The sequence below is a fragment of the Nocardia sp. NPDC004860 genome (genome assembly GCF_040609015.1).
GTDB lineage: Bacteria > Actinomycetota > Actinomycetes > Mycobacteriales > Mycobacteriaceae > Nocardia.
In genome coordinates this window covers 1-56,053 of sequence record NZ_JBEXJI010000040.1, presented here as the reverse complement: position 1 = coordinate 56,053, position 56,053 = coordinate 1, and the positions used below count along the sequence as shown (strand labels likewise).

The 56,053-nt window shown below is 69.4% G+C and carries 50 protein-coding genes, 2 tRNA genes and 2 pseudogenes (1 of these 54 cut by a window edge); 25 read left to right on the top strand and 29 right to left on the bottom strand.

Annotated elements, in window-relative coordinates:
• The 4 genes in view from thrC to argS are tightly spaced (each overlapping or abutting the next) and all read right to left on the bottom strand, a layout consistent with a single transcriptional unit that may run on beyond the window.
• A protein-coding gene (gene thrC / locus ABZV44_RS41505) for a threonine synthase (RefSeq protein ID WP_354849517.1) crosses the window boundary here: on the bottom strand, window positions 1-807 show its 5' portion. 282 nt of this gene lie to the left of the window's left edge; the window shows 807 of its 1,089 coding nt (coding positions 1-807); the start codon lies at window positions 805-807; its stop codon lies beyond the left edge, outside the window.
• Window positions 804-2,132 carry a homoserine dehydrogenase gene (locus ABZV44_RS41500; RefSeq protein ID WP_354849515.1) on the bottom strand — a complete coding sequence of 443 codons (1,329 nt, stop codon included), beginning with the start codon at window positions 2,130-2,132 and terminating at the stop codon, window positions 804-806. Before ABZV44_RS41500 ends, thrC begins: the two co-directional genes overlap by 4 nt.
• On the bottom strand, window positions 2,129-3,550 hold the full coding sequence (gene lysA, locus ABZV44_RS41495) for a diaminopimelate decarboxylase (protein WP_354849512.1): 1,422 nt from the start codon (window positions 3,548-3,550) through the stop codon (window positions 2,129-2,131). The genes ABZV44_RS41500 and lysA overlap by 4 nt, the downstream gene beginning before the upstream one ends.
• Window positions 3,551-5,209 (bottom strand): arginine--tRNA ligase, encoded by a 1,659-nt coding sequence (gene argS / locus ABZV44_RS41490; protein WP_354849509.1) that lies wholly within the window; start codon window positions 5,207-5,209, stop codon window positions 3,551-3,553.
• 122 nt (window positions 5,210-5,331) lie between these two features.
• On the opposite strand from argS, the gene ABZV44_RS41485 reads away from it, so the two are divergent.
• The 4 genes from ABZV44_RS41485 to ABZV44_RS41470 all read left to right on the top strand — a co-directional run bounded on the left by ABZV44_RS41485 (window position 5,332) and on the right by ABZV44_RS41470 (window position 7,899).
• Window positions 5,332-6,291, top strand: a complete 960-nt coding sequence (locus ABZV44_RS41485) for a DUF3105 domain-containing protein (protein ID WP_354849506.1) — start codon at window positions 5,332-5,334, stop codon at window positions 6,289-6,291.
• A gap of 11 nt (window positions 6,292-6,302) precedes the next feature.
• Window positions 6,303-7,016 carry a DUF305 domain-containing protein gene (locus ABZV44_RS41480; RefSeq protein ID WP_354849503.1) on the top strand — a complete coding sequence of 238 codons (714 nt, stop codon included), beginning with the start codon at window positions 6,303-6,305 and terminating at the stop codon, window positions 7,014-7,016.
• Window positions 7,017-7,140: 124 nt separating this feature from the next.
• Window positions 7,141-7,216 (top strand) — tRNA-Arg (locus ABZV44_RS41475).
• A 365-nt stretch (window positions 7,217-7,581) separates the two neighbouring features.
• Window positions 7,582-7,899: a hypothetical protein gene (locus ABZV44_RS41470; RefSeq protein WP_354849500.1), complete on the top strand. Its 318-nt coding sequence runs from the start codon at window positions 7,582-7,584 to the stop codon at window positions 7,897-7,899.
• Window positions 7,900-7,901: 2 nt separating this feature from the next.
• Here ABZV44_RS41470 and ABZV44_RS41465 read toward each other — a convergent pair whose 3' ends face one another.
• From ABZV44_RS41465 to ABZV44_RS41440, 6 genes are all read right to left on the bottom strand, one after another.
• Window positions 7,902-8,501 (bottom strand): TIGR03086 family metal-binding protein, encoded by a 600-nt coding sequence (locus ABZV44_RS41465; protein ID WP_354849497.1) that lies wholly within the window; start codon window positions 8,499-8,501, stop codon window positions 7,902-7,904.
• Between the two features lie 9 nt (window positions 8,502-8,510).
• The gene (locus ABZV44_RS41460; RefSeq protein ID WP_354849495.1) at window positions 8,511-9,914 is read right to left on the bottom strand and encodes a hypothetical protein; all 1,404 of its coding nucleotides are present in this window, start codon (window positions 9,912-9,914) and stop codon (window positions 8,511-8,513) included.
• 157 nt (window positions 9,915-10,071) lie between these two features.
• Window positions 10,072-10,446: a hypothetical protein gene (locus ABZV44_RS41455; RefSeq protein WP_354849492.1), complete on the bottom strand. Its 375-nt coding sequence runs from the start codon at window positions 10,444-10,446 to the stop codon at window positions 10,072-10,074.
• Window positions 10,447-10,569: 123 nt separating this feature from the next.
• Window positions 10,570-11,688 carry an ABC transporter ATP-binding protein gene (locus tag ABZV44_RS41450; protein ID WP_354849489.1) on the bottom strand — a complete coding sequence of 373 codons (1,119 nt, stop codon included), beginning with the start codon at window positions 11,686-11,688 and terminating at the stop codon, window positions 10,570-10,572.
• Window positions 11,685-13,223, bottom strand: a complete 1,539-nt coding sequence (locus ABZV44_RS41445; RefSeq protein WP_354849577.1) for an iron ABC transporter permease — start codon at window positions 13,221-13,223, stop codon at window positions 11,685-11,687. Before ABZV44_RS41445 ends, ABZV44_RS41450 begins: the two co-directional genes overlap by 4 nt.
• 74 nt (window positions 13,224-13,297) lie before the next feature.
• Window positions 13,298-14,320, bottom strand: a complete 1,023-nt coding sequence (locus tag ABZV44_RS41440; protein WP_354849487.1) for an iron ABC transporter substrate-binding protein — start codon at window positions 14,318-14,320, stop codon at window positions 13,298-13,300.
• Between the two features lie 178 nt (window positions 14,321-14,498).
• On the opposite strand from ABZV44_RS41440, the gene ABZV44_RS41435 reads away from it, so the two are divergent.
• Together ABZV44_RS41435 and ABZV44_RS41430 are read left to right on the top strand one after the other, a co-directional pair.
• Window positions 14,499-14,942: a hypothetical protein gene (locus ABZV44_RS41435; RefSeq protein ID WP_354849484.1), complete on the top strand. Its 444-nt coding sequence runs from the start codon at window positions 14,499-14,501 to the stop codon at window positions 14,940-14,942.
• A gap of 7 nt (window positions 14,943-14,949) precedes the next feature.
• Window positions 14,950-16,353, top strand: coding sequence for a metallophosphoesterase (locus ABZV44_RS41430; RefSeq protein WP_354849481.1), 1,404 nt, complete (start codon window positions 14,950-14,952; stop codon window positions 16,351-16,353).
• 41 nt (window positions 16,354-16,394) lie between these two features.
• Here the strand turns inward: ABZV44_RS41430 and ABZV44_RS41425 are convergent.
• A tRNA-Cys gene (locus ABZV44_RS41425) sits at window positions 16,395-16,469 on the bottom strand.
• 128 nt (window positions 16,470-16,597) lie between these two features.
• Between ABZV44_RS41425 and ABZV44_RS41420 the strand changes: the two genes are divergently transcribed.
• Complete coding sequence (locus tag ABZV44_RS41420; protein ID WP_354849479.1) at window positions 16,598-17,140, top strand: MarR family transcriptional regulator; 543 nt, start codon at window positions 16,598-16,600, stop codon at window positions 17,138-17,140.
• Between the two features lie 76 nt (window positions 17,141-17,216).
• A complete protein-coding gene (locus ABZV44_RS41415; protein ID WP_354849476.1) occupies window positions 17,217-18,272 on the top strand; it encodes a hypothetical protein in 1,056 nt (351 codons plus the stop codon).
• Window positions 18,273-18,504: 232 nt separating this feature from the next.
• On the opposite strand, the gene ABZV44_RS41410 is transcribed toward ABZV44_RS41415, so the two are convergent.
• The 5 genes from ABZV44_RS41410 to ABZV44_RS41390 form a co-directional block, all read right to left on the bottom strand.
• Window positions 18,505-19,281, bottom strand: coding sequence for an enoyl-CoA hydratase (locus ABZV44_RS41410; protein ID WP_354849473.1), 777 nt, complete (start codon window positions 19,279-19,281; stop codon window positions 18,505-18,507).
• The gene (mmsB, locus tag ABZV44_RS41405; RefSeq protein WP_354849471.1) at window positions 19,278-20,180 is read right to left on the bottom strand and encodes a 3-hydroxyisobutyrate dehydrogenase; all 903 of its coding nucleotides are present in this window, start codon (window positions 20,178-20,180) and stop codon (window positions 19,278-19,280) included. Before mmsB ends, ABZV44_RS41410 begins: the two co-directional genes overlap by 4 nt.
• 18 nt (window positions 20,181-20,198) lie before the next feature.
• The gene (locus tag ABZV44_RS41400) at window positions 20,199-21,314 is read right to left on the bottom strand and encodes an enoyl-CoA hydratase/isomerase family protein (RefSeq protein ID WP_354849468.1); all 1,116 of its coding nucleotides are present in this window, start codon (window positions 21,312-21,314) and stop codon (window positions 20,199-20,201) included.
• A 71-nt stretch (window positions 21,315-21,385) separates the two neighbouring features.
• Entirely contained in the window at window positions 21,386-22,525 is a 1,140-nt protein-coding gene (locus tag ABZV44_RS41395; protein WP_354849465.1) for an acyl-CoA dehydrogenase family protein, read from the bottom strand.
• 4 nt (window positions 22,526-22,529) lie between these two features.
• Window positions 22,530-24,029 (bottom strand): CoA-acylating methylmalonate-semialdehyde dehydrogenase, encoded by a 1,500-nt coding sequence (locus ABZV44_RS41390; RefSeq protein WP_354849462.1) that lies wholly within the window; start codon window positions 24,027-24,029, stop codon window positions 22,530-22,532.
• Between the two features lie 127 nt (window positions 24,030-24,156).
• Between ABZV44_RS41390 and icmF the strand changes: the two genes are divergently transcribed.
• The 3 genes from icmF (at window position 24,157) to ABZV44_RS41375 (ending at window position 29,778) form a co-directional block, all read left to right on the top strand.
• Window positions 24,157-27,429 carry a fused isobutyryl-CoA mutase/GTPase IcmF gene (gene icmF / locus ABZV44_RS41385; RefSeq protein WP_354849459.1) on the top strand — a complete coding sequence of 1,091 codons (3,273 nt, stop codon included), beginning with the start codon at window positions 24,157-24,159 and terminating at the stop codon, window positions 27,427-27,429.
• 215 nt (window positions 27,430-27,644) lie between these two features.
• Window positions 27,645-28,721, top strand: coding sequence for an amidohydrolase family protein (locus ABZV44_RS41380; RefSeq protein WP_354849457.1), 1,077 nt, complete (start codon window positions 27,645-27,647; stop codon window positions 28,719-28,721).
• 70 nt (window positions 28,722-28,791) lie between these two features.
• Window positions 28,792-29,778: a methyltransferase gene (locus ABZV44_RS41375; protein ID WP_354849454.1), complete on the top strand. Its 987-nt coding sequence runs from the start codon at window positions 28,792-28,794 to the stop codon at window positions 29,776-29,778.
• A 3-nt stretch (window positions 29,779-29,781) separates the two neighbouring features.
• Here ABZV44_RS41375 and ABZV44_RS41370 read toward each other — a convergent pair whose 3' ends face one another.
• A complete protein-coding gene (locus ABZV44_RS41370; protein ID WP_354849451.1) occupies window positions 29,782-30,459 on the bottom strand; it encodes a TetR/AcrR family transcriptional regulator in 678 nt (225 codons plus the stop codon).
• 104 nt (window positions 30,460-30,563) lie between these two features.
• Between ABZV44_RS41370 and ABZV44_RS41365 the strand changes: the two genes are divergently transcribed.
• From ABZV44_RS41365 to ABZV44_RS41350, 4 genes and pseudogenes are all read left to right on the top strand, one after another.
• Window positions 30,564-31,400, top strand: coding sequence for an SDR family NAD(P)-dependent oxidoreductase (locus ABZV44_RS41365; RefSeq protein WP_354849449.1), 837 nt, complete (start codon window positions 30,564-30,566; stop codon window positions 31,398-31,400).
• A 23-nt stretch (window positions 31,401-31,423) separates the two neighbouring features.
• Entirely contained in the window at window positions 31,424-32,347 is a 924-nt protein-coding gene (locus ABZV44_RS41360; protein ID WP_354849446.1) for a ferritin-like domain-containing protein, read from the top strand.
• 563 nt (window positions 32,348-32,910) lie between these two features.
• Window positions 32,911-33,126 (top strand): annotated as a pseudogene (locus ABZV44_RS41355) (4-hydroxyacetophenone monooxygenase); the annotation flags it as partial.
• A gap of 5 nt (window positions 33,127-33,131) precedes the next feature.
• Window positions 33,132-34,667: an NAD(P)/FAD-dependent oxidoreductase gene (locus tag ABZV44_RS41350; protein ID WP_354849444.1), complete on the top strand. Its 1,536-nt coding sequence runs from the start codon at window positions 33,132-33,134 to the stop codon at window positions 34,665-34,667.
• A gap of 131 nt (window positions 34,668-34,798) precedes the next feature.
• On the opposite strand, the gene ABZV44_RS41345 is transcribed toward ABZV44_RS41350, so the two are convergent.
• Both ABZV44_RS41345 and ABZV44_RS41340 read right to left on the bottom strand, forming a co-directional pair.
• On the bottom strand, window positions 34,799-35,569 hold the full coding sequence (locus tag ABZV44_RS41345; RefSeq protein WP_354849441.1) for an SWIM zinc finger family protein: 771 nt from the start codon (window positions 35,567-35,569) through the stop codon (window positions 34,799-34,801).
• Window positions 35,566-38,391: a DEAD/DEAH box helicase gene (locus tag ABZV44_RS41340; protein WP_354849438.1), complete on the bottom strand. Its 2,826-nt coding sequence runs from the start codon at window positions 38,389-38,391 to the stop codon at window positions 35,566-35,568. The genes ABZV44_RS41345 and ABZV44_RS41340 overlap by 4 nt, the downstream gene beginning before the upstream one ends.
• A gap of 229 nt (window positions 38,392-38,620) precedes the next feature.
• Between ABZV44_RS41340 and ABZV44_RS41335 the strand changes: the two genes are divergently transcribed.
• Entirely contained in the window at window positions 38,621-38,983 is a 363-nt protein-coding gene (locus ABZV44_RS41335; protein WP_354849435.1) for a hypothetical protein, read from the top strand.
• Window positions 38,984-39,098: 115 nt separating this feature from the next.
• A complete protein-coding gene (locus ABZV44_RS41330; protein ID WP_354849574.1) occupies window positions 39,099-39,761 on the top strand; it encodes an HNH endonuclease family protein in 663 nt (220 codons plus the stop codon).
• Here ABZV44_RS41330 and ABZV44_RS41325 read toward each other — a convergent pair.
• Window positions 39,702-40,292, bottom strand: coding sequence for a TetR/AcrR family transcriptional regulator (locus tag ABZV44_RS41325; protein WP_354849432.1), 591 nt, complete (start codon window positions 40,290-40,292; stop codon window positions 39,702-39,704). The two genes, ABZV44_RS41330 and ABZV44_RS41325, sit on opposite strands and share 60 nt — an antisense overlap.
• Window positions 40,293-40,406: 114 nt before the next feature.
• On the opposite strand from ABZV44_RS41325, the gene ABZV44_RS41320 reads away from it, so the two are divergent.
• The gene (locus ABZV44_RS41320) at window positions 40,407-41,108 is read left to right on the top strand and encodes a methyltransferase domain-containing protein (protein WP_354849429.1); all 702 of its coding nucleotides are present in this window, start codon (window positions 40,407-40,409) and stop codon (window positions 41,106-41,108) included.
• Here ABZV44_RS41320 and ABZV44_RS41315 read toward each other — a convergent pair whose 3' ends face one another.
• The 3 genes from ABZV44_RS41315 to ABZV44_RS41305 all read right to left on the bottom strand — a co-directional run bounded on the left by ABZV44_RS41315 (window position 41,109) and on the right by ABZV44_RS41305 (window position 43,847).
• Window positions 41,109-41,930, bottom strand: a complete 822-nt coding sequence (locus tag ABZV44_RS41315; protein WP_354849571.1) for a sulfurtransferase — start codon at window positions 41,928-41,930, stop codon at window positions 41,109-41,111. It abuts the gene before it with no gap.
• 103 nt (window positions 41,931-42,033) lie between these two features.
• Window positions 42,034-43,239 carry a benzoate/H(+) symporter BenE family transporter gene (locus ABZV44_RS41310; protein ID WP_354849426.1) on the bottom strand — a complete coding sequence of 402 codons (1,206 nt, stop codon included), beginning with the start codon at window positions 43,237-43,239 and terminating at the stop codon, window positions 42,034-42,036.
• Window positions 43,240-43,316: 77 nt separating this feature from the next.
• Entirely contained in the window at window positions 43,317-43,847 is a 531-nt protein-coding gene (locus tag ABZV44_RS41305) for an Lrp/AsnC family transcriptional regulator (RefSeq protein ID WP_354849423.1), read from the bottom strand.
• Window positions 43,848-44,026: 179 nt separating this feature from the next.
• Between ABZV44_RS41305 and pdhA the strand changes: the two genes are divergently transcribed.
• Genes pdhA through ABZV44_RS41290 form a run of 3 tightly spaced genes read left to right on the top strand, consistent with a single transcriptional unit; the run spans window position 44,027 to window position 47,556 of the window.
• Entirely contained in the window at window positions 44,027-45,106 is a 1,080-nt protein-coding gene (pdhA, locus tag ABZV44_RS41300) for a pyruvate dehydrogenase (acetyl-transferring) E1 component subunit alpha (RefSeq protein WP_354849420.1), read from the top strand.
• Entirely contained in the window at window positions 45,103-46,086 is a 984-nt protein-coding gene (locus tag ABZV44_RS41295) for an alpha-ketoacid dehydrogenase subunit beta (protein WP_354849417.1), read from the top strand. Before pdhA ends, ABZV44_RS41295 begins: the two co-directional genes overlap by 4 nt.
• A 45-nt stretch (window positions 46,087-46,131) precedes the next feature.
• Window positions 46,132-47,556, top strand: coding sequence for a dihydrolipoamide acetyltransferase family protein (locus tag ABZV44_RS41290; protein ID WP_354849568.1), 1,425 nt, complete (start codon window positions 46,132-46,134; stop codon window positions 47,554-47,556).
• Here the strand turns inward: ABZV44_RS41290 and ABZV44_RS41285 are convergent.
• Both ABZV44_RS41285 and ABZV44_RS41280 read right to left on the bottom strand, forming a co-directional pair.
• On the bottom strand, window positions 47,553-47,990 hold the full coding sequence (locus ABZV44_RS41285; protein WP_354849414.1) for a thioesterase family protein: 438 nt from the start codon (window positions 47,988-47,990) through the stop codon (window positions 47,553-47,555). The genes ABZV44_RS41290 and ABZV44_RS41285 overlap by 4 nt on opposite strands.
• A gap of 178 nt (window positions 47,991-48,168) precedes the next feature.
• Entirely contained in the window at window positions 48,169-49,125 is a 957-nt protein-coding gene (locus ABZV44_RS41280; RefSeq protein ID WP_354849411.1) for an AraC family transcriptional regulator, read from the bottom strand.
• 74 nt (window positions 49,126-49,199) lie between these two features.
• Between ABZV44_RS41280 and ABZV44_RS41275 the strand changes: the two genes are divergently transcribed.
• Both ABZV44_RS41275 and ABZV44_RS41270 read left to right on the top strand, forming a co-directional pair.
• A complete protein-coding gene (locus tag ABZV44_RS41275; RefSeq protein WP_354849408.1) occupies window positions 49,200-50,057 on the top strand; it encodes an NAD(P)H-binding protein in 858 nt (285 codons plus the stop codon).
• A 142-nt stretch (window positions 50,058-50,199) separates the two neighbouring features.
• Window positions 50,200-51,576 carry an MFS transporter gene (locus tag ABZV44_RS41270; RefSeq protein ID WP_354849405.1) on the top strand — a complete coding sequence of 459 codons (1,377 nt, stop codon included), beginning with the start codon at window positions 50,200-50,202 and terminating at the stop codon, window positions 51,574-51,576.
• A gap of 8 nt (window positions 51,577-51,584) precedes the next feature.
• Here the strand turns inward: ABZV44_RS41270 and ABZV44_RS41265 are convergent, their stop codons facing one another.
• On the bottom strand, window positions 51,585-52,121 hold the full coding sequence (locus ABZV44_RS41265; RefSeq protein WP_354849403.1) for a MarR family transcriptional regulator: 537 nt from the start codon (window positions 52,119-52,121) through the stop codon (window positions 51,585-51,587).
• A 59-nt stretch (window positions 52,122-52,180) separates the two neighbouring features.
• Here ABZV44_RS41265 and ABZV44_RS41260 point away from each other — a divergent pair, with 59 nt between their 5' ends.
• Window positions 52,181-53,623: an MFS transporter gene (locus ABZV44_RS41260; RefSeq protein WP_354849400.1), complete on the top strand. Its 1,443-nt coding sequence runs from the start codon at window positions 52,181-52,183 to the stop codon at window positions 53,621-53,623.
• Between the two features lie 67 nt (window positions 53,624-53,690).
• On the opposite strand, the gene ABZV44_RS41255 is transcribed toward ABZV44_RS41260, so the two are convergent.
• Genes ABZV44_RS41255 through ABZV44_RS41245 form a run of 3 tightly spaced genes read right to left on the bottom strand, consistent with a single transcriptional unit; the run spans window position 53,691 to window position 55,597 of the window.
• Entirely contained in the window at window positions 53,691-54,329 is a 639-nt protein-coding gene (locus tag ABZV44_RS41255; protein ID WP_354849398.1) for a Type 1 glutamine amidotransferase-like domain-containing protein, read from the bottom strand.
• A 3-nt stretch (window positions 54,330-54,332) separates the two neighbouring features.
• Window positions 54,333-55,151 carry a maleylpyruvate isomerase family mycothiol-dependent enzyme gene (locus tag ABZV44_RS41250; protein ID WP_354849395.1) on the bottom strand — a complete coding sequence of 273 codons (819 nt, stop codon included), beginning with the start codon at window positions 55,149-55,151 and terminating at the stop codon, window positions 54,333-54,335.
• Window positions 55,148-55,597: an HIT family protein gene (locus ABZV44_RS41245; protein ID WP_354849392.1), complete on the bottom strand. Its 450-nt coding sequence runs from the start codon at window positions 55,595-55,597 to the stop codon at window positions 55,148-55,150. The genes ABZV44_RS41250 and ABZV44_RS41245 overlap by 4 nt, the downstream gene beginning before the upstream one ends.
• 323 nt (window positions 55,598-55,920) lie before the next feature.
• On the opposite strand from ABZV44_RS41245, the pseudogene ABZV44_RS41240 reads away from it, so the two are divergent.
• A pseudogene (locus ABZV44_RS41240) lies at window positions 55,921-56,053 on the top strand (NAD(P)(+) transhydrogenase (Re/Si-specific) subunit alpha); the annotation flags it as partial.

Below are 56,053 nucleotides of genomic sequence, written 5' to 3'. Positions count from 1 at the left end.
TTCCGTCTTGGCGTTCATGGCGCCGTTCCACGACGCGGGCGCGCCGATCCGGATGGCGGTGGCCACGGTCTCCGGGTTCGCGACCGGAGCGCCGTTGACCAGCGGCGCGGCGCCGGCGGCCTGCACACCCAGCATGCGCGGGCGCGAGCTGGTGATGCCGTCGGCGTGGTACTCGCTGTAGCCCTTCCAGTACGCGGTGATATTGCCCGCATTGCCGACCGGCAGCACGTGCACATCGGGCGCCTTGCCCAGCGCGTCCACGATTTCGAAGGCCGCGGTCTTCTGGCCCTCGATGCGGGCCGGGTTGACCGAGTTCACCAGGCCGACCTCGGGGAAGTCCGCGGTGACCTTGCGAGCCAGCTCGAGACAGTCGTCGAAGTTGCCGTCCACCTGAATGATCTTCGCGCCCAGCATGACCGCCTGGGCCAGCTTGCCCATGGCGATCTTGCCCGACGGGATCAGCACCGCGCAGTGCAGACCGGCGCGGGTGGCGTACGCCGCGGCCGAGGCCGAGGTGTTGCCGGTGGAGGCGCACAGCACGGCGGTCTTGCCGTTGTACTTCGCATCCGTCATGGCCATGGTCATGCCGCGGTCCTTGAAGGAACCGGTCGGGTTCGCGCCCTCGACCTTGAGGTACACCTCACAGCCGGTCAGCTCGGAGAGGTGATGCGCGGGCACCAGCGGGGTGCCGCCCTCGAAGAGAGTGACGGCTTCCCAGTCAGCGGGAATCGCGAGCCGATCGCGGTAGGCGTCGATCAGACCCGGCCACGGCGTATGCACGGCTGTCGCGCGTGCGGTTGCACTCATTCCTCGGTGCCTTCCAATCTCAGAACACTGGTCACGGACGTGACGGAGTCCAGTTCGGCCAATGCGGCAACGGTATCCGCAAGCGCGGATTCCTGCGCATGGTGGGTCACCACGACCAGGCGAGCGCCGACGTCGTGGCCTTCCTGCCGGACCGTCGAGATGCTCACACTGTGCTTGGCGAATTCCCCGGCGACCGCTTCCAGCACACCGGTGCGGTCGGCCACCTGCAGGTTCACGTGGTAGCGGGTCGGGGTGTCGCCGATCGAAGCGATCGGCAGCTCAGCATAGACCGATTCGCCCGGAGCGCGGCCACCGTAGAACTTGTTGCGCGCCGCCATCACCAGATCGCCCATGACGGCCGAGGCGGTCGGCGCGCCGCCGGCGCCCTGACCGTAGAACATCAGCCGGCCGGCGTTCTCGGCCTCCACGACCACGGCGTTGAACGCGCCGTTGACTGCGGCCAGCGGGTGCTTGCGCGGGATGAGGGCGGGGTAGACGCGCACGGAGATCTTCTCCTTGCCGCCGTCGTCGGTGACGCGCTCGGCCATGGCCAGCAGCTTCACGGTGCAGCCCACGGCCGCCGCGGTCTCCAGATCCTCGGAGGTGATCTTGGAGATGCCCTCGCGGTACACATCACCGGAGGTGACGCGGGTGTGGAAGGCCACGGAGGCGAGGATGGCGGCCTTGGCGGCGGCGTCGTAGCCCTCGACATCGGCGGTCGGGTCGGCCTCCGCGTAGCCCAGGCGGGTGGCCTCGGCCAGCACGTCGCCGTAGTCCGCGCCGGTCTCGGCCATGGCCGAGAGGATGAAGTTGGTGGTGCCGTTGACGATGCCGACCACGCGGTTGACCCGGTCGCCGGACAGCGACTGGATGAGCGGGCGGATCACCGGGATGGCCCCGGCGACGGCGGCCTCGAAGTACAGGTCGGCACGGTTGGATTCGGCCGCGGCGGCCAGCTCGCCGGTGTAATCGGCGAGCAGTGCCTTGTTCGCGGTGATCACCGACTTGCCCTTGGTGAGCGCGGACTTGATCAGGTCGCGGGCCGGGTCGATGCCGCCCATGACCTCGACCACGATGTCCACGTCGTCGCGGGTGACCAGGGCCTCGGCATCGGTGGTGATCAGCTCGGCGGGCAGGCCGCGGTCCTTGCTCAGGTCGCGCACCGCGACACCGCGCAGCACGACCGGAGCGCCGACCCGGTTGCTCAGGTCGTCGGCGTGGTCACGAATGATGCGGACCACCTCGGTGCCGACCGTGCCCATGCCGAGGACGGCCACGCCAATGGGATGATCCTGTCCCCACACGCCGTTTCTGTTCTCGGTCATGCCTTCACCTCCAAGCTGAGTAGGTCCTCCACCGTTTCGCGGCGAAGGATCAAGCGCGCCTTGCCATCTCGCACCGCGACCACCGCGGGCCGGGTGAGCATGTTGTAGCGGCTCGACATCGAGTAGCAGTACGCGCCGGTCGCGGCCACCGCCACCAGGTCGCCCGGGCCCACATCGGCCGGGAGCCAGGTATCGCGGATGACGATATCCCCACTCTCGCAATGCTTTCCGACCACTCGCGCGACCACCGGACCGGCCTCGCTGGAGCGCGAGACCAGGCGGCAGTCGTACTCGGCCTGATACAGGGCGGGACGGATGTTGTCGCTCATGCCGCCGTCGACGCTCACATAGCGTCGGCGATTACCACCGTCGAGCACAACATCTTTGATGGTGCCGACCTCGTAGACGGTGACGGTGCCGGGACCGGCGATGGCGCGGCCCGGCTCGACCGCGATGGTCGGCACCGGCAGCCCGGCCCGCTCGGCCTCCTCTGCCACGATGCGGCGCAGGTTGGCCGCGAAGCCGTCCAGGGCCGGCGGATCCTCGTGCGGCAGGTACGAAATGCCCAGGCCGCCACCGAGATCCAGCACGCGCATCTGTTCGGCGCGTTCCATGCCGAACTTGTCGGCGACCTCGCGCAGCAGGCCCAGCATGCGGCGGGTGGAGATCTCGAAGCCGTCGATCTCGAAGATCTGCGAGCCGATGTGCGAGTGCAGGCCGACCAGGCGCAGATTGTCGGACTCGAAGACCCGGGCGATGGCCTGCATGGCGTCGCCGCCGGCGATGGAGAAGCCGAACTTCTGGTCCTCGTGCGCGGTCGAGATGTACTCGTGGGTGTGGGCCTCCACGCCGACGGTGACGCGGATCAGCACGTCCACCACCTTGCCGGCGCGCTTGGCCACCGCCTCCAGGCGCTCGATCTCGATCAGCGAGTCGACGACCACGTCGCCGACGCCCGCCCCGACCGCCATCTCCAGCTCGGGCACCGATTTGTTGTTGCCGTGCAGGGCGATCCGCTCGGCCGGGAAGCCGGCGTGCAGCGCCACCGACAGCTCGCCGCCGGAGCACACGTCCAGGTGCAGGCCCTCGTCACGGATCCAGCGGGCGACCTCGCCGCACAGGAATGCCTTGGAGGCGTAGTGGACTCGCGCGCCGTCACCGAAGGCGCGGACCATGTCCCGGCAGCGGGAGCGGAAGTCGTCCTCGTCGATCACGAACAGCGGGGTGCCGTACTCGGCGGCCAGCTCGTGCACCGGCACGCCCGCCAGCCGCACCACGCCGTCGGCGTCGCGAGCGGCGTTGCGCGGCCACACATTCGCGGGCAGTTCGATCATCTGCGCCGGTGCGCTGGGGCGCTCGGCGAGCGTGGGCGCGTGCGGGATGTCCGCGTGGCGGGGTCCTGCGGGGTGAGCACTCATCTACATACGCTCCGGTGCACTGACGCCTAGGAGGCCGAGGCCGTTGGCGAGAACCTGACGGGTGGCTTTGACCAGCTCGAGGCGAGCAGCATTGAGCGGGGTGACCACGTCGTCGCCCTGCGGGATGACGCGCAGCGTCTTGTCGGACTGGAAGGGGTGGTAGGCCCCGGCGAGTTCCTCGAGGTAGCGCACGACCCGGTGCGGCTCCCGCATCTCGGCGGCGGTGGCCACCACGCGCGGGTACTCGCCCAGCGTGCGGATGAGCGCGCCCTCGCGGTCATCGGTCAGCAGCGCGAAATCCGGTGTGACCGAGGCGTAGTCGAACGCGGCCGCGTTACCGAGGATCTGGTTGGTGCGCGCGTGCGCGTACTGCACGTAGTAGACCGGGTTCTCGCTGTCCTGCCGGGTCCACAGGTCCAGGTCGATGTCGATGCTGGAGTTCACCGAGGAGCGCACCAGCGAGTACCGCGCCGCGTCCACGCCGATCTGCTCGACCAGGTCGTCGAGGGTGACGACGGTGCCCGCGCGCTTCGACATGCGAACGGCGGCACCATCTTTCACCAGGTTCACCATCTGGCCGATGAGCACCTCGACGGTGTCCGGGTTGTCGCCGAACGCGGCCGCGGCGGCCTTGAGACGGCCGATGTAGCCGTGGTGGTCCGCACCGAGCATGTAGATGCACAGATCGAAACCGCGCGAGCGCTTGTTCTGGAAGTAGGCGATGTCACCGCCGATGTAGGCGGACTTGCCGTCGCTCTTGATGACGACGCGGTCCTTGTCGTCGCCGTATTCGGTGGAGGCGATCCACCAGGCGCCGTCCTTCTCGTACAGCTTGCCGGACGCCTTCAGCGTCTCGATGGCCTGCTCGACCGCGCCGGAGGCGAACAGCGAACTCTCGTTGAAGTAGACGTCGAAGTCGGTGCCGAAATCGTGCAGCGTCTGCTTGATGTGCGCGAACATGAGCTCGACGCCCTCGCGGCGGAACAGCTCGTGGCGCTCGGCCTCCGGGAGTTCCAGCACACCCGGGTTGGCCTTCACGACGGTGTCGGCGATCTCGTTGATATACGCGCCCGCGTAACCGTCCTCGGGGGTCGGCTGTCCCAGCGCGGCGGCCACCAGCGAGTTGGCGAAGCGGTCGATCTGCGCGCCGTGGTCGTTGAAGTAGTACTCGCGGGTCACGTCCGCGCCCTGGGCCGCCAGGATCCGGCCGAGCGCGTCGCCGACCGAGGCCCAGCGGGTTCCACCCAGGTGGATCGGGCCCGTCGGGTTGGCGGAGACGAATTCGAGGTTGATCTTCGTGCCCCCGAGAGCGTCCGCGGTGCCGAACTTCGCACCCGCCTCGAGGATCTTCTCGACGATAGCGCCCTGCGCGGCCTTGGCCAGGCGAATATTCAGGAAGCCCGGTCCCGCGACCTCGGCGGCCTCGATGCCCTCGGCGGCCGACAGCGCCTCGGCCAGCAACGTCGCGAAATCGCGGGGGTTCATTCCCGCCTTCTTGCCTACCTGCATGGCCACATTCGTGGCATAGTCACCGTGCTCGGGGTTGCGGGGACGCTCCACCTTGACCTCGTCGGGCAGGATCGCAGGGTCTGATCCACGTTCGACAAGTACCTTCGCCGCGGTAGCACGAAGGAGATCTGCAAGGTCAGCTGGAGTCACGAGTCACTATCCTATGGTCTGAGCAGGTGAACGCCGCGAGCGGGCACCACCGGGCAGGTGCCCAGCAAACGATGCGGCCGCGTCGTTTGATTGTCCGACACGTCGAAAAGAGCACAACAAGCATGCCGAGCAAGACCAGTGCCAAGTCGGCCAAGGCCATCAAGGCCGCGGGCAAGTCGGCCGGATCGTCCAGGAAGGGCGGTCGCGGGGGCAGCCTGGGCGGTAAGCGTCAGATTCCGTGGCTCATGATCGGGGCCGTGGTCTGCATCGTCGCCCTCATCGGCGGCATCGCCTGGGTGCTGGTGCCCAAGATCCAGGACAAGCAGGAGCAGGACAAGTACACGCCGTCCGCCCAGAAGAAGGATCCCTCGGATCAGATTCAGGGCGTCGTGAAGAAGGACTACGCGGCGGGCATGCACGTCGCGGCCACCCAGCGTGTGAACTACGACCAGTCCCCGCCCTTCGGCGGTCCGCACGACGGCTCGTGGGCGGCCTGCACCGGCGTGGTGTACGCCAAGGCGATCCGCACCGAGAACGCGGTGCACTCGCTCGAGCACGGCGCGATCTGGATCACCTACAACCCGGACAAGGTCGATCAGGCCGGCATCGACACCCTGAAGTCGAAGGTCAAAGGCAAGCCCTACAGCCTGATGTCCCCCTACCCCGGCCTGGACACCCCGATCTCCCTGCAGTCGTGGGGTCACCAGCTGAAGCTGAACAGCGCCGACGACAAGCGCGTCGGCGAGTTCATCACCGCGCTGCGCCTGAACCAGTACGCCTACCCGGAGGTCGGCGCGGACTGCGCGAACCCGACCTTCAACACCGACAACCCGCCGGCCTTCGACCCGACCCAGCCCGGCCCCGACGCCGTGCCGATGGACGGCAAGGGCCTGCAGCAGGATGCGAGCGAGCTGGGTGGCGGCAGCGGTATTCCGGGCATGCCCGCCGGCGGTATCCCGGGTCTCCCGAACGGCGTGCCGGGCCTGCCCACCGATGGCACGAGCCTGCCCGGCGGCATCCCGTCCATCCCGGCCCCGACCGACGGCCCGACCCAGCCGGATCAGCCGGCTCCGACCCAGTAGTGCCGCCGTTCATGTCCGACATCCCAGATCGCAGCTCCGAGCCCGATCCCGCCGCCGAACCGGTGCCGCAAACACGCCGCAATCAGCAGCCCGCCCTGCTGGCGATCGGGGTGGTCGCGGTGCTGCTCATCGGTTTCATGGCCGGACTGCTGGTAGGCAATGCCATGCACCACGGCCCGGAGACGCCCGGCACGGTGGATGTCGGCTTCTCCCAGGACATGTCGGTGCATCACGCGCAGGCGGTGCAGATGTCGGGCGTCGCGCTGTCGGGGACCACGGACCCGGCGGTGAAGCGGCTCGCCTACGACATCCTCACCACGCAGGCCAATCAGGCCGGCCGTATGCAGGGCTGGCTGCAGCAGTGGGACAGACCGCTCATCTCCCCCGACGGCTACATGGGCTGGATGACGGACATGTCCACGCACGAGCATTCCGGCACCGCCATGCACTCCGGCGCGGTGCAGACCATGCCCGGCATGGCGTCCGATCAGGAGATGGCCGCCCTGGGCCAGGCCACCGGTCCGGCCCTCGATGCGCTGTACCTGCAGCTCATGCTGCGCCACCACCAGGGTGGCATGCCGATGATCGAGTACGCCGCCCAGCGCGCGGACACCGACGCGGTGCGCTCGCTGGCCGAGAGCATGGCCAAGACCCAGAAGAGCGAGGCCGATCTGATGACCCAGATGCTGGCCGAGCGCAAAGCCTCCCCGCTGCCGATGAACTGACCGAGCACCTCCGACTGACACGGACCGGGCACAGAAACGCCCGGTCCGTGTTCGTTTTTGGCGCAGCGCGAGCGATGCGATACGCTGTCCCAGCCCGACCGGGAGACCGGACGGGACCATCCCCGCCCTCGTAGCTCAGGGGATAGAGCGTCTGCCTCCGGAGCAGAAGGCCGCAGGTTCGAATCCTGCCGAGGGCACCACAGTAAGGCCCCGACCGTGGATCACGGTCGGGGCCTTACTCGTTCGCGGGGCGGCGGGCCGTTACGGCACCGAATGACTGACTTATCGTGCCATCGTGACCGATTGGGATTCCGATTCGAGGACTCGGGAGCAAAGGTAGTAGCTGTGCATCGCGGTGTCCGGTTGTGCAGGAGGCAGCCGGACACCGCGAGCGCTTTCTCGGGCCACGATCAGAGTTCAGGCCACGGCCGGGACCGCCTTGCCGGCGGATACGGCGGTGGACGAGATCGGTGCGGACGCCGACGGTTTCGGATCAGTCGGCGGTATGGCTGAGGACCGGGCAGGCCGCTGATCTCCTGGGCGCACGGCACCACCGGTGTCGCCGATGTCTGCGCGCCCTCCCAGGACACCTCCCCCCGGCGGCCTCACCGCCGAGGACGTCTTCAACCGTGACGGGGACATCTCCGCACTGATCCGGGTGCTGAACGAAAACGACCCCAGCGCACTGGCTTTCACGCAGCCGCTGCTGGTATTGCAGGGCCGCGCGGTGCCGGCGCTCGCCACCGACGCCATGGTGGTGCAGCAGCGCGCGGGCGGTCAGCCGGTGCAGTACCACAGCCATCCGGGCGCGGACCACCGCGGCGTACTCGACGCGTCGTTCAATGACGCACTGGCCTGGGTGGATACCCGGTTCGGCCGGTAGGGTCAGGCCGCGGGCATCCAGCCCGGGTCGCGGCCGAACCAGGCGGCCAGCCGGTCGTAGGCGGGCGCGTCGGCGGCGATCGGCACCTCGTGGCCGAAAGCCTTTCCTGGACCGCGGAATTCGGGCTTCAGCAGCTGCTTGGACCAGGCCAGGCCATGCTCGGCGAGCTCCGGATCCAGGGTACGGCCCTGACCGGTGGCCCGGGTGAGATCCCAGGCGTGCATGGCGAATTCGGTGATCTGCTGATCGGCGCGACCGCGCAGTGGGGCCTCCCCGCCCATGCCGGGCACCAGCCGCTCCGGATCGGCGGCGCGCCAGGTCTCGAGTAGCGGCTGCGCGCGGGTGCGGAACTCGGCGGCCCAGTCCACGCCGACCGGGTCGGGCGGTGCGCCCCAGTCGGGCATCTCGCCGCGTGCGGCGATGGTGAAGTCGCGCAGGATCTGGCCCACGATATGGTCCAGCAGCCCGCGCACGCGCCAGTCCTCGCACGGCGTCGGCAGGGCTGCCTGGTCCGGGCTGACGGCGGCGAGGACATCGCCCATCTGCGCGATGGCCCGTTCCAGGAGATCGATCGTCGGGTCCACCGGTGACTTGTCGGCCATGCGGCCAGACTAGCCCTGCGGCAAGACGTTCCGCGCCCCATCGGGCATGACGATCACCCGTGGCGGGGGAGGTTCCGGCGCGGCCACGGCCCGCCGCGGGGATCGGATCCGCCACAGCAGGTACAGCCCGGCCGCACAGCCCAGGGTGATCACCAGGGCCACCGCGCCGGGCACCGCGGAGACCGCCCCGTGCGGATCCCGATACCAGCGCGGCGAGTAGGCGACCCGGCCGAAGCTGCTGCCTCGCAGCGCCACCACCAGGCACGGCACCACCAGTACGGCGAGCGCCACCACGGCGCTGCCGGCGGTCTTCGGGACCGCCGCGCCGAAGCAGAAGCCGATGGCCAGCGCGGTGAGGATCACACCGAGCACCGGGATCACCGCGTACTGGTGCGCGATGCCCGCGGTGCCGGCCGCGAAGACCGCCAGCCCGGCGGTCGCGGCGAGCGCGATCCAGGGCGCGCGCCATCGGCGTCCCACCGCCAGCCCGGCCACCACGGCCAGGACCGGGAACGGCGCGGTCCAATCCGGCCGGGGCACCGCGATGATCGCGCTGCCCGCATTGGCCACCGCCACCGCGAGCAGCACCAGGGTGCCCTCGCGCCCGGGCAGCAGCAGCGCCGCGACCAGCGCCGCGCCGATGGTGATGGCCGCGGCCACCCCGGCCTGCGCGACGGTGCCGGCGTGCTGCACGAACCACTGCGTCGACAGCGTGGTCGCGGTGACCAGGATCAGCGCGGACAGGATCGGGCCCATCGCCAGATCGGTGTTCTCGTGTTCGCCCGCCGGTTCCGGCTGCTGGACGGCGATCCCCGCGACCAGCAGCGCACCGGCCAGCACGAGCAGCCACACCGGTGGCGTTCCGGTCGACGCCCATTCGGTGAGGGGATTGCCGCGGCCGCCCGAGGGCGGCAGCGAGGTCTGGTCGGCGATCAGGATCGCGGACAGGGCGCCGACCAGGTACGCGCCCGTCGCGATGGGTTTGCCGAATACCGCGACCGCGAGCGCCCCGAGCAGGATGCCGCTGAAGATGGAATCGATGTAGTTGGCGGTGGTCAGATTTCCCGGGATCGCCGCGTCGCGGTTCCACAGCTGGTCGATCACCAGCACCACCGCGCTGCCGCTCGACGCGATCCAGGCCGTCTTGTGCCCGAGCGCGACCACCAGCGCCGCCGAGACCACCGCGAACGCCGCGCCGGCGGCGGCCGCGCGCGGCATGTTCAGCACCAGCAGATCCAGCTGCAGTACCGGGCCTTCGGAGGTCCAGCCCAGATCGAGGGGGGCCATGAGCAGCAGTCCGGCCACCGCCGCGCCCAGCAGGGCGGCCATCGCCTCGATCGGAACCGCGTAGCGTCGCAGCGCCAGGGGCGCGGTCCTGTCCAGCGGGTCTGCCAACGCGAACCTCGCGCCCATCTCGTCACCTACTCCCTCGGTGATGCGACGCCTTCCGCGTTACAGCAATAACGAGCAGCTATCTCTCGCGACATTAACAGCTGCGGTATGTGGGAACCCTGAGAAGTGGAGTCGGTCACAGTCCTTCGGCGGGCCGGGGAGCGGGCCCGAGACACCGTCAGGCGCAGCGGAAACGGAAGATCGCCGGCGGGGTGACGCCCGGCGCCGAGGTGACCTGAACGGCCGGATCACTGTCCAGCGCACAGCCGATCGGGGTGCTGACCTGAACCCGGTAGCAGCCGAGCGCGCCGTTGTAGACGGCCGTGCCGTCGACGCCGGTGGTGAGAGTCGCCACATTCGCGCCGCCGCCGCAGGGCGCGATGTCGGCGGCCACGCCCGCCATGGGGAACTGCTCGGGGCCGTAGACCGCCTGCACCGTCACCGCGGGATCGGCGGCCGGCTCCGCGGACGCGACCGGGGCCAGGGCGGACGCGAGCGGGGCCAGGGCGCACGCGGCGGCGAGAGCGGATGTGACGAGCAGCGTGCGGCGCACCTTGTCTCCTTCGGGACGAGCTGAGGCAGTTCGCCTCTGCGGCCGACGATTCGGCCTCCGCGCCACTATAGGGACTCCCCGGTCCGATCGGTCACATTCCGACCGGCCGGACGGGCCGATCGCTCAGACCGCGGAGACCGCGCCGACCCGGCTCACGGTGGCCGCGCCGGTTGTCCGGCCGGCGGCGGCGCACTGCTCAGAGGTGAAAGCGACTGCCGCGCCGAGGACTTCGAGCTCGACACGGTCGCCCACCGTGGGCGCGTCCACGCTCACCCGGCGCACCTGGACAGGTTCGGGGCAGCCGTCGAGGTCGAGGGTGAGCAGGACGTCCGCACCCCGGAACTCGAGGGCGCGCACGGTGGCACAGCCGGCATGGCCGTCGGCGGCCGCCCGGGCCAGCAGCTGTTCGGGCCGCATCATGACCGCGCCCGCACCGGTCGGCGCGTTCACCTGCACCGGGATGCGGCCGAGCACGGTCTGGGCGGTCTCCGTGCCGATGGTGGCGTCGAGCAGCACTGTGTCGCCGAGGAATCCGGCCGTGAACAGGTCCGCGGGGGCCGCGTACACCTGCTCCGGGGTGCCGACCTGGGTGAACCGCCCCGAGCACATGACCGCGACCTGATCGGCGAAGGACAGTGCCTCCTCCTGATCGTGGGTGACCAGGATGCTGGTCATGCCCGCGGCGCGCAGGGTCTCGGCGACGGCCTGCCGGGTGGCGGCGCGGAGTCCGGTGTCCAGAGCGCTGAAGGGCTCGTCCAGCAGCATGAGATCGGGTTTGCGGGCCAGGGCGCGGGCCAGGGCGACGCGCTGCTGCTGGCCGCCGGAGAGCTGATGCGGCCGCCGATTCGCGTAGGACGGGTCCAGCGAGACCATATCGAGCAGTTCGGCGACGTGCTGCCGGTGCTTGCGCCGCGCGCCCAGTCCCCCGCCGAGACCGTAGGCGATGTTCTGCCCGACGGTCAGGTGCGGGAACAGCGCCCCGTCCTGCGCCACGTAGCCGATTCTGCGCCGGTGCGATGGCACCGAGAAGCCCTGGCGGGTAATGGTTTCCCCGCCGACGGATACCGATCCGGCGTCCGGGTTCTCGAATCCGGCGATCACCCGCAGCAGCGTGGTCTTGCCGCATCCGGAGGATCCGACCACCGCCGTGGCGCTGCCGTCGGCGACGTCGAGGCTGATGCCGTCGAGTACCGGCGCCTGTCCGAAGGTCTTGCGAACCTGGTCTACGACAAGACGACTCACAGCCCCGCCGCCTTCCTGGATTGGGTGAACAGCAGATAGGTGACCGGCACCGAGACGATGATCATGATCAGCGCGTACGGCGCGGCGGCCGCGTAGTCCAATTCGCCCGACAGCTGCCAGAACTGCATGGCGAGGGTGTTGGTGCCGTTGGGGGCCAGCAGCAGAGTGGCGGTCAGCTCGGTGGCCACGGCCACGAACGCCATGGCCGCCGCAGCGGCCGCCGCGGGTGCGGTGAGCCGCAGGGTGACGCGGAAGAAGGTGGCGGCCGGGGATTTTCCGAGCGCCTGCGAGGCCTCCTCCAGCCCCACCGGCACCTGCGCCAGCCCGGCACGCACGCTCACCAGCGCGCGCGGCAGGAACATGAGCGTGTAGGCGGCCAGGATGGTCGCGGCCGTCTGATAGAGCGCGGGCAGCCAGCGAATCGACACGGTCACCAGCGCCAGCGCGATCACGATGCCCGGCAGCGAACTGGTGATGTAGTTGGCCCCCTCGATGATCCGCGCGAACCGCGAGGTGGAGCGCACCGCGACCCAGGCCACCGGGAAGGCGCACAGGGTGGTGATCACCGCGGCGGTGGCGGCCAAACCGATGGTCTGACCGAGGGATACGCCGATATCGGTGGTGTTCCACACCGCCGAGCCGCCGATCTTCAGCCACCGGCCGATGGTCCACAGCGGCACGCCCAGCGTGGCCGCCAGCGCGGCGGTCAGCAGCGCGAACATGGGAATCTTGGTCAGGCCCAGGCGAATCCGGTTCGCGCCCCGCTGCGCGCCGCCGCCGATCCGGGCGTACCGGGCCCGGCCGCGCACGGTGGCCTCACCGGCCAGCAGCACCAGGCACAGCACCACGAGCACGCCCGAGAGCGTGCTGCCCGCCGCGCCCGCGAAACTGGACTGGTACTGCTGGAAGATGGCGGTGGTGAAGGTGTCGAACCGGATCATAGCGAAGGCGCCGTACTCGGCCAGCAGGTGCAGCGAGATCAGCAGTCCGCCACCGAGAATCGCCAGCCGCAGCTGCGGCAGCACGATACGTGCGAAGACGGCGACGGGCCCGGAGCCGAGAGCCCGGGCCGATTCCTCCACGGCGGGATCCAGCCGCCGCAGGGTGGCCGCCGCCGGGAGGTACACCAGCGGGAAGTACGAGACCGTCGAGACGAGCACCCCCGCCCAGAGCCCGTGCAGCGAGGGGATGGCGCTGACCCAGCCGTAGCTGTTGACGAAGGCCGGAACCGCGAGGGGGGCCGCGAAGATCGGGCCCCACCAGGCCGCGCCCGGCACGTCGGTGCGTTCCACGATCCAGGCCAGGCCGATGCCCAGCGCCACGCAGATCGGCACGGTCAGCACCACCAGTTCGGCGGTGTTGCGCAGCAATTCGGCCACGCGCGGGCGGAACACCAGCTGTGCGGTCTCGTGCCATCCGGTCGAGACCAGGGTGGACACGATGTACCCCAGCGGCACGAAGGTGGCCGCCACCATGAGCAGGGCGGCGATCGTGACGATCGCCCCGGGCCGGATGGCCGATGCACTCGAGACCATCCTGGTCAGTGCCCGGCCCCTGCTGGGCAGGTCCTTCGCCGCCCGGGTGGGTACAGCGGTCCGAACAGCCACGGTTAGAGCAGACCCGCCTCGGTCATGAGCTGCGTGACCTTCTTGGCGTCCAGCTTGCTCGGGTCGATCTTGGGCGCGCCGAGCGAGGCCAGCGGCGGCAGCGCCGGGTTGGCCGCGACCTCGGCGGCCACCGGGTACTCCATGGAGTCGCCGTCGCGCAGCACCTCCTGGCCCTGCTTGGAGGTGATGAAGGCCAGGAACTTCTGGGCGTTGGCCTGCTTCTTGCTCGACTTCAGCACGCCGCCACCGGAAATGGAGACGAAGGCGCCCGGGTCCTGGTTCTTGAAGTAGAACAGCTGGGTGTTGCCGCTGTTCTCCTTGGTCTTGGCCTGGTCGCGGTACCAGTAGTAGTGGTAGATCACGCCGCCCTCGAACTGGCCGGAGTTGGCGCCCTTCATGACGGTGGTGTTGTTCTGCGAGATGACCGCGTTGTCCTTCATGCCCTTCAGCCACGCCTTGGTGGCGTCCTCACCCTTCTGGGCGAGCAGGGCGGCCACGATCGCCTGGAAGTCCGCGCCGGAGGCGGCGCCGCTCCAGCGGCCCTTCCACTGCGGCTGCTGCAGATCCAGCAGCGACTTGGGCAGCTGGTCGGCCGGGAGCTTGGCGGTGTTGTAGACGAAAACGGTGGAGCGCGCGGCGATTCCGGTCCACTTGCCGGTGGAGGGGCGGAACTGGTCCGGCACCTGGGCCAGGGCGTCCTTGTCGACGTCGGAGAAGAGGCCGGCGTTCTCGACCAGCGCCATGGCCGGGGAGTTCTCGGTGAGGAAGACGTCGGCGGGCGAGTTCTTGCCCTCGGCCACGATCTGGTTGCCGAGGTCGGTGTCACCACCGTTGCGGAGGGTCACCTTGATGCCGGTGTCCTTGGTGAACGCGTCCACCCACTCCTTGGTGAGGGATTCGTGCTGCGCGTTGTAGACCAGGATCTCGTTGTCGTTCTTCGACGAGCTGGAGCAGGCAGTGGTCGCGCCGAGCACCGCGATCGCCGCCAGTGCACCGGACACCAGTTTCCATCGAGCCGCCGTCATGACCGTCCTTTCGCTTGCCCAGCCTCGTCTATGAGGTTTGCCTAACCAACGTACCGTCCCACGTCACGGGTTCAAATGCCACCCCACCAATCGACACGGAATCGCTGTAGTCTGCGTGCGTTCCGGGGACGGCCCGGACGGACAGCAACCGAAGATCGGCCGGAGTCGAAGGATCTCGATGAGCTTGCAGCGGCGTACCCCCTTGACCATCGGACTCGGCGTGGCCGCCGTGGTGCTCGTGGGAGGTGGCATCGCCACCGCGGTGACGTTGAACGGCAAGGACTCCGGACCGAGCGACGACAAGCGCGTCGAGACCGCGGTGCGCGATTTCTACGACGCGCTCTCCGCCGGCGGCGCGTCGCAGGCCGTCGGCAAGACCTGCGCCGGCGACCGCGCCCAGTACGACGCGCTGCCCGAGGCCCAGCGGAAGGCCATGGATCAGGGCAAGATCTCCATGAAGGTCGATTCGGTGCAGGGCATCACCATCACCGGCGACCGCGCCACGGCCGTCACCCTGGGCACGCTCACCCTGCCCGGCACCGCCGACAGCAAGCGTTCCACCGATGAACACCTGCGCAAGGAAGACGGCGTATGGAAGGTCTGTTCCACCGACGCGAAGTAGGGCGGTCATGAGCTGCTGCGGCCCGAACCGGCGGCAGCTACTGGGCCTGCTGGCCGCTGCGGCCCTGCCGCTCGCGGCGCCGAGTCCGGCTCGGGCACAGGCGGGTTCGCTGGTGGCGACCGATCTCGAGGTCGTCACCATCACCGAGCAGTCGGCCGTCTTCACCTGGACGACGCTGGGCCCGGACGCGGCTGGCAACCCTGTTCCGGTGGAGACCGGCAGCGAGGTCTGGCTCGGTCCCGCGGACGGGACCGGGCTGCGGCAGGTCTTCGGCGACCCGCAGCCGACCGCCTATCACTACGCCGAGGTCACCGGGCTCGAGCCGGGTCGCGCCTATCGGTTCGAGGCGCGTTCGCAGGGCATCGCGGCCGCGCCCGCGCTGAATGTCGCCACCCGCCTGCCGATTACGCCGGAGGCGCAGGGGGTCTTCACCACATTGGTGCCGCCGCCGGGCCGGCTGCTGCGAACCCTCGCCCTGTCCAATGACATTCACTTCGGCGAGGAGGTCAGCGGGCTCATCACCGCGGGCCTGCCGCCCGGCGTGCGCCAGGAGCCCGGTCTCGCACCGTATCCCGAGGTCATGCTGTCCGCGCTGCTCGACGATATGCACCGGCCCGACCGTGCTGTCGACCATCTGCTGCTCGCCGGCGACCTCACCGCCGAGGCCACCCCGGACCAGGTGCGCGGCGTCCACTCCCACCTCGCGAATTGGGGTGCGCCGGGCCGGGACTGGTTCGCCGCCCGCGGCAATCACGACCGCCCGCACCTGGGCTCGGACTACGCGGACTGCAGCCCGTACCTCGGCCACTACGACTGCTGGGGTGATTCCTTCACCGCCCGACAGCAATTGGCGGCCTACGAGGTCGGCGAGCTGCGCCTGATCGCCCTGGACACCACCCAGCTCGACGCCCCGGGCGGCACTGTGGACCGGTCCCAGCTCGACGAGCTGCGGGACCGGCTCACCGGCGACCCGGACCGTCCCACACTCGTTTTCGGTCATCACCCGGTCACCACCGAGTCCGGCTGGTCCAATCTGGCCGGACCGAGCTTCATTCTCGATGCCGCGAATGCCGCCGAGCTGCAATCGATCTACCGCTCCGCGCCCGGTGTCTTCCTGCACCATGCGGGGCACACCCATCGCAACCGGCGGACCCGGCCCGATCTGCCCATCCCGGTGGAATTCCTGGAAGTGGCGGCGGCCAAGGAATATCCGGGCGGCTACACGCTGCTGCGCCTCTACGAGGGCGGCTACATGCTGAATTTCCACAAGACCCGCACCGAGGCCGCGCGGCGCTGGAGCGCGCGGTCGCGGGGCGAATACTTCGGTCTGCTGCCCGAATACACGCTGGGCACGACCGCCGACCGCAATTTCGTAGTGTCGCGCGATCTCTCCGGCGTGATCGCGAGCTGAATGCGAGAACGCCTCCCGGGTGTTCGGGAGGCGTTCTCCGATGGAGCGACCGACGGGACTCGAACCCGTGTGACAGGCTTTGCAGGCCTGCTCCTAACCAACTCGGACACAGCCGCAGGATGTACCCCAATAGTGCGGCGAATCGGGCCTGCGGCCGAGGTTTTGAATCACCGTGATTCGTATGCGCCCCGCGGATCGGCTCGGCGCTGCGACCTACCGGTTCGCGACGTGCGATGATCGGGTCATGTCTCGACCACGTCCACTGCCACTCGACCCGATCGAGGAGGCGCACCGTCAGTGGACCGAGCACGGCTGGGGGGACGTGGCCGACGGAATGGCGGCGGTGACGTCGCTGGTGCGGGCGCAGCAGATCGTGATGGCGCGGGTGGACGAAGCCCTGCGGCCGTCCGGTTTGACCTTTTCCCGGTACGAGTTATTGATGCTGCTGAGTTTCAGCAAAACCGGCGCGCTGCCGATGGCGGTGGCCAGCGCCCGCCTGCAGGTGCACCCCACCTCCGTCACCAACACGGTGGACCGGCTGGAGGCGGCGCACTTGGTGAAGCGTGTGCCACATCCCAGTGACCGGCGGGCGACGCTCATCGAAATCACCGATGCCGGAAGAGAATTGGTGGCCAGGGCCACCACCGAGCTGAACCGGCGAGTTTTCGCCGAGGCCGGACTGCCGCCGGAACGATTGCAATTGCTGCTGCAATTGCTGTCGGAGTTCCGGCAGAGCGCAGGCGACTTCGATCCGGGTAGCTCGCCGACACGATGGGCCGGTCAGTAACCGGTCAGCGACCCGGCAGCCAATTTCGTGCGTCATAGTCTTGGATTCGGCTCGCAAAAGGTTCACCATTGAGCGCATGGTGCTGGTCCTCGGGGTGTCGGCGGGCGCTGCTGGCGCACGTGCCATGCTCACCCATTCCGACCAGCCTCACCTGCCTCCCATCGACCGCTGCAAGGTCCTGCGCCGGACCGGTGATCGCGGCATGGAGGACCCCGTCTTCGAGGCCATCCAGCAGATGCGCAAGTCGGCCGCCGAGCGCGACGAATTCATTACCGGCATCGCCGTGACCTGCCGCTCGGCCACCCACGCCGAGGCCATTCGCACCGCCGCGGGCCGCAACCGCCTCACGGTCATCGATGAGCCGGTGGCCCAGCTCCGATATCTCCGATTCACCCGGAAGCTACCGAGCGAGGGTTCGGTTCTGCTCTACGACCTGGGCGCGTCGGGGCTGACCCTCACCCAGATCGACTGCCGCAACGATGCCGTCCTCGCCACCAAGCGCAGCACGGTCCTGGGCGGTGACGGCCACGACGCCCTGCTGCGCTGGCTGCTCACCCGCGCCGGGGTCACCGTGGATCTGGCCACCACCCGCCGTCAGAAGGAGGCGCTGGCCTCCGAGCGCGTCCTGGCCGTCTGCGACCCGATCACCGGGCAGCGCACCGTGGTCACCCGCAGTGATTTCGCCGAACTGGTCGAAGCGGGCATTCATCACTCGGCGTCCTTCGTCCGCCACATGATCGACGAGACCGGTATCCAGCCAACCGGAATGGCGCTGCTGGGCGGCTGCACCCGCAACAAGAGCATCCGGGACGAGCTGAAACAGCAGCTGGGCTATCCGCTCATCTACGATCCCGAACCCGAATTCGTCTCCACCCGCGGCGCGGTCCTGCTGGCCGCCGAACGGCCATCGGCCCGCAGCATCCGCAGCGTTCGCCTGGCCCAGGCCGCCACCTCCCACGAGGCCCCCGCCACCTCCCCGGTCTCCCGCCGCAAACTCGTTGCGGCAGTGGCGGTCACCGCCACCCTGGGCGGCACCATCGTCGGCGCGCTGGCCATGAACCGCGACGGCGCCGAACACCCCGACGGCAAGCCCCCGACCGTCGAAGTGGTCGGCCCACCCAAACACGGCTGACACCAGCGCCCGCACCGATGACCTCGAGCACGAGGCCCACCCGAACACGCCTGACGCCGACCCCCGCCGCGATGACCTCGAGCACGAGGCCCGCCGAACACGCCTGACGCCGACCCCCCCGCCGCGATGACCTCGAGCACGAGGTCCGCCGAGCAGTACCTGCCCCCTCTCGTCACCGTGCCCCGCTGCCTCAGGCAGCGGGGCACGAGAGCTCCGAGAGTGGTTGCGGCGCTTACTTGTTGGTGAAGTTCGCCGGGCGCTTCTCGATGAAGGCGGTCATGCCTTCCTTCTGGTCCTCGGTCGCGAAGAGCGAGTGGAAGACGCGGCGCTCGAAGCGCAGGCCCTCGGTGAGGGTGGTTTCGAAGGCGCGGTCGACCGCTTCCTTGGCGATCATGACCGACGGCAGCGACATGGACGCGATGGTCTCGGCGATTTCCATGGCGGTGGCGACCAGGTCGGCGGCGGGCACGATGCGCGAGACCAGGCCCGCGCGTTCGGCTTCCTCGGCGTCCATATTGCGGCCGGTGAGGATGAGGTCCATGGCCTTGGCCTTGCCGACGGCGCGGGTGAGGCGCTGGGAGCCGCCCATGCCGGGGATGACGCCGAGCTTGATCTCGGGCTGCCCGAACTTGGCGGTGTCGGCGGCGAGCAGGATGTCGCACATCATGGCGAGTTCGCAGCCACCGCCGAGGGCGTAGCCGGCGACCGCGGCGATGATGGGCTTACGGAACGCGACCAGTCGGTCCCAACCGGCGAAGTGGTCGGTCAGGAACATGTCCATATAGGACTTGGACTGCATCTCCTTGATGTCCGCGCCGGCCGCGAAGGCCCGGTCGGACCCGGTCAGCACGACCGCGCCGACCTCGTTGTCGTTCTCCAGCTCGTCCAGCGCCGCCGAAATGTCGGCCAGGACCTGCGAGTTCAGCGCGTTGAGGGCCTTCGGCCGGTTCAGCGTGATGAGGGCGACACGCCCCTTGCGCTCCAGCAGAATGGTCTCGAAGTCTGTCACGCCGGTTCCTCTCCCGATCGCTTGCGGATATCGGTGACGATAGCCGAGAAGTCCTTGCCCGCTTCCTCCTGGTTGAAGCGGCTGTAGATCTCCGCCGCCAGCTGCCCGATCTGCCCGTCGACCCCATTGGCCCGCAGCGCGTTCGCCGCGAGACCCAGGTCCTTGGACATGAGCGCGGTCGCGAAGCCGGGCTGGTAGTCATTGTTGGCCGGGCTGGCCGGAACCGGTCCCGGCACCGGGCAGTAGGAGGTCAGCGCCCACGACTGCCCCGAGGCGGTGGACACCACGTCGAAGAACTTGTCGTGGGTGAGCCCCAGCTTCTCGCCCAGCACAATGGCTTCCGAGAGGCCGATCATGGAGATGCCCAGCAGCATGTTGTTGCAGATCTTGGCGGCCTGACCCACGCCCGCGCCGCCGCAGTGCACGACCTTGCCGCCCATTACCTCCAGCAGCGGCAGCGCGTCGGCGAAGTCGGCATCCGCGCCGCCCACCATGAAGGTGAGGGTGCCCGCCGCCGCGCCCGCCACGCCGCCGGAGACCGGGGCGTCCAGGGCCCGATGTCCTGCTGCCGCAGCGATTTCCGCGGCCTGCTTGGCATCGGCGACGTCGATGGTGGAGCAGTCGACGAACAGGGTGCCCGGCTTGGCGGCCGGGAGGATCTCGCCGTAGAGGTCGAGCACGATGCGGCCGTTGGGCAGCATGGTGATCACGATGTCGGAGGCCGAAACCGCTTCCGCGGCAGTGGCGACCACGGTCGCCCCGTCCTGACGCGCCTGATCCTGCGCGGCGGGCACCGGGTCGAAGGCGAGGACGTCGTATCCGGCCTCGACCAGGTTGGCGGCCATCGGTCCGCCCATGTGCCCGAGACCGAGGAACCCGACCTTGGTGTTGTTGCTCATTACTCGTCCTTCAATGCTCTATTCGCCTGAAACGGGTGCGGCCAAACCCAATTCGCGATCGCCGAGCGCGCCGAAGTAGGCGTCGACGTCGGCGTCGGTGACGTCCGCCAGGGTGGCGGGCGACCACTGCGGGTTGCGGTCCTTGTCGATGACCTGGGCGCGGATGCCCTCCACCAGGTCGTGGGTGTTCAGGGCGGCGACGGAGACCCGGTACTCCTGGTTCAGCGCCGTCTCGAGGTCGGCGGCCCGGCGCGCATCGCGCAGCGAGCGCAGCGTGACCTTCAGCGCCACAGGCGATTTCGACAGCACGTCGGCGGCGGCCTTGGCGGCCTCGGCCCGGCCGTCGAGCTGCAGCCGGTGCACGATCTCCTCGACGGTGTCCGCGCTGTAGCAGGAGTCGATCCACTCCTGCTGTGCCACGAACTCCGAGACCGGTGCGGGCTGCGCGAACTTGGCGATGGCCACGTCGACCTCGGCGGTGGTCAGCGCCTCCAGCAGCGCCGGAATGTGTTCCGACGGAACGAAATAGTCGGCGAACCCGGCCGCGATGGCGTCGCCGGCGGACATGCGCGCGGTGGTGAGCGCGACATGGGTGCCGATCTCGCCGGGTGCGTGCGCCAGCAGGTAGGTGCCGCCGACGTCCGGGATGAAGCCGATGCCGGTCTCGGGCATCCCGACCATGGACCGCTCGGTCACGATGCGGTGCGAGGCGTGCCCGGACAGGCCGACGCCGCCGCCCATGACGATGCCGTCCATGACCGCGACATACGGCTTCGGGTAGCGGCCGATGAGGGCATTGAGGATGTACTCGTCGCGCCAGAACGTGCCGCTCGGGGAATCCGCGGCCACCGCGGGCGAATCACCCTGGGCCACAGCGTGCTCGGCGTCGTTGTGGATGGCGACGATGTCGCCGCCCGCGCACAGCCCGCGCTCGCCCGCGCCGGTGAGCACCACCGCGCGCACCTCGTCGTCGTCCGCCCAGGACCGCAGCGCGTCCAGGATGGTCAGCGCCATCGGGTGATTGAGCGCATTGATGGCGCGGGGCCGGTTGAGCGTGATCAGGCCGAGGCCGTCGCGCTGCTCGATCAACACCTCGGGTTCGCGCACCGTGCTCTTCGATGCCTCAGCGCTCATGCTGTTTCCTTTCTGGCGCGAACGGGGGTCCTCCGTGGTTACGCAGGCTGCCGCCTCCGGACCCTGACCGTTCACGCCGCCCCTACCACCGAGCGGGCGACGACCACCCGCATGATTTCGTTCGTGCCCTCGAGAATCTGATGCACCCGCAGGTCGCGGACGATCTTCTCGATGCCGTATTCGGCCAGGTAACCGTAGCCACCGTGGAGTTGCAGGGCCTTGTTGGCCACCTCGAACCCGGCGTCGGTGGCGAACCGCTTGGCCATGGCGCACAGCTCCACCTTGTCGGGGGCGTCGGCGTCCAGCGCGGCCGCAGCCCGCCACAGCAGGGTGCGGGCGGCCTCCAGCGAGGTGCGCATGTCGGCCAGCTCGAACTGCAGGGCGGTGTTGTCCAGCAGTCGCGAGCCGAACGCCTTGCGCTGGGCCAGATAGGCGACGGTCCGATCGAGCGCGGCCTGCGCCCCGCCCATCGAGCAGGCGGCGATGTTCAACCGTCCGCCATTGAGCCCGTTCATGGCGATGCGGAAGCCGTTGCCCTCCTCGCCCAGCAGGTTGGCCGCCGGGATCCGGGCATTGTCGAGAATCACCTGCCGGGTGGGCTGCGCGTTCCAGCCCATCTTCTTCTCGTTGGCCCCGAAGGACAGCCCGGGCGTATCGGCCGGGACGATGAAGGCCGAGATCCCGCGCGCCCCTTCGCTTCCGGTGCGCGCCATGATGACGTACACGTCGGTGCTGCCCGCGCCGGAGATGAACTGCTTGACGCCGGTGAGCAGGTAGTCGTCGCCGTCACGGACGGCCTTGGTGCTCAGCGCCGCCGCGTCGGAGCCGACGCCCGGCTCGGTCAGCGCGTAGGAGGCCAGCAGGTCCATGGAGCTCAGCCCCGGCAGCCACCGATTGCGTTGCGCCGCATTGCCGTAGGTGTCGATCATCCACGTGGCCATATTGTGGATGGAGATGTAGGCGGCCACGGCCGGGCAGCCGGTGGCCAGCTGCTCGAAGATGCGCACGGCGTCCAGCCGCCGCAGCTCCGAGCCGCCCACGTCCTCGCGCACGTAGATGCCGCCCAGGCCGAGCGAGCCCGCCTTGCGCAGCACGTCCACCGGGAAGTGCTTGCGTTCATCCCATTCCAGGGCATTGGGCGCGAGCAGCTCGTCGGCGAAGGAGCGGGCGGTCTCGACGATCGCCTTCTCGTCCTCGTCAAGTACGAACATCAGGTCAGTCCATGGTCGGGATGACGAAGGCGTTGGACTCCTTGAGTCCCGCGGGCCAGCGCTGCGTCACCGTCTTGGTCTTGGTGTAGAAGCGGATCGAGTCCGGGCCGTGCTGGTTGAGGTCGCCGAAGCCGGAGCGCTTCCAGCCGCCGAAGGTGTGGTACGCGATCGGCACCGGGATCGGCACATTGATGCCGACCATGCCGACCTGGACGCGGGCGGCGAAATCGCGGGCGGTGTCGCCGTCGCGGGTGAAAATGGCGACGCCATTGCCGTATTCGTGCTCGTTGGGCAGGCGCAGCGCCTCTTCGTAGTCCTTGGCGCGAACCAGGGCCAGCACCGGCCCGAAGATCTCCTCCTTGTAGATCCGCATCTCCGGGGTGACGCGGTCGAACAGCGAAGCGCCCGCGAAGAATCCGTCCTCGCCGCCCTCGACGACCAGGCCGCGTCCGTCGATCACCAGTTCCGCGCCCTCGTCGACGCCGATCTGGACGTAGTTGTTCACCCGGTCCACGCCGTCGCGGCCGACCAGCGGGCCGAAGTCCGCGCCCGGGTCGTCGGAGACGCCGACATTGAGCTTGTTGATGCGCTCGATGAGCTTGGCGCGCAGGCGATCCGCGGTCTCCTCGCCCACCGGCACGGCGACCGAGATGGCCATGCAGCGCTCACCCGCGGAGCCGTAGCCCGCGCCGATGAGCTGGTCGGCCACATCGTCGAGGTCGGCGTCCGGCATCACGATGGCGTGGTTCTTGGCGCCGCCGAAGCACTGGGCGCGCTTGCCGTTGGCGGAGGCGGTCTCGTAGATGTACTGCGCGATCGGGGTGGAGCCGACGAAGCCGACGGCCTTGATGCGCTCGTCGTGCAGCAGCGTGTCGACGGCTTCCTTGTCGCCGTTGACCACATTGAAGATGCCCGCGGGCAGTCCGGCCTCGAGGAACAGCTCGGCCAGCCGCAGCGGCACCGAGGGGTCGCGCTCGGAGGGCTTGAGCACGAAGGCATTACCGCAGGCCAGCGCCGGTCCGGCCTTCCACAGCGGGATCATGGCCGGGAAGTTGAACGGGGTGATGCCCGCGACCACGCCCAGCGGCTGCCGCATGGAGTACACGTCGATGCCGGTGCCGGCGCTCTCGGTGTACTCGCCCTTGAGCAGGTGCGGGATGCCGACGGCGAATTCGATGACCTCGAGGCCACGCTGGATGTCGCCCTTGGCGTCGGCGATGGTCTTGCCGTGCTCGCTGGAGAGCAGTGCGGCCAGCGAATCCATCTCGTCCTGCACCAGGGTCAGGAACTTCATCAGGATCCGGGCGCGCTTCTGCGGGTTCATGGCGGCCCAGGCCGGCTGTGCGGCGGCGGCATTCGCGATGACCGCCTCGACCTCACTCTTGCTCGCCAGCGGCACCCGTGCCTGAACCTGGCCGGTGCTGGGGTTGAACACATCGCCGAAGTTGCCCGAAGTTCCCGGGACGTGCTTTCCGCCGATGAAGTGAGTCAGTTCGCGAACCATGCCAGTCCTGTCTCGATGCTTGCGCGCCGATTGCGCGGTCTGTGGCGATCCTATAGTTGGACATCCAAGTATTGGCTGTGGGATAATTCACAGCACCCAGAGAGCCTCCGAGAGTTGGAGCAACCGCATGCCCGATCTGCATGTCCCGGTTCATCCAGTGCGGTTCGTGACCGCAGCGGCGCTGTTCGACGGCCATGACGCGGCCATCAACATCATGCGAAGAATCCTGCAGGCCCAGGGAGCCGAGGTGATTCATCTGGGGCACAACCGGGCCGTACGCGACGTCGTGGACGCGGCCGTCACCGAGGACGTGCAGGGCGTCGCGGTCAGCTCGTATCAGGGCGGGCACATCGAGTACTTCGAGTACCTGGCGCAGGCCTTGAAAGAGGCCGGGGCCGAGCACGTGAAGATCTTCGGCGGGGGCGGCGGGGTGATCATTCCCGAGGAGATCGCGCGGCTGGCCGACTCGGGGGTGACCATCTTCTCACCGGAGGACGGGCAGCGGCTCGGGCTGCCGGGGATGATCAATCGCCTGATTTCGGACTGCGACGTGGATCTTTCACATACGCCCGCGTCGGTGGAGGCGGTGCTGAGCGGGGATCGGGCGGCGCTGGCGCGGACCATCACCTGCCTGCAGCAGGGGACGCTGCCGGAGGCGGACCGAGCGGCGCTGACGGCCGCGGCGGCCGTGCGGCACGTGCCCGTGCTGGGCATCACCGGCACCGGCGGATCCGGAAAGTCCTCTCTCACAGACGAACTCGTGCGGCGGCTGCGCACCGATCAGCAGGACAAGCTGCGGGTCGCGGTGCTGGCGGTGGACCCGACCCGGCGGCGCGGCGGGGGCGCGCTGCTGGGCGACCGGATCCGGATGAACGCCCTCGACGGCGAACGGGTCTACTTCCGGTCGCTGGCCACCCGGGGCGAGCGGGAACTGCCGCACGATATCGACACCATGGTGATCGCCTGCAAGGCAGCGGGATTCGATCTGGTGATCCTGGAGACGCCCGGCATCGGCCAGGGTGACGCCGCCATCGCCGAGCACGTGGACGTGTCGCTGTACGTGATGACGCCGGAGTTCGGCGCGGCCTCCCAGCTCGAGAAGATCGACATGCTCGATTACGCGGATGTGGTGGCCATCAACAAGTTCGAGCGGCGCGGGGCCGAGGACGCGCTGCGCGATGTGTCGCGGCAGCTGGTGCGGAATCGGGAGGAGTTCCACGCCACGCCCGAGGACATGCCGGTCTTCGGCACCAGCGCGGCGACCTTCAACGATGACGGGGTGACGGCGCTCTACCAGCACCTGAGCGGATTGCTCGCCGAGCAGGGGTTGCCTCTGCAGGAAGGCGTGCTGCCGCGGGTGGCCACCCGCACCTCCACCCGCTTCGCCCAGATCATTCCGCCCGCCCGCGTGCGCTATCTGGCCGAAATCGCAGAAGCCGTGCGGGATTACCATGCCGGCACCGCGCGCGAGATGGAAGCCGCGCGGCGTGTCCAGCGCCTGGAGCAGGTACTCGCCGAGCTGCCGGGCGACGGCGCACTCCCGGCCCCGGCGACCGCGGCCACCAGCGATGCCGTCGCGTCCGATGCCGCCGGAGAGGTGCTGCGCGGGCTGCTCGCGCAGGCTCTCGCCGGCCGGACGCCGGAAACCGCTGCGCTGCTGGCGGAATGGCCAGCGGTCGCGGAATCGTACCGCGGCGACGAACAGGTGGTGCGGGTCCGCGATCGGGAGCTGCGGACAGCGCTGCGCCGGGAGACGTTGTCCGGCAGCTCGATTCCCCGGGTGGCGCTCCCCCGCTTCACCGATCACGGTGAGCTGCTGCGATTCCTGCGCTCGGAAAACCTGCCGGGCCGCTTCCCGTTCACCGCCGGGGTGTTCCCGTTCAAACGCGACAACGAGGATCCGGCGCGCATGTTCGCGGGCGAGGGCGATGCCTTCCGAACCAACCGCCGGTTCAAGGTGCTCTCCGAACACGCCGAGGCCAAACGGCTTTCGACCGCCTTCGACTCGGTCACGCTGTACGGGCACGACCCGGCCGAGCGGCCGGACATCTACGGCAAGGTCGGCACCTCCGGGGTGTCCATCGCCACCCTCGACGATATGAAGGCGCTCTACGACGGCTTCGACCTCGACGCGCCTACGACCTCGGTGTCCATGACCATCAACGGTCCCGCGCCGACGATTCTGGCCTACTTCCTCAATGCCGCCATCGATCAGGCGGTGGCGGAGTTCGCGGCCGAGCAGGGCCGCGAGCCCACCCCCGACGAGGCGGCCGGCCTGCGCGCCCGCACCCTGGCCACGGTGCGCGGCACCGTGCAGGCCGACATCCTCAAGGAGGACCAGGGTCAGAACACCTGCATCTTCTCCACCGAGTTCAGCCTGCGCATGATGGCCGACATCCAGGAGTGGTTCGTGCGCAACGGCGTTCGCAACTTCTACTCGGTGTCCATCTCCGGCTATCACATCGCCGAGGCCGGGGCGAACCCGATCAGCCAGCTGGCCTTCACGCTGGCCAACGGCTTCACCTATGTGGAGGCGTATCTCGCGCGGGGCATGGACATCGACGACTTCGCGCCCAACCTGTCGTTCTTCTTCTCCAATGGCATGGACGCCGAGTACTCGGTGATCGGCCGGGTGGCGCGGCGCATCTGGGCCATCGCCATGCGCGACCGGTACGGGGCCAACGAGCGGTCACAGAAGCTGAAGTACCACGTGCAGACCTCCGGGCGGTCACTGCACGCACAGGAGATGAGCTTCAACGACATTCGCACCACACTGCAGGCGCTCATCGCGGTGTACGACAACTGCAACAGCCTGCACACCAATGCCTACGACGAGGCGGTCACCACGCCGACCGAGGAATCGGTGCGCCGGGCGCTGGCCATCCAGCTCATCATCAACCGGGAGTGGGGGCTCGCGATGAACGAGAACCCGCTGCAGGGCAGCTTCATCATCGACGAGCTGACCGATCTGGTGGAGGAGGCGGTGCTGCGCGAGTTCGAGCGGATCAGCGAGCGCGGCGGGGTGCTCGGGGCCATGGAGACCGGCTATCAGCGCGGGCGGATCCAGGACGAGTCCATGCTCTACGAGCGGCGCAAGCACGACGGCAGCCTGCCCATCATCGGGGTCAATACCTTCCGCAATGGGCACGAGGAAGCGCCTCGGGTGCTGGAACTGGCCCGTGGCACCGAGGCCGAAAAGCAGTCTCAGCTGCAACGAGTCCGCGAATTCACCGATCGGCACCGGGATGCGGCGCCCGCGGCGCTGGCCCGGCTCGCGGCCGCCGCGGCGAGCGACGAGAACGTTTTCGAGGTGCTGATGGAGGCCGCGCGGGTGTGCACACTCCAGCAGGTCACGGACACCTTCTTCACAGTGGGCGGTCAGTATCGGCGCAATGTCTGAGCACCGTCCCGCTGGTGACACTCGACCTCCGCCTGGCGAAGGCCGCGGCGGCCCTCGGCGCGCACACCATCGTTCCGACGACATGACCGGGGGACGACAGCGGGCCGGAACGCGGCAGGTGGTTTCAGTGTCTGATTTCCGGGTCTGATTTCCGGAGCGCGGACGCATCGGCGTGGAACAATCCGGGGCAGGCCGACCCAGGCGGAAGGGACCTCATGGACCTCGCGGGAATGACTGTCGTGGACGCCCACATTCACCAGTGGGATCCGCTCACCACGCCACGTGAGTTCAGCGGGCTGGCGAAGCTGTTCCGCTATGTGCCGGTACCGATCGATCTGGCGAAACGGCTGGCGCCGCGGCGCGACCGCGAATTCGTCGGGGATCCAACACCTGTCATCCATCCGTACCTGCCGCGTGACTATCAGGAAGACGCCGGGGACGTTCCGGTCGAGGCCATCGTGCACATCGAGGTGGAGTGGGTCGGCAAGGGCCCGCTCGGGCCCGCCGACGAAACCCGGTGGGTGAGCAGCCTGCCCTTCGGCGTGGACACCCCCGCGCTCGGGGCGATCATGGGCGCGGGCGACCCCACCGCCGCCGAGTTCGCCGAACTGCTCGACGCGCACCGGGCCGCCTCGCCGCTGTTCCGGGGCATTCGCGCCCGCGTCGAATACCACCCGGACCCGGACGTGCGCGCGACCTGCAAGACCCCCGGCCTGCTCACTTCTCCTGCCTTCCTGGACGGCTTCGGCGCGCTCGCCGACCGCGAGCTCGCGTTCGAGGCGTGGGTGTACTCGGGACAGCTGCCCGAGGTGGCCGCGCTGGCCGAGCGCTATCCCGGCACCACCATCGTGCTCAACCATCTCGCCACGCCCGCAGGTATTTTCGGGCCGGTCGGGCGGAACACCGGGCGCAATCCCGGGCAGCGGCGCGAGTTGTTCGTGCGCTGGCGCGACGACCTCACCGCTCTCGCCCAGCACGCCAATGTGGTGGCCAAGGTGAGCGGCCTGATGATGCCGATCCTCGGGCATCCGGTGCCGCGGCGGGGTCAGCCGACCCCGGTTCCGGTGCTGCTGGAACGGATTTCGCCGATGCTGGAGCACGCGCTCGACGCGTTCGGTGCCGATCGGCTCATCTGGGGCTCGAACTTCCCGGTGGACAAGCCGATTACGACCATCCCGAATGCCGCGGAGGCGGTGGCCACCGCGCTGGCCGGGCACGGGGCCGACGACAAGGCCATCGAGCAGATCTTCCGCCGCAATGCCGAACGGGTGTACGGGATCGACGTGCTCTGAGCCCACTCCCCGGGACGGATTTGCCGCGTCCGCCTTTGCCGCAGGGTCGCTGTGGCTATCGTGATGCGCCATGGAACGGATCCTGCGGATCGGAATGGGTTTCTGGGAGTCCCGGACCTTGCTCAGCGCAGTCGAACTCGGCGTGTTCACGGTGCTCGGGCATCGGCAACTGACCGCGGAACAGCTACAGCGCGAACTGGGCCTGCATCCGCGGGCCGCCCGCGACTTCTTCGACGCGCTGGTGGCCATGGAGATGCTGCGGCGCACCGACGATCGGTACGCCAATACCGCCGACACCGCCACCTACCTGGACAGCACCGGCAGCGAGTACATCGGCGGCTTCCTGGAGATGGCCGCGGCCCGGCTCTACCCGTTCTGGGGCCGGCTCACCGAGGGCCTGCGCACCGGGCAGCCGCAGAACGAGGCCCGCGACGGCGGCGACTTCTTCACCACGCTCTACCGGGATCCACAGCGGCTCTATGACTTTCAGCGCGCCATGACCGGGCTGTCGCTGCCCGGCGCGCACGCCCTCGCCGAGGTGTTCCCGTGGCATCGCTGGAAGTCGATGGCCGATATCGGCACCGCCCAGGGCGCGCTGCTGCGCACCGTCCTGGAGACCAATCCGCACCTGCACGGCATCGGCTACGACGTGCCGGCAGTCGAGCCGATCTTCACCGAATACAGTGCGCCGGTGGCGGATCGGGCCATCTTCCAGGCCGGCGACTTCTTCACCGATGAGCTGCCCGAGGCCGATGTCCTGGTCTTCGGCCACATCCTGCACAACTGGGACCTGCCCACCAAGCTCATGCTGCTGGAGAAGGCCCACCGCGCCCTCCCCGACGGCGGCGCCATCCTCGTCTACGAGTCGCTCATCGACGACGACCGCCGCACCAACCTCTCCGGTCTGCTGATGAGCCTCAACATGCTCATCGAGACCCCCGGCGGCTTCGACTACACCGCCGCCGACCTGCGAACCTGGCTGGCCGACACCGGTTTCCGCGACCCCCTGACCGAGCACCTCGCCGGGCCGGAGTCCATGGTCTGGGCGGTGAAGTAGCCGCTAACCGGGCAAAGAGAGGTACGGCGCGCCGAGCAGATCGGCAGTGCGGCTGACATGGTCGACGATGCGGGTGGCGTCGGCGTCGATGGCGCCCGTGCGCCAGGCGGTCAGGAGTTCGATGAAGCCGCCGATGCCCATGAGAACGCCCATGCGCAGGTCGGATTCGTCGACACCGGGCCGCAGGTAGGGGCGGGCGGTGGCGATCAGCAGGTCGGTGGCCTCGGTGAGCATGGCGGTGCGGCGCTCCTCGAGGATGCGGCTGCCGGCATGGTCGCCGAAAAGGATGCGCGCCGGGCCCTCCGACTGCAGGGCGACCGCGCGAGCGATGGCCAGGCGCAGAATGCCCAGCGCCGGATGCTCGAGGTTCTCGGCGACCACGGCCGAGAGTTCCGTCAGCACCTGGAATCCGACCTCGTCCCAGACCGCGCCCAGCAGTTGGTCGCGATCGGCGAAGTGCTCGTAGAAGTAGCGGTCATTGAGGCCCGCGCGGGTGCACACGCCGCGCATGGTCACTGCGGCCCAGCCGTTTTCGAGCCAGATGTCCAGCGCCGCCGCGATCAGCCGCTCGCGGCGCTCGGCGCGGCGTTCCTCCTGGGTGCGGCCGCCCCAGGTGCCGCCGCGCCGGGTCGGCGCGGGCCCCGGGGACACGTCGGCGGCTGCCGGTGCGGGCACGTCCATAGTTGACAAAATAGCGCACCGGGAGCCTAATTGGTGGCAGGTGCGGCCAATGGTGGCACACGCCACCACTTGACTGCCCGGACGGCACGGCCCCGGGAGTTCCCATGCGACTCAACCCCTTCGGCGGACCCCGCCGCACTCAGCAGGCGGACGCGGTGGTGACCGGCGCGGGCAGCGGCATCGGCCGCGCCTTCGCGATCGAGATCGGCAAGCGCGGCGGGCGGGTGGTCTGCTCCGACATCGACGCCGGGCGCGCCCGCGACACCGCCGAAATGATCGGCGACACCGGGGGAAAGGCCTTCGACACCGTCTGCGACGTGCGCAGCCTGGACCAGGTGACCGTGCTGGCGAACACCGCCGAGGAATGGTTCGGCAAGAGCCCGGATCTGGTGGTCAACAATGCCGGTATCGGGCGCGGCGGCACACTCATCGGCGACACCCCGCCCGCGGAATGGCATCAGGTGCTCGACGTCAATCTGTGGGGCGTCATCCACGGCTGCCACGTCTTCGCGCCCCGGCTGCGCACGAGCGGACACGGCTCGATCGTGAACGTGGCCTCCGCGGCCGCCTTCGGGTCCGCGCCGCGCATGGGCGCCTACAACGTGAGCAAGGCCGGGGTGCTGGCGCTGTCGGAAACGCTGGCCGCGGAACTGTCCGGCACCGGCGTCACCGTCACCGTGCTGTGTCCCACCGGGGTGCGGACCAACATTCTGGAAGGCGTGGAGATCGGCGACGAGACCATCCAGCTCTGGGGCGACCGCCTCATCCGCTGGACCGGCCGCCCGCCCGCGTCCATCGCCCGCGCCACCCTCGACGCGGTGGATCACGGTCAGCTGTACGTGGTCCCGCAGCTCGAGGCCAAGGCGATCTGGCAGTCCAAGCGACTGCTGCCCGAGACCTACACCCGCGCCGCCGGATTGCTGGAGCGGCTGGTGCGGTAGCCACAGCGGCAAGGAGTTGAACAATGGCGTTCGCGTATTCCGACATGCTCGGTGTCGTCCAGGATCGGCAGTGGGCGCTGGCCGATCTCGACTGGGACGCACCGGGAGCCGAGCTCATCACCGATGAGCAGCGACCCGCGCTCGCGGCCTTCATGGCCGATCTGGTGTGGATCGAGCACGTCGGCGCCCGCGGGTTCGCGGCGCTCACGCTGCGCGCCCCCGACGGGCCGCTCAAGGAGATCTACCGGTACTTCCACGCCGAGGAGCAGAAGCACGCCAATGCCGAACTGGCCCTGATGCGGCGCTGGGGCATGCTCGACAGGGGCGCGATGCCGCTGCCCAACAAGAACATCCGGCTCGTCATCGAATGGCTGGACCGGTACGGGGACGATCTGTCCCTGCCCGTGCTCGGCACCGTGATCCCCTCGCTGGAGTGTGCGCTGGACGGGGCACTGGTGAAGTTCCTGCTCGACGAGGTGCGGGATCCACTGTGCCACGAGGTGTTCCGGCACATCAACAGCGACGAGTCCCGGCATCTGGCGGTGGGGTTCCAAGTGCTCGAGCAGCTCGGCGCGGGACCGCTGCGACGAATCGCCATCGAGACCGTGGGTTTCGCGCTGCGGCCCACCTTCCTGCTCGGCGCGCTGCTGTACACGCCGCTGCTGTCCCGCATGTCCGCCAACATCATGGCGATGGGGCTGGACGAGGAGAAGCTCTGGAATGCCGTGCGGCGCTATGAGAAAGCCGGTGACCGCAGCCCGGACATCAAGCGCATGCCGCTCTACCACGTGGTCCGCCTGCACGGCATGGCCACCATCAACCACTGGCAGCCGATCCAGGGCATCAACGACGCCCTGAACAAGGCCATCGACCACTTCCCCGTGCGCGTCCTGCGCCACACCCCCTCCTGGTCCAAGGCCCTGACCTCCGAGCCGGTGGCGAAATGACCGCCCCGATCCGCCGGAGCGACCCGGGCAGAGCCCGCGACGCCTACACCGGGCCCACGATTCACTGCACCCACTGGCGTGACCAGCACGAGCTGGATCGCCTGCACGTCGCGGTCATCGGCAGCGGCGCCGCACTGGCCCGGATAGTGCCGCCGATCGTCGCCCAGGCGCGCAGGGTAACCGTGTTCCAGCATGATCCGATCTGGATTCTGCCCACCCCACCCGTTTCCGGAGCCGGAATTCTGCTGCGCCAGTTGCCCGCCGATGCATTGGGACTGCTGCCCAGCGACTCCGCGCCGCCGTTGCCCGGAGATCCGGCTCGCCAGGAAGAGCGCAGGGCCGGCCGCCAGGGAGACAGCACCGTGCCGGCCGGCAGGGGTGCAGAGGAACGCAGTTCAACACGAGCGCCGCGCGAAGGCGGTCCACCGCATCCCGGAGCCGGGGAGGTTGCCCGTGGAGCTCCGAGACCCGTCCTGAGCGCGCTGGGCGCCCAAGGGCTGGGTGCCTCAGGGCTGGGCGTCCTGCGCTGGTGCGCTCAGCAGGCGCTGCGGCGGGCGGCCGCGGCGAATCTGCGGGCGCAGGTGGAGGATTCGTGGGAGCGGCGGCAGCTGACGCCGGATCGGCCCGCCGCGGTGCGGGTACACAGTCGCTACTACCGGGCCCTGCGGCAGCGGAACTGCCGGCTCATCAGCTGGCCCATCGCCCGGCTCGCGCCGCTCGGGATTCGCACCGTGGACGGGGTCGAGCATCGGGTGGACTGCATCATCTACGCGGAGGGCGCATCGTGACAAAGACCGTCGTGGACCACGAGATCGTCATTGTCGGCGCGGGATTCTCGGGAATCGGGACCGCGATCGCGCTGCGCAAGGCCGGTTTCGACGATTTCGTCATGATCGACGAAGCCGACGGGGTGGGCGGCACCTGGCACTGGAACACCTATCCCGGTATCGCCGTGGACATTCCGTCGTTCAGCTACCAGTACTCGTTCGAGAAGCAGCGCTCCTGGTCGCGGGTGTACGCGCCCGGACGCGAGTTGAAGGCGTACGCCGAGCACTGCGTCGAGAAATACGGGCTGCGGCCACGGATCAGGTTCGGCACCACCATCGCCCGCGCCGACTTCGACGACGCACTGCACCTGTGGCGGGTGCGCACCACCGACGGCGACGAGCTCACCTGCCGCTTCCTGATCGGCGCGACCGGGGTGCTGACCCGGCCCAAACTGCCCGATATCCCCGGCGCGGAACGGTTCCGGGGCGAGACCATGCACACCGCGCGCTGGGATCACGGGATCGATCTGCGTGGCAAGCGGGTCGGCATCATCGGCACCGGCGCCTCGGCCATCCAGATCATTCCCGAGATCGCCCCGGAGGTGTCGGAACTCGTCGTCTTCCAGCGCACTCCGATCTGGTGCCTGCCCCGGCCGGACGCGCCCGTGCCGCCACCGGTGCGCGCGCTGATGCGGCTGCCCGGCGGGCAGTTCCTCACCCGCTGGCTCAGCCAGGCGTTCGTGGAGCTGACCTTCCCGCTCTCGGCGCATTACTACAAGGTGCTGCCCATGGTGAAGCTCGGCGAGCGCACCGGGCTGGCCCACCTGCGCGACCAGGTGCAGGACCCGGTCGTCCGGGAGCAGCTCACGCCGAAATACGCGCTGGGCTGCAAGCGCCCGTCGTTCTCCAACGACTACCTGAAGACCTTCAACCGCGAGAACGTCACGCTGGAAACCGATCCCATCACCGAGATCACCGCCACCGGACTGCGCACCACCGACCGCCACCACCAGGTCGACGTGCTCATCATGGCCACCGGCTTCAAGGTCATGGAGTCCGGCAATATGCCCACCTTCGACCTGCACGGCAGCGGCGGCCTGCGCCTCGAGGACTGGTGGGACACCCACCGCCTGCAGGCCTACGAGGGGGTCAGTGTGCCCGGCTTCCCCAACTTCTTCACCATCATCGGCCCCTACGGCTACAACGGCGCGTCCTACTTCACCCTCATCGAGATGCAGACCACCCACATTCTGCGCCTGCTCCGCAATGCCCGCCGCCGCGCCGCGACCCGCATCGAGGTCACCCCCGAGGCCAACGAGCGCTACTTCCAGGAAATGCTCGCCCGCCGCGGCACCCAGGTCTTCTGGCAGGACAGCTGCACCCTGGCCAACTCCTACTACTTCGACAAGAACGGCGACGTCCCGCTGCGCGCCATGAGCACTCCCGAAGCCGCCTGGCGCGCAGCCCATTTCGACCTGCGCGACTACCACTTCGAATCCCAGGGCGAACGCCGCAGGACGGGCCGGCCCGCCGCCCGCGCCGCCACGGCCTGACCGTCAGCGCTGCGGCGGCGGGGGTCACGGCCGACGTGCACCCGCACGCACTCCCAGCGTTCCGGAAGCGGCTGGGCCACTGTGGGATTCGAGTTGTCCGCAGCTACTGAAACAGGCCGCGAATCAGGCGATCAGGTGTCGAGGGCACGGTACAGGGCGCGGAGTTCGCGGAGACCGGCGGCGACGGACTGCTCGTCCTCGGCCGTCATGCGCAGGGCCTGGCGGAGCAGGACGGCGTCGAGATCGTCCGGGGCCGGACGGAATTCGGGCTTCGGGAGGGCGGGGAGCGCGGTGGCGTCGCCGTAGAGATCGGTGGACTCGGCGGGCGGATCGGCGCGCTGGACACTGCCGATGAGGGCGTCGAGTTCGACGCCGCGCAGGGTGAGCAGTTCGCCCGGGCGCTCGTCGAGGCGTTCGGCGATGACGTAGCAGACGGCGGCGGTGTGCTTGCAGGGCCAGCCGGAATCGGGGCAGCTGCACGAGAAGTCGAGCTCCGACACCGTGGTGGGGAGCAGCAGTGGGCCGAGGGCCTGGGGCAGGGTGCCCGCGGCGATCTCGCCCAGCATGCCGGGGGTGGCGCGGACCAGGTCCACCAGCTCGTCGAGGCGGTCGTCGCGCAACTGCCGCAGGGTCAGCACCGAGATGAACGGGCGGGGCTGGCTGCCCTGCACCTCCGCGCTCACCAGGCCGGGCTCCAGGCGGTAGTTCACCACCTGACCGGTGCGGGCGTAGGAACGGCCGCGGGCCAGGCGACCGGCGTCCGCCACGCCCTCGACCGCCTCCAGGAACGAACGGCCCCACCAGGTCCGGGCGAACGCGGTGCCGCGGCGGCTGCGCGGCTGCACCCCGCCGCGCACCGGGCGGCGTTTGCCGTACTCGCTGAAGTCGATGACATTGCTCATTCGCCGACCGCCTCCGATCCCAGGGCGAACAGTTCCCGCAATTCCTCGTCGCCGAGTTCGGTGATCCAGTTCTCGCCGGTGCCCACGGTGAGGTCGGCGAGCTGACTCTTGCCCTTCAGCATGTCGTCGACGCGCTCCTCGATGGTGTCGACGCAGACCAGCTTGCGCACCTGGACATCACGGCGCTGGCCGATGCGGAAGGCGCGGTCGGTGGCCTGGTTCTCCACCGCCGGATTCCACCAGCGGTCCAGGTGCACCACGTGATTGGCGGCGGTCAGGTTGAGGCCGGTGCCGCCCGCCTTGAGCGACAGCAGCATGAGCGGCGCGCCGTCCTCCTCCTGGAAGCGGGTGACCATGTCGTCGCGGCGCTGCTTGCTCACCCCGCCGTGCAGGAACGGCACCTCCGCCCCGAAACGCTCGGACAGGAAGGGCGCCAGCAGGTTTCCGAACTCCGCGAACTGAGTGAACAGCAGCGCCCGCTCCCCGTCGGCGATCGCCGACTCCAGAATGTCCTCCACCAGCGCCAGCTTCCCCGACCGATGATGCCCCCGGCGCAGCAGCGCCGACCCGTCGCCGAGGAAATGCGCGGGATGGTTGCACACCTGCTTGAGCCGGGTCAGCGCGGCCAGCACCGCGCCCTTGCGCTCCATGCCCTCGGCCGCCTTCAGCTTGGCCGACATATCGTCCAGCACGGCCTGATACAGCGCTGCCTGCTCCACGGTCAGGTTGGCCCGCACCGTCATCTCGATCTTCTCCGGCAGATCCGAGATCACCGCAGGATCGGTCTTGACCCGACGCAGCACGAACGGCGAGGTGATCGCGCGCAGACGGGTGACGGCGTTCTCGTCGTGCTCGCGCTCGATCGGCACCGCGAAGCGGGCATGGAACTCGGAGGCCTTGCCCAGCAGCTTGGGATTGGCGAAATCCAGGATCGAGCGCAGCTCCTCGAGCCGGTTCTCCACCGGGGTTCCGGTGAGCGCCAGGCGGTGCCGGGCCGGCACCAGCCGTGCCGCGCGCGCCTGCCGGGTGCCCGCGTTCTTGATGTGCTGCGCCTCGTCCAGTACGACCCGCTGCCAGTCCTGGCGCTTCAGGTCCTCGACATCCCGGGCCAGCAGCGCGTAGGTGGTGACCACCAGATCCGAATCAGCCACCGCCGCAGCCAATTCCGCGCCCGAGCGCCGGCCGGCGCCGTGGTGCACCAGCACCCGGAGATCCGGGGCGAAGCGTTCGGCCTCCCGCTGCCAGTTGCCCACCACCGACATCGGGCACACCAGCAGGGTAGGCCCGAGGGCCTCCGATTCGCTTGCGGCCGCGGCTGTTTCACGCTCGTGCACCAGCAGCGCCAGTACCTGTACGGTCTTGCCGAGACCCATGTCGTCGGCGAGGATCGCCCCGCATCCGAGCCGGCTCATGGCCGCCAGCCAGGTCAGGCCGCGCTGCTGATACGGCCGCAGCTGGGCCTTCAGCCCGACCGGATCCGGGACGGGCTCGACCGACCGCTCACCGTCGAAAAGCTCCGCGGCCCAGCCGGTTGCGGTGACCTCCTCCAGCGGCACCCCGATCACCGGATGCGCGGACAGCTCGGCGAACAGGCCGCCGACGGTGGTCTCGGTCTCGTCGGTGCGGCCCGAGACGTAGTCGGCGGCGGCGGCCAGCATACGGTGATCGGCCTGCACCCATTCCCCGCGCAGCCGCACCAGATCCGATTTCGCGTCGATCAGCCGCGACATCTCGGCGGGCGTCAGCACGGTGTCGCCCAGGGCCAGCTCCCAGCGGAAGGACACCAAACCCTTGAGCCCGACGGCGGTTTCGGTGGCGGCCGGGCTCTGCACCCGCAGTTTCATGGCGGGCGCGGCCACCCGCCAGGCCCGCGGCAGCATGAGCCGCACCCCGGCCGACCGCAGCGCGTTCGCCCCGTGCGCGACCAGATCCATCACCACCTCGGTGGGCAGGAACAGATCCATGCTGCGGGCATCGCCGGGCAGATCGCGCAGGCGCGGATAGGCCTGCTTGGCGGCCGCCAGCTTCTCCCCCGCAATCCGCATGAGCTGCGGATCCCCCGGCAGCAGCACCGGTTGCGGCGCCTCCCCTTCCTCGCGCAGGCAGACCTCGAGCCGCCACAGTTCGCCCGGTTCCTCGCCGTCCGGTTCCAGCAGCCGCAGCACCAGCTCCGGCTCGTCGGCGGTGAGACTGGTCCGCCAGTCGTCCAGCACCGAGGCCACCCGATGCGATCCGGTCTCCAGCGGCGTCGCCTCGGCCAGCGCGGTCAGCAGCGGATGCGACCCCGATTCCCGATCCGGCCGCTCCGGAATGTGCAGGCGCACGAGAGGATCGGCCAACTCGCCGACGAGGTTCTCCAGCACCTCGGCGGGCCGCCCGGCCACCTGCAACGCACCCGGCATGGCCACCGCGAGCTCCGCCAGCCAGGCCCGCTGCCGCTGCCCGCCCACCAGCCGCCACCGTACCCACCACTCCCCGTCGTCCCGCCGCACCTCCGGCACCACCCGCCCCGCCCGCACCCACCGCTGCACCCCGCGCGCCACATGCCCGAGAAACCGCAGATCCCCGGCCACCGCCCCCGCCGGTAGTTCCTGCGACAGCACCCGGGCAGCCGTCTCCGGTGCCAGCGCATGCGCCCGCACCCGCGTCTGCTCCGGCCCGTACTCCCCCCTCACCAGCACCTGCGCCCGATGCCGCCACTTCGCCCCGCGCACGATCGACCCGAGCGGCTCCGGCAATCCCTCCGCATCCCCGGCCGTGTCCTCGCCCGGGTCGTGCCACAGCACCAACCCGGACCCCGGCGACCACAGCCCGTGCAACATCCGCCCATCCAATCAGTCACCCCCGACAAGCCGGCCGGCCCCTCTTTATTTCTGATCGGATACGGAACATACTGGATAAATCCGCAGGTCACCGCACGCGTCGGTGTCCGCTGTGTCCGCTGCACTACATTGTCGTGCCCGGACGGCAGCCGCGCGGGGCGCACCCGACAATCCACCGCGACTCAATCCGGAGCCGTGGCACTTTCGAGACCGTAGGGAGGCCGTGACGATGACGATTCTGCTCCAAGTGCTCGAGCAGAGCTTCACCCCCACGACACAGTGGGAACGGCGGAAATTCACCTTCGTGGACACGAGCAAGATCGTGGGGATGCGCCTGGACGGGCAGTCCGGGGTGTGGCTGGATCTGTCCCGGCCCGGCGAGTCGCAGCGCCTCGCCCGCACCGCGGACCCGCGCGACTCCATCACGTTCCTGCTCACCGTTTTCGCCAAGATCGCCGAATGCGAGGAGCGGGGCGGCTCGTGGGTCATCGGCCACGATGGCGCGCGTGTGGATTCCATTGCGGCAACCCGCTTTCCGCCGCAGCTCTCCGAAACCGCCGCGGACGACATCCTCGCGCACGCCTGGCTCTAGTAAGCCCAACGGGAGTGCGAAGTCCGCGTGACGGCACGCACCGATCGGCTGGTGCGGTACACGTATTGCCGTGTGGCTCACGGGCGGAACCTTCCTGCTCCGGCTGCTCGGCGCCGTGGTCGTCCTGCTCGTGGTCCTTGGGTGCGAGTCCCTCGGGCAGGTGACCCCGGCGCCGGGTAGCCCCACCCGCGTCCAGCTCGAACGGCTGCTCGCGGGTATCCGCACGGTGCCCGCCCGGCCGCGTCCGGGCGGTTACGAACGTGGTTGCGGCAGCGGCCAGGGCTGCGTGTTCGGACCGGCGTGGACCGATGATCACGATGGGCCCGGCGGTCACGACGGGTGCGACAGCCGCAATACCGTGCTGGCCAGGCAGCTCACCCGGGTGATCTTCCGGCCCGGGAACGATTGCGTGGTGGTGGCCGGGTCGCTCGACGATCCCTATACCGGGCAGCGCATCGCCTTCGATCGGGGCGCGGCCATGTCCGTGCAGATCGATCACGTGTATCCGCTGGCGGCCGCCTGGGATCTGGGCGCGGCCGGATGGCCGCTGCCGCGGCGCGTGCGCTTCGCCAACGATGTCGACTACAACCTGCTCGCGGTGGACGGAAAGACCAACGAGGACAAGGGCGATCGCACGCCCGGCGACTGGCTGCCGCCCGCTCGCGCGAACCGCTGCTTCTACGCGGGTAAGTATCTGATGGCCGCGAACCGGTACGGGCTACCGGTCACCGCCGCCGACCGGGACGCCCTGGCGCGGGTCGCCCGCGGCTGCCCATAGCGTGGCGAAGTGCCGGTAGGCCTGATCGGCGGTGAGTTCCTGGCGCGGATCCATGACCGATTCGAGCAATCCGTATAGACCCCAGGACAGAAATGTGACGGCCACGCCCGCCGCGACGGGGTCCGGCCCGAGCCGCGGGCCCAGGTGCTCGGTCAGCAGTTCGGCGTACATCTGCCGGATCGACCGCAGCACAATGGTGTTCGCCCGCTGCCGGACCAGTGGCCGGTACACGTCCGGATGCGCCGCGACCAGCTTGAACAGGATCTCGACGGGGGCCAGCGGCGGCGGCTCTCCCGGATAGCAGGCCAGCTGCGCCGAAATCTCGCCCCGCACATGCTCGATACAGCTGACCAGCAGCAGATCGTCCTTGTCGCGGTAGTGCGCGTAGAAGGTGGAGCGGCCGACATCGGCGCGATCGATGATGTCCTGCACCGTGATCCGGGCATAGGGCCGGTCCAGCATGAGCTCGATGAGCGCCCGGTGCAGCGCCGTGCGGGTGCGGCGGACGCGGCGGTCGGCCTCCGGCCTCATGGTCCCGGCCTCCGGGGCCGTTCCCGGACGGATTCCGTCCGACTGTCCGGAATCGTACACATCCCCAGAAACTGCGTCTGGCCTGGGATTTCTCATCCTTCGATGATTGATCACATGACCCAGCACGAGCAAGTGTCCGATATCGAATCCCGGCCCGTCGGGGCCCTCATCACCTGGCCGCGCCGCTATCAGTTGCTCACCGATGTCTACTTCCTGGGCCGAGCGGGCAGCCTGGCGCGGTACTTCGCCACGACCAGCGGCATCCGCCCGGGCGATCACGCTCTCGATCTCGGTTGCGGCCCTGGGCGGCTGGCCAATGAGCTGGCCCGGCAGGCCGGACCGGACGGCCGGGCGATCGGCGTGGACCCGTCTGCGCAGATGATCGCCTACGCGACCGCCCACGCCGCCCCCAACTGCAGCTTCGACCTCGGCGCGGCCCAGTCGCTGCCCTACCCGGACGCCTCGTTCGATGTGGCGACCTCGACCTTCGCCATGCACCACATCGCCGAATCCGAGCGAAAGACCGCCCTGGCGGGCGTCTTCCGCGTCCTGCGCCCGGGCGGCCGCCTGCTGCTCGCCGACACCCATCCGACCTCGGGCCTGCGCGGGCTCGCCGTTCGGGCCATGGCCCAGCTGGCCGCGCACCGCGCCGGCGGCCAGGGGCACTCCCACGACGGCGACGGGGCCGGGGATCCGCTGTCGGCGGTCGACATCCGCCGCTACCGCGACGTGCTCACCGACATCGGTTTCACGGCAGTCGAATTCCGCACCGGCCCGTTCGCGACCGGCATCCTCACCGCCGTCAAACCCGGCTGATCAGGCCGGTTCGGCGCCGATGGCGGCCGGCCGCTTGGGGTCGTTGGACCACTGCGACCAGGAGCCGGGATAGAGCGCGGCGTCGATGCCGGCGATGGCCAGCGCCGCGACCTGATGGGCGGCCGTGACGCCGGAACCGCAGTACACCGCGACCGGCCCGGAACCGAATCCCTCGAAACGGGAACGCAATTCGGGGAGCGACTTGAATTGCCCGGCGGCCGTGAGGTTCTCGGCGGTCGGCGCACTCACCGCTCCCGGAATGTGCCCGGCGCGCGGGTCCACAGGTTCCACCTCGCCGCGGTAGCGCTCGCCCGCGCGGGCATCCAGCAGCAGGCCCGGCCAGCCGGCCGCGCCATCGGCGTCGATGGTCGGCATATTGTCCGGGGACAGGACCACGCTGCCCGGCGGCGGGGCGGTTTCGTCACCGGTGACGATCTTGCCCCCGGCCTGCTCCCACGCCGGCAGTCCGCCGTCGAGAATGCGTACATCGGCCACGCCGCCCCAGCGCAGCAGCCACCAGGCCCGCGCGGCGGCCATGCCGCCGGTGGCGTCGTAGACGACCACCATGTCCCCGTCGGACACGCCCCAGCTGCGCGCGCACTTCTGCAGGTGCGCCAGGTCCGGCATGGGGTGGCGGCCCTTGGCGGCGGAGGGCGGATCGGCGAGTTCGGTTTCCAGGTCGACGAATATCGCGCCCGGAATATGGCCGTCCAGATAATGCTGCGGTCCGTCCGGATCTCCGAGCGCCCACCGGACGTCCAGCAATCGCACATGGCCGCCGCTCTGGCCCAGCAGGTCCGCAAGCTCCGCAACCGAAATCAGCACCGAACTCAAGCCAACTCCTCTTCGCCGATTCATCGCCCGTTGAAGCCGAACCACCCCACCCTAGCCACCGCCGGCCGCGCCACGCAGCCTGCCCGGCCCGCTATTTCGACGGGGGCAGGAACCAGCGCGCCAGCAGGCCCGCGACCAGCGCCCAGAAGGCCGCGCCGATGCCGAGCAACGAGATTCCGGACGCGGCCACCAGGAAGGTGAGCGCGGCCGCGGAACGGTGGGCGGCGGGCGTCAACGCAGCGGTCAGCGCACCCGCCAGCGTGGCGATGAGGGCAAGGCCCGCAACGGTTTCCAGCACGCCCTTCGGCGCCGCAGCCACCAGCATCACCAGCGCACCCGAGGCCAGTGCGAGCACCAGGTACGTGCAGCCCGCGGTGAACGCGGCGATCCACCGGCGCCTCGGATCCGGATGCGCGGACGGCGCGGCGGAGAGCGCGGCACTGATGGCCGCCAGGTTGATGGCGTGCCCGCCCGCGGGCGCGCCGAGCATGGTGCCCAGGCCCGTGACCGTCATGGCCGCCCGCCACGGCACCTGATAGCCGAAGGTCTTCATGACCGCCGTACCCGGAATGTTCTGGGCGGCCATGGTCACGATGTAGAGCGGCACCGCGACCCCGATCACCGCCTGCCAACTCCAGTGCGGCACAGTCCATTCCACCCGCGGCACCATGGCCGACAGGTCCATGCGGCGATGGGTGACGGTGATGTCGACACCCGCGCCGACGGCCGCGACCGCGAAGGCGGCCAGCACCGACCAGCGCGGCGCGAAGCGTTGCAGCACAAGCCAGGTCGCGATGACCGGCACCACCACCGCCGGGCTCACCGGCAGCGCCTTCACCGGCGCCAGGCACATGGGCAGCAGCACTCCGGCCAGCATGGCCTGCGCGATCTCCACCGGAATCGCCGCGATGAGCGCGCCCAGCCGCTGCCAGAAACCGGTCAGCACAATGAGTCCGCCCGCCACCGCGAACGCGCCCACGGCGGCCGCCCAGCCGCCGGGCACCGCGCCCGTACTGGCCAGCAATGCCGCGCCCGGGGTGGACCAGGCCAGTGTGATCGGCATCCGGTACCGCCGGCTCAGCACGATCATGCCGACCGCCTGGGTCACGCAGACCGCCAGCAGCCCGGACGCCGCCTGCGCCGAGGTCGCCCCCATGGCGGTCAGGCCCGCCAGCACCACCGCGAACGAGCTGGTGAATCCGACGAGCGCGGTGACGATTCCGGCCCCGATCGGCTGCCCGATCCCGGCCGTGCGCGGACTCCCGACCTCCGGAGTGCTGGTGACGCTGGTGCTCATCGGGTCATCGTCGCGGTCCAGTCACCCCGAGGTCAGCGGCCAATCCCCCGAAACTGGACTGAAATTCACCAAAACAGTCAGAACCGGTCGGCATCCTGCGGGTGACCCCCGGACCCGTTCTGCAGTGCCAGCCGCTCCAGCAGCGGCGTGACGCGCGGCCCGACCAGCGAGCGCATCACCAGCGCCATATTGGTGCGCTCCACCCCCGGGATCTTCAGAATGCTGCCGGTCAGGCGGTACAGATCATCGGCGTCGGCGGCGACCACCCGGACCGTCAGATCGGTCGGCCCGGTCATGCCGCAGACCTCGGTGACCTCCGGAATCTCGGCCAGCTCGGCAACCACCGAGTCGAGCCGATGCTGATCCACGACCACCGCCACGAAGGCTGCCAGTGGATAACCCAGCACCCGGGGATCGACGCGGCGTTCGAAGCTGGCCAGCACCCCGCTCGCCTCCCATCGAGCCAGCCTGGCCTGCACGGTATTGCGCGAGAGACCCAGGCGAGCGGCCAATTCGACACCGGTCGCGCGCGGGTTGGCCACCAGCTCCAGCAACAGCCGGGCATCGGTGGCGTCCAGAGGGGCAGAAAGGGGCTCCCTGCTGCTCATGGGGATCAGTATGACACCCGGGACCGGCCATCGACCGAGCATTCTGCACAGTTGGGCGCGCCATGCTTGCACACATCGCTCAACGGAGGATGCTGTGTGGTACAGGACACGCATCGGTTGCTCACGGGACACAATCCCCGGGCGACAACGGTGTAACCCGGTGTCAGGAGGCGATATCCATGCCCGAGAAGAACACCTACCCGGTGCAGCTCGTACAGCCAGACGGTCGTCGCGTACTGGATCGCGGACACGCCCCGCTCGTCGCCGATATCGACGGCACCCGGCTCCGAGCCATGTACACCGACATGGCGGTGGCCCGGCGCATCGACACCGAGGCCACCGCCCTGCAACGGCAGGGCCAGCTCGGACTGTGGCCGCCACTGCTGGGCCAGGAGGGCGCGCAGATCGGTTCGGCCCACGCGCTCGCCCCCGACGACTACGTGTTCTGCAGCTATCGGGAGGCGGGCGTCGCCTACTGCCGCGGCGTCCCGCCCGAGGACCTCACCCGGCTGTGGCGCGGCGCCGCCCACTCCTGCTGGGACGCCGACGCGGTGAAAATGACCAATCCCTCGATCGTGGTGGGGGCGCACGGTTTACACGCCACCGGCTACGCCTACGCCGCGCACCTCGAAGGCGCCGAGATCGCCACCATCGCCTACTTCGGCGACGGTGCGACCAGTCAGGGCGATATCGCCGAGGCACTCGGATTCGCGGCCGGCTGGAGTGTCCCGGTGGTGTTCTTCTGCCAGAACAATCACTGGGCGATCAGCGCGCCGGTCCGGATACAGAGCGCCACCCCGATCGCGCGGCGCGCCCTCGGCTACGGCATTCCCGGCGTGCAGGTGGACGGCAACGACGCCCTCGCGGTGCTGGCCGTGACCCGGCAGGCGCTGCTGCGCGCACGGGCCGGCGGCGGGCCGAGCTTCATCGAGGCCATCACCTACCGGATGGGCCCGCACACCACCGCCGACGACCCCACCCGCTACCGCACCGCCGCCGAACTCGAGATCTGGCAGCAGCGCGATCCCATCGACCGCCTGCGGCGCTTGCTCGAACGAGAAGAGCTGTGGGACACCGACTTCGAGACCTCGGTCGCCGAACGCGCCGACGAGGTGGCGCACCGGCTGCGCACCGCCACCCTCACCATGCCCGATCCGGAACCCGCGGAGCTGTTCGACCACGTGTACGCCACACCGCATCGGCTGATCGAGGAGGAACGCCGCGAGTACGCCGCCTATCTGGAGGGAGTGGGGCGATGAAGACCACCTTCGCGGGAGCCATCAACCACGGGCTGCGCCGCGCACTGGAGGACGACCCGAAGGTCCTGCTGATGGGTGAGGACATCGGGCGGCTGGGCGGGGTCTTCCGGGTCACCGACACGCTGCAGAAGGATTTCGGCAACAACCGCGTCATCGATACGCCGCTCGCCGAATCCGGAATAGTGGGAACGGCTTTCGGAATGGCATTGCGCGGATTTCGGCCGGTCTGTGAAATCCAGTTCGACGGATTCGTGTATCCGGCCTTCGACCAGATCGTCTCGCAGGTCGCGAAAATCCACTCCCGCACGCGCGGAAAGGTGATCGCGCCCATCACCATTCGCATTCCGTTCGGCGGCGGCATCGGCTCGGTCGAGCATCACTCGGAATCACCGGAGGCGTATTTCGCGCACACCGCGGGATTGCGGGTGGTCTCGCCGAGCAATCCGGCGGACGCGTATCTGATGATCCGCCAGGCCATTGCCCTCGACGATCCGGTGATCTTCTTCGAACCCAAGCGCCGGTACTGGGACAAGGCCGAGGTGGATTTCGACCGGCTGGACCAGGATGGCGGACCCGCGATGGACCAGGCCCAGGTCTGCGCCAGCGGGGAGGACGCCACCATCGTGGCCTACGGCGGCACCGTCGCCACCGCGCTCACCGCCGCCGATATCGCGGCGTCGGAGGGACATTCGATCGAGGTGATCGATCTGCGCAGCCTGTCCCCGATCGATTTCGACACCATCGAAACCTCGGTGCGGAAAACCGGACGGCTCATCGTGGTCCACGAGGCGCCCGTATTCGCCGGGCTGGGAGCCGAAATCGCGGCGCGGATCACGGAACGCTGCTTCTACCATCTGGAATCACCGGTATTGCGCGTCGGTGGCTTCGACATCCCCTATCCCCCGGCTAAACTCGAGCGGCACCACCTGCCCGACCCCGATCGCATTCTCGCCGCGGTCGATCGCTCGCTCGCCGCCTAACGGTCAAGCCACGGAGGAAGCCCGGTGGAAGATCAGCAGCAGGTCATGGAATTCCGTTTGCCCGATCTCGGAGAGGGATTGACCGACGCGGAATTGGTGTCGTGGTCCGTCGCGGTCGGCGACACCGTGGACCTGAACCAGATCATCGCCGAGGTCGAGACCGCCAAGGCGCAGGTGGCGCTACCGAGCCCGTACGCGGGCCGGGTGCTGGAACTACTGGCGGAACCGGGCGACACCGTGCCGGTCGGCGCGCCGCTCATCCGGATCGGCGTGGCGGTGCGGACCGGTGCCGCCGCGGCGCCGAGCGCCGGTGCGGAGACGAGCGGTGAGACCGGCGCGCAGCCCCCCGCAGAACGGCGATCGGTGCTGGTCGGCTACGGCCCCGACAGCGAGCCGGTGTCCCGCCGCGCCGCCCGGGCCGCCGCGAAAACGACTGACGCACCGACCGTTTCGAACCGGCGCGCGATGGGCTCGGACGGCCCCGAGGGACTCGGCAGCTCGGCCCCGGCCGGACGGCCCGCCGCCACCCCCGCCGCCCGGAAACTGGCCCGTGAGATCGGGATCGATCTGGGGGCGGTGATCGGGACCGGGCCGCAGGGCGCGGTCACCGCGGAGGACCTGTACGGGATGCGGCCCGAAGCCCTTGGGACGGGCCACATTCCGATCCACACCCCGCCGCCGCCCGCCACCCTCAGCGCCCTGCCGACACCACATGCCGCGCCGGAGGTGCTGCCCATGCATCCGGCGGCCGGACGCTCCGCCCCGGCCGAACGCGAAACCCGCACGCCCATCAGTGGAATCCGCAAGCGCACCGCCGCCGCCATGGTGGCCAGCGCCCAGCACATTCCCCAGGCCAGCGCCTTCGTGACCGCGGATTTCACCGCGTCCATGGAGCTGCTCGAGCACCTGCGGGCCACACCCAGCTTCACCGGCCTGACCCTGACTCCGCTGGCGCTGGTGGCGCGGGCGACGCTGGCGGCGCTGCTCGAGTTCCCCGAGATCAATGCGGCCTGGGACGAACCCAATCAGGAGGTCGTCACCAAGCATTACGTGAATCTGGGCATCGCGGTCGCGACCGAACGCGGGCTGCTGGTGCCGAATCTCAAGGACGCGCAGGGGTTCACGCTGCGCGATCTGTGCCTGGAGATCGCCGGGGTGGCCGGCAAGGCACGGAGCGGCACCGCCACGCCCGCCGACCTGACCGGCGGCACCTTCACCATCACCAATGTCGGCGTCTTCGGCGTGGATACCGGTGTGCCGCTGGTGAATCCGGGCGAGGCGGCCATCCTGTGCCTGGGCTCCATCCGCAAGCGCCCGTGGGTCCATCGCGACGAACTGGCCGTGCGCTGGGTGACCAGCCTGGGGCTCAGCTTCGATCACCGCATGATCGACGGCGAACTGGGCTCGCGCTTCCTGGCGAGCATCGCGGCCCTGCTGGAGGATCCGCTGACCCTGCTCGGCCGGGTCTAGCCCTCCGCGGCCGCGGTGACCACCAGCGGCTCGGCCGCCGCGCGGATGACCGCGGGGATCGGCACCGGCTTGCGGGTCTGCTCGTCCACGTAGACGTGGGTGAAGGTGCCGGTGGCGGCCAGCTCCAGGCTGTCGCCGGCGTCGCGGAAGACGGCCAGCTCGTAGTTGATGCTGGAGTTGCCCAGCCGCGCGACCCGGATGCCCACCCGCAGCATGTCCGGGAAGCTGAGCGAGCCGAGGAACGTGCAGGAGGTCTGCGCCACCACGCCGATGGCGTGCAGGTCACGGATATCGGTGCCGGTGGCGCTGATCAGCCAGGCATTCACCGCGGTATCGAAGTACGAGTAGTACGTCACGTTGTTGACGTGACCGTAGTGGTCGTTGTCGGCCCAGCGCGTCGGCACCGGCCAGAGCACCGGGTAGCTCTGTTTCATTTTGCCCTCCGCTTCGCTCCGGGCGGGTTCGCGGCCCTGAAGTCTCGATTCTTCCCTCCCTCCGCTCCTCCGCTGCGCTCCCCCGCTCCGGTCAGTCCAGAATCGAGACGGCCGCGAACCTTCGAGTGAGGGCATGCCGAGAACAAACTCTATCCGCTTGGTCCTGGAGGGCTGTTCGTCAGGCGGAGCGTTCGTCAGGGGTGGCACGGTGGTCCCGGGGGCTGATGCCGTAGTGGCGTTTGAAGGCGGTGGACAGGGCGAAGGCGCTGCCGTAGCCGACCCGGCGGGCAATGGATTCCAGGGTGGCGTCGGATTCGTGCAGCAGGTCGGCGGCCAGGGCCAGCCGCCAGTCGGTGAGGAAGGCCATCGGCGGCTCGCCGACCAGCTCGGTGAACCGGCGGGCCAGGGCGGCCCGGGAGACGCCGACCTCGGCGGCCAGCGACGCCACCGTCCACGGGTGGGCCGGGTTGTGCTGCATCAGGCGCAATGCCCGGCCGACCAGCGGATCGCCGTAGGCGTGATACCAGGCGGGCGCGTCGGAACGGGAGAACCAGGCGCGCAGGGCGGCGATGAGCAGCAGATCCAATAGTCGATCCAGCATGACGCCCTGGGCGGGCAGGTCCTTGGCGGCCTCGTCGACCAGCAGATCCAGCACCCGGGCATCGACTTCGCCGCGGCCGAGCACCGCGACCGGCGGCAGCGCCCGCAGCAGGCGGCGGCTGGCCGCCGACTCGTGCTCGTAGGTGCCGGTGACCAGCACGGTCTCGGCGTCGACGCTGGTGCCCCAGCTCCGCACTCCCAGACTCAGTGCCTCGCACAGCACTTCACCCTCCATGGTGGTGGTGATATTGCCGGGTTCGATGAGCACCTGCGGCGGCGTGGCCGGGTCGTCGGCGACGACATAGTGGTCGGGTCCCCGGAAGATGGCGATATCGCCGGTGCGCAGCTGTCGCGGCGGAGTCGGCTTGCCGCCCTTGGGCTCCGGTGTCACCCAGCCGCCGCCGCGCACCACCGCCACCACGGTCAGCGGGGCCTCGTCGCGGATGCGCAGGGACCAGGGCGGGTCGACCGACGAGCGCATCACGAATGCGGCTCGCGCGCGTGGTCCTTCGAGCAGACTGGCCAACGCATCCATACCGAAGACGATGGCAAATGCCCGTGCGCTTCTCAACCATGTTCGTGCTCGCCGAATCCCTGTGTACTCGATACATGATCATCGAAAACACCTCGAACAGCGCAAACACCGTTCTCGTGCTCGGTGCGACCGGTAAGACCGGGCATCGGGTGGCCGCCCTGCTGGGCGCGCGCGGCGTGCCGGTGCGGGCCGGTTCGCGTACGGCCGCAATCCCGTTCGACTGGACCGACCGCGGCACCTGGGCGGCGGCCCTGGCGGGAGTGGATGCCGTGTACCTGGCCTACCAGCCGGATCTGGCGGTTCCGGGCGCGCCCGCGGATATCAAGGCGTTCTGCGATCAGGCGGTCGCCGCCGGCGTGCGCACGCTGGTGCTGCTGTCCGGTCGCGGCGAGCCCGAGGCGCTGGAATGCGAAGCCATCGTGCGGGATTCGGGCCTGGGGTGGACCGTGGTGCGGTGCGCCTGGTTCGCGCAGAACTTCAGCGAGGGCGCGTTCGCCGATTTCATCCTGGCCGGTGAGGTCGCGCTGCCCGCCGGGGACGTGCCGGAGCCGTTCGTGCACGCGGACGATATCGCCGAGGTGGCGGTGGCGGCGCTGCTCGACGACCGGCACGCCGGACAGGTGTACGAGCTGACCGGCCCGCGCGCGCTCACCTTCGCCGAGGCGGTGGCGGAGATCGGCGCGGCGGCCGGGCGGGAGATCGCCTACGTTCCGCTCACCCGAACCGATTTCGTGGCCGCGCTGACCTCCTACGGGGTGCCCGGCGAGGAGATCAGCCTGCTGGACTACCTGTTCGGCACGGTGCTCGACGGGCGGAATGCGCACCTGTCCGACGGGGTGCGGCGGGCGCTGGGCCGGGAGCCGCGCGACTTCGCCGAGTATGTGCGCGAGGTGGCGAGCTCGGGCGCCTGGGCGGTCTCGGCGAGCGCCTAACGTGTCGGTGCCCCCGCCTACACTCGATATCAAACAGGTTGTACTGCAGATGATTCGGATCGCAGCCCCGAGCGCCGACGAAGCCGCGAGGGGTTGCGGAAACCAGGGAGATGCCGGGACCACACCCGGTAGCGTCGTACCGATGGCCGCTACGACGCCCGCTCCCCGGATCCGGAAGGCGCGCCTGGCGCTGTTCGCGGTGTTCGGCCTCAATGGGATGCTCTCGGCCGTCTGGATCGTGCACATCCCCGCCGTCACCGGGCGCACCGGCGTGTCACCCACCACCCTGGGCATGCTGATCCTGCTCATGGCGGCCTGCGCGATCCTGGGTATGCAGGCCGCCGGACCCTTGGCGGACCGGCTCGGCAGCCGCACCCTCACCGCCACCGCCGCCACCGTGCTCTCCTTGGCCCTGCTCGGCCCCGCCCACGCCACCTCCCCGTTCACCCTCGGACTGGCCCTGGCCGCCTTCGGTGTCGCCAACGGCGCGATCGACGTCTCCATGAACGCCCAGGCCGTCCACATCGAGCGCGCCTACGCCCGCCCCATCATGTCGGCCTTCCACGCCTTCTTCTCCTGCGGCGGCTTCCTCGGCTCCGCTTTCGGCGCGGCGACCCAGCACGCCCACTGGCCGCTGCACACGACCTTCGCCCTGTCGAGTGCCTTCGGCCTCGCCAGCGTGGCCATCGCGATTCCGCACCTGCTCCCGCCCACCGTCCCCGCGACCCACTCGGTCCCGAATGTGCCGGCGGCCGAAGGCAACCGCACCGACCCCGCGGCGGTCCAGCACTTCGACCCGCGCGCGGATGGCCTGCCCATTCGCGGCGCCGTCGATGACGCCGTGACGCCCGGGACGGAATCGACCCTGCCCCGCGGACTCACCGACGCCGCCGCCATTGCCCCGGCTGGGCGGAACGGCGGGCATCCGAGGCCGGGGTCACCGGCGGGCGCACGGATCGGGCGCGAAGTACTGGCGCTCGGGTTGATCGCGTTCGCGCTGCTGATGGCGGAGGGGGTGGCCGCGGATTGGAGTGCGCTGCAGGTACAGGGGCGGCTCGGGGTGGAGGCGGGGACGGCGGCGCTGGCATTCACCGGGTTCTCGCTGGCCATGACGCTCGGCCGGTTCGGCACGGACCGGGTGAGCGGGCGGTTCGGGCGAGTGGCCATCGTGCGCTGGGGAACGCTGCTGGCGGCCATCGGTTTCGGACTGGTGGTGGCCTCCGGGTGGCTGCCGCTCACGCTGCTGGGGTGGACGCTGTGCGGCATCGGGCTGTCCGGCGGCGTGCCGCAGGTGTTCACCGCCGCCGGGAACCTGGGCTCGCGCACCGCCGCCACCGATATGTCGCGAGTGTTCGGGCTCGGGTATGTGGGCTTGCTGGCCGGGCCCGCGATCATCGGCTGGCTCGACAAGGCCATGCCGCTGACCGCCGCGATGGCGGTGCCGCTGGTGGCAATGCTGTTGTGCGCCTGGGGCGCTCGCGCCGTCGCCGCACCCGCGCGAGCGCCCGCGGGCCGGTAGTCGCGGGGTCAGGCGGTGCGGCTGGGCCGGTCTCGCGCGGTCGCGCCGAGGTCGCCGATGACTTCGGCGTGGTCGAGGAAGGCGTCCACCATGCGGTGGTTGAGGACCGAGAGCGCCTGGAGGTCCTCGGTGGTCCAGTCGGTGAGGGCCTCGGCCATCCAGCCGCGCAGGACCTGGCGCACGGCTTCGACGGCGCGCCGGCCGGAGGCGGTGGGGCGGACCCGTTGCGCGCGACGGTCGTCCGGGTCGGGAACGCGCTCGACGTAGCCCGCCTTCTCCAGGCGCTGGATCTGGCGGCTCACGTGCGGGGCCTCCACATCGAGGCGGGTGGCGAGCTCGCCCAGGCGCATGGGTTCGCCGGCGTCGGCGAGCAGCCGCAGCAGCGGGACACTGGCCCGATCCATGGTGAGCCCGCACTGCACCATGGCTTGATCGTGGCGGCGGACCCGGGTCAGCAGATAGGCGACTCGGGCCAGCGCACGCTCCAGTTCCACTATGTGAGCTGCATCAACTTGTTTGGCGTGAGTGGCTTCCGGTCGCGGCATGTGGTTATCTTACGAAACCCATTTACTTAATTTTGGTAAGTAAACCAAAGGATCGCTGCATGACTACGACCGCTGTCGGTCAGGTCGACGGGACCAAACCCGCAGACCACTCGAAGGCCCACCTCGGCCTGACATTGCTCGCGCTGTGCGCGGCCGGCCTGGTCGTGTCACTCCAGCAGACCGTCGTGATTCCGCTACTGCCGCGCTTCATCACTCAGCTGCACACCGACGTCGCCGGTGTCACCTGGCTGTTCACCGCCGCCCTGCTCTCCGGTGCGGTCGCCACCCCGTTGCTCTCCCGCTTCGGGGATATGTACGGCAAGAAGCCCATGGTCATGGTCGCGATGGGCGTGCTCATCGTGGGCTCGGTCATCTGCGCCTTCGCCACCTCGCTGCCGGTCTACATCGTCGGCCGCGCCCTGCAGGGCATCTCCTCCGCCATGATCCCGCTCGCCATCGGCATCATCCGCGACACCTTCCCGCGCGAAAGACTGGTCAGCGCAATCGGAATCGTGTCCGGCACCATGGGCGTCGGCGGCACCATCGGCCTGCTGGCCACCGGCGTCATCGCCGACCACACCACCAACCCGCACCCGGTCTTCTGGCTGACCGCGGGCCTGGGCGTGATCGCCACCGTGCTGATCCAGGTGAGCGCCAAGAACAATGGCGTCCGCCACGGCGGCAAGCCCGACTTCGTCGGCGCCGCACTGCTGGCCGCCCTGCTGGTCTGCCTGCTGCTGGGCATCAGCGAGGGCCCGCGCTGGGGCTGGGGCTCCGGCTCGGTCATCGCGCTGTTCGCCGCCGCCGCGGTGCTCGCCGCCATCTGGGTGTTCGTGGAGCTCGAGGTCGAACAGCCGCTGGTGCGCCTGCAGCTGCTGGTCGGACCGCAGTCGCTGTCGGCCAATGTGGCCTCCGCTCTGCTCGGCTTCTCCATGTTCGGCGCGTTCTCGCTGGTGTCCAACTTCATTCAGACCCCGGCGGACAAGGTCGGCTACGGTCTGTCCGGGACCGTGCTCTCGGTCGGCCTCTACGGCATCCCGAGCGCGGCGCTGATGACCTTCTTCTCCTTCAACACCGGCCGTATCTCCGCCAAGATCGGTCCGGCCTACACCCTGGCCATCGGCGCGGTCTTCGCCGGTCTGTCCATGGGCTGGCTGGCCGTCTCGCACGATCACCAGTTCGACATGATCATGGCGAATGTGCTGCAGGGCACCGGTTTCGGCATCGGCTACGCGGCACTGGGCACCCTGGCCGTGCAGCACGTGCCGATGAGCGAGAGCGGTATCGCCTCGGGCATCAATTCGCTGGTGCGCACCGCCGGCGGTTCGATCGCCGGCGCGATCACGGGCTCCATCCTGACCGCCCACGTCCTGCACCTCGGCCCGCACGCCGCGGTCCCGACCGAAGGCGCGTACGTCGCCAGCTTCGCGACGCTGGCCATCGGCGCGTTCGGTGCGGCAGCCGTCGCTCTCGGCCACGGCATCCGCCACAAGGGGCACTGACCATCTGTCGGGCAGAAAAGCCCGCGCACGCCGTCGGCGTGCGCGGGCTTTTTCCATGCGGGTACCGCTAGGTCAGCACCTCGGTGCGAGCCCCGTCGACGACAACGACGTGGTCGTCGGTCAGGGCCCAGTGCGGGATTCCCGTGGAGGCGTACTCGCGCACCAGCTTCCGGGACAGCCCCTCGGGATCGGTCGGGGAATCCAGGTGCGGGACGATGCGGTGATCGACCAGACCCAGTCCGTCCCAGCGTGGTTCGACGCCGCAGGCGGTGCGGACCTCGTCCGGGTCGTCGATGGCTTCGATGCCGTGCAGGTCGGGTGTCATGACGCAGGCGCCCGCGCTGTAGCCCGCGTAGACCAGCGCGTCCTCCGCGAGCAGCGTCGTCAGCGCGAGATCGGCTCCGCTGCGGGCGAATTGGGCGCGCAGCACGAAGGTGTTGCCGCCGCGCACCCACACCATCGGGTACTCGCGCAGCCGCTGCTCGACCTCGGCCGGGCGGCCGAGGTAGTCGCGCAGATCCAGCACATCGGGCCGGAAACCCAGCCGGCGCAACGGCACCAGGTCGCTGGTGACCGCACCCTGCCAGGCCGAGGGCCAGGCATCACAGGCATTGGCGATGACCGCCACCGGTCCGGGATCGCCGGCCAGTTCGAGCAGCCGCCGCTGGTGCGCGCCGAAACGGTAGCTGGACAGGAACAGTCGCACGGGTCAGATGGTGAAGGCCAGGCTGCGGACCAGGCGGTCGCCGAGGTCGGTGTCGCCGGTGAGAGTGATCTCCCCCGCGTGCGCGTCCGCGGTGGTGCGGCCGCCCCGCAGGCGGGCGAACAGGCCGGAGTCCATGGTCACCACGAGACCCGCCGGGGCGTCGAGGGTTTCCACCAGGCTCGCCCGGCCGCCGTCGACAGCCAGGTGCAGTGTCTGCGGCACCGGACCGGTGAGCTCGAGCGTGATACGCGAACCGTCCGGTGCGCCCGCGCCTTTGACCGCGGCCTTGCCCAGCACGGTCAGCAGTTCGGTGAACGCGGCCGCGCCCCGGCTGCCGCCCTCGTCGACGGCCACACCGAGCGCGTCGGCGATATCGTGCTCGTGCATCCAGCAGTCGAACAGGCGGATCCGCATGAATCGGCCGTAGGGGGCCATGCCCACCGGAGTGGGCACGAGTTCGGCCCAGGCCTCGTCGGTGGTCTGCTCCAGCGTCTTCAGCCGGCGACCGGTGACGTCCAGGAACCGTTCCAGCAGCTGCGAACCGGCGAGCGGGCGCAGCGAGTCGATCCACTTCTCGTTGAGCGCGCCGATGTCGTTGCGAATATGCTCGCCGGCCACCGCGAGATCGGGGGTCGGCTCGCCCAGCAGGATCGATTCGGTGCCGATCACATGGGCGAGCACATCGAACACGGTCCAGCCCGGCAGTGGTGAGGCCGTGCGCCAGCGGTTCTCGTCCAGGCCGTCCACCAGCCGGGTAAGGGCGTCCCACTGGTCGGACAAGAGGGCCGTGATCTCGGCGCGGTCCGGCACCGTGTCGGTCATGCGGTGGTCTCCCTTTCTTCGTCGGCGAGCCGGTCCAGCCCGGAGCGCAGTGCCGCGGCGGTCCGCTCGGTGTCGTGCGGGCGGCGCAGTACGAAACCCTTGGCGAAGCGCAGGGTGTCGCCGTGGTGGCGCGGGATCACGTGCAGGTGCACGTGGTGAACGGTCTGGAAGGCGGCCTTGCCGTCATTGATCAGCAGGTTGGCGCCGTCGGCCGCGAGGCCGGCGCGGCGCATGGACTTGGCCAGGCGATGACCGAAGGCGAAAAGCTGTGCGCCCAGGGCCGGGTCGAGTTCGTCGAGATCGGTGGCGTGGCGCTTGGGGATCACCAGGGTGTGCCCGCGGGTGATCGGCCGGATGTCCAGGAACGCCACCAGGGTGTCGTCTTCGAAGATCTTGGCCGCGGGTGCGTCGCCCGCGACGATCCGGCAGAACATGCAGCCACTCACCATGCAGACATTACGGCGTACAAGTGATGTGCGACACCCCCTACACGCCCCCGATGCGGGCACAACCAGCAACGCACCTACCGGTGAGTAGCACGCGGAATTCTTCGCACTTGTCGCCGATCGAACCCCGGTCGAGCATGGAGTTGTCCGGTTTTCTCGCCACACCATGTGACGGGCATCTCCGCTACGCTCACGCCGAACCAGGTACAGTTGCGAGAATTCTCACGAACTTACTACCGAGTAAGTTCGGCCCGCCGTTGGACCGGTGAAGCGGCCCCGACATGAGGGTGACCTGGGCTCACCACGAGAAGGAAGTTTGACTAGTGGACACAACGCAGAGCGCACAGACCGCTGCGCCCCGCGGTGCGCGCGTCGGAGTGGTTCGCGAGACGAACCCGGACGAACGACGCGTCGCATTGGTGCCGAAGATCATCCCGGCCCTGCTGAAGCAGGGCG

What these genes read in the sequence shown, in the direction of transcription:
- ABZV44_RS41435 (WP_354849484.1), top strand. Translation starts at nt 14,499, where the DNA reads ATGAGCTTGCAGCGGCGTACCCCCTTGACCATCGGACTCGGCGTGGCC.
- ABZV44_RS41395 (WP_354849465.1), bottom strand. Translation starts at nt 22,525, where the DNA reads ATGTTCGTACTTGACGAGGACGAGAAGGCGATCGTCGAGACCGCCCGC.
- pdhA (WP_354849420.1), top strand. Translation starts at nt 44,027, where the DNA reads ATGCCCGAGAAGAACACCTACCCGGTGCAGCTCGTACAGCCAGACGGT.
- ABZV44_RS41415 (WP_354849476.1), top strand. Translation starts at nt 17,217, where the DNA reads ATGGTGCTGGTCCTCGGGGTGTCGGCGGGCGCTGCTGGCGCACGTGCC.
- ABZV44_RS41360 (WP_354849446.1), top strand. Translation starts at nt 31,424, where the DNA reads ATGGCGTTCGCGTATTCCGACATGCTCGGTGTCGTCCAGGATCGGCAG.
- ABZV44_RS41440 (WP_354849487.1), bottom strand. Translation starts at nt 14,320, where the DNA reads ATGACGGCGGCTCGATGGAAACTGGTGTCCGGTGCACTGGCGGCGATC.
- ABZV44_RS41260 (WP_354849400.1), top strand. Translation starts at nt 52,181, where the DNA reads ATGACTACGACCGCTGTCGGTCAGGTCGACGGGACCAAACCCGCAGAC.
- ABZV44_RS41335 (WP_354849435.1), top strand. Translation starts at nt 38,621, where the DNA reads ATGACGATTCTGCTCCAAGTGCTCGAGCAGAGCTTCACCCCCACGACA.
- lysA (WP_354849512.1), bottom strand. Translation starts at nt 3,550, where the DNA reads ATGAGTGCTCACCCCGCAGGACCCCGCCACGCGGACATCCCGCACGCG.
- ABZV44_RS41325 (WP_354849432.1), bottom strand. Translation starts at nt 40,292, where the DNA reads ATGAGGCCGGAGGCCGACCGCCGCGTCCGCCGCACCCGCACGGCGCTG.
- ABZV44_RS41460 (WP_354849495.1), bottom strand. Translation starts at nt 9,914, where the DNA reads ATGGGCGCGAGGTTCGCGTTGGCAGACCCGCTGGACAGGACCGCGCCC.
- ABZV44_RS41340 (WP_354849438.1), bottom strand. Translation starts at nt 38,391, where the DNA reads ATGTTGCACGGGCTGTGGTCGCCGGGGTCCGGGTTGGTGCTGTGGCAC.
- ABZV44_RS41305 (WP_354849423.1), bottom strand. Translation starts at nt 43,847, where the DNA reads ATGAGCAGCAGGGAGCCCCTTTCTGCCCCTCTGGACGCCACCGATGCC.
- ABZV44_RS41500 (WP_354849515.1), bottom strand. Translation starts at nt 2,132, where the DNA reads ATGACCGAGAACAGAAACGGCGTGTGGGGACAGGATCATCCCATTGGC.
- icmF (WP_354849459.1), top strand. Translation starts at nt 24,157, where the DNA reads ATGCCCGATCTGCATGTCCCGGTTCATCCAGTGCGGTTCGTGACCGCA.
- ABZV44_RS41420 (WP_354849479.1), top strand. Translation starts at nt 16,598, where the DNA reads ATGTCTCGACCACGTCCACTGCCACTCGACCCGATCGAGGAGGCGCAC.
- ABZV44_RS41295 (WP_354849417.1), top strand. Translation starts at nt 45,103, where the DNA reads ATGAAGACCACCTTCGCGGGAGCCATCAACCACGGGCTGCGCCGCGCA.
- ABZV44_RS41445 (WP_354849577.1), bottom strand. Translation starts at nt 13,223, where the DNA reads ATGGTCTCGAGTGCATCGGCCATCCGGCCCGGGGCGATCGTCACGATC.
- ABZV44_RS41270 (WP_354849405.1), top strand. Translation starts at nt 50,200, where the DNA reads ATGGCCGCTACGACGCCCGCTCCCCGGATCCGGAAGGCGCGCCTGGCG.
- ABZV44_RS41250 (WP_354849395.1), bottom strand. Translation starts at nt 55,151, where the DNA reads ATGACCGACACGGTGCCGGACCGCGCCGAGATCACGGCCCTCTTGTCC.
- ABZV44_RS41470 (WP_354849500.1), top strand. Translation starts at nt 7,582, where the DNA reads ATGTCTGCGCGCCCTCCCAGGACACCTCCCCCCGGCGGCCTCACCGCC.
- ABZV44_RS41400 (WP_354849468.1), bottom strand. Translation starts at nt 21,314, where the DNA reads ATGAGCGCTGAGGCATCGAAGAGCACGGTGCGCGAACCCGAGGTGTTG.
- ABZV44_RS41290 (WP_354849568.1), top strand. Translation starts at nt 46,132, where the DNA reads ATGGAATTCCGTTTGCCCGATCTCGGAGAGGGATTGACCGACGCGGAA.
- ABZV44_RS41480 (WP_354849503.1), top strand. Translation starts at nt 6,303, where the DNA reads ATGTCCGACATCCCAGATCGCAGCTCCGAGCCCGATCCCGCCGCCGAA.
- ABZV44_RS41380 (WP_354849457.1), top strand. Translation starts at nt 27,645, where the DNA reads ATGGACCTCGCGGGAATGACTGTCGTGGACGCCCACATTCACCAGTGG.
- ABZV44_RS41485 (WP_354849506.1), top strand. Translation starts at nt 5,332, where the DNA reads ATGCCGAGCAAGACCAGTGCCAAGTCGGCCAAGGCCATCAAGGCCGCG.
- ABZV44_RS41280 (WP_354849411.1), bottom strand. Translation starts at nt 49,125, where the DNA reads ATGGATGCGTTGGCCAGTCTGCTCGAAGGACCACGCGCGCGAGCCGCA.
- ABZV44_RS41465 (WP_354849497.1), bottom strand. Translation starts at nt 8,501, where the DNA reads ATGGCCGACAAGTCACCGGTGGACCCGACGATCGATCTCCTGGAACGG.
- ABZV44_RS41285 (WP_354849414.1), bottom strand. Translation starts at nt 47,990, where the DNA reads ATGAAACAGAGCTACCCGGTGCTCTGGCCGGTGCCGACGCGCTGGGCC.
- ABZV44_RS41390 (WP_354849462.1), bottom strand. Translation starts at nt 24,029, where the DNA reads ATGGTTCGCGAACTGACTCACTTCATCGGCGGAAAGCACGTCCCGGGA.
- ABZV44_RS41265 (WP_354849403.1), bottom strand. Translation starts at nt 52,121, where the DNA reads ATGCCGCGACCGGAAGCCACTCACGCCAAACAAGTTGATGCAGCTCAC.
- ABZV44_RS41345 (WP_354849441.1), bottom strand. Translation starts at nt 35,569, where the DNA reads ATGAGCAATGTCATCGACTTCAGCGAGTACGGCAAACGCCGCCCGGTG.
- ABZV44_RS41310 (WP_354849426.1), bottom strand. Translation starts at nt 43,239, where the DNA reads ATGAGCACCAGCGTCACCAGCACTCCGGAGGTCGGGAGTCCGCGCACG.
- ABZV44_RS41375 (WP_354849454.1), top strand. Translation starts at nt 28,792, where the DNA reads ATGGAACGGATCCTGCGGATCGGAATGGGTTTCTGGGAGTCCCGGACC.
- mmsB (WP_354849471.1), bottom strand. Translation starts at nt 20,180, where the DNA reads ATGAGCAACAACACCAAGGTCGGGTTCCTCGGTCTCGGGCACATGGGC.
- ABZV44_RS41430 (WP_354849481.1), top strand. Translation starts at nt 14,950, where the DNA reads ATGAGCTGCTGCGGCCCGAACCGGCGGCAGCTACTGGGCCTGCTGGCC.
- ABZV44_RS41320 (WP_354849429.1), top strand. Translation starts at nt 40,407, where the DNA reads ATGACCCAGCACGAGCAAGTGTCCGATATCGAATCCCGGCCCGTCGGG.
- ABZV44_RS41365 (WP_354849449.1), top strand. Translation starts at nt 30,564, where the DNA reads ATGCGACTCAACCCCTTCGGCGGACCCCGCCGCACTCAGCAGGCGGAC.
- ABZV44_RS41275 (WP_354849408.1), top strand. Translation starts at nt 49,200, where the DNA reads ATGATCATCGAAAACACCTCGAACAGCGCAAACACCGTTCTCGTGCTC.
- ABZV44_RS41370 (WP_354849451.1), bottom strand. Translation starts at nt 30,459, where the DNA reads ATGGACGTGCCCGCACCGGCAGCCGCCGACGTGTCCCCGGGGCCCGCG.